Source organism: Enterobacter sp. SM3, from assembly GCF_009811935.2.
In the GTDB taxonomy this organism is placed as follows: Bacteria; Pseudomonadota; Gammaproteobacteria; order Enterobacterales; family Enterobacteriaceae; genus Enterobacter; species Enterobacter asburiae_D.
In genome coordinates this window covers 1,554,566-1,612,236 of record NZ_CP099971.1, presented here as the reverse complement: position 1 = coordinate 1,612,236, position 57,671 = coordinate 1,554,566, and the positions used below count along the sequence as shown (strand labels likewise).

The window sequence follows — 57,671 nt, the reverse complement described above, 5'->3', positions numbered from 1 at the left end:
CCGGCAGATTCTCTTCATGCTCATCATTGAGCTGCAAATGGTTTTCCACCGGCATCGCTTCACCGTCGCGGATCATCCGAAGCTGCGCTTCACGCGCGTCATCGCCCGCACGCACGTCGGCGCCGAAGCGGAAGACAGATTCCGTGATGCGGAATTTGCTGCTGTCGTGGCCCATAAACCAGACCATGCCCAGACGACGCAGACGGTTCAGGGAAGAGCGAACCTTTTCCTGTAATTTCTGACGGTCAAGATCCGATCCCGTGGAGCGGTTGTTCACCAGCTTGAGCAACTTGCTCTCATCAGCCAGCGTCAACAGCTCGTCGTAAAGTTCCTGCTGGGTGAAGATCCCTTCATTCGCCAGACGTTCCGGGCTGAGGTAGAGGTAGCAAAGAATTTTGCCGACCATCATATCCAGCTCGGAGAGCACGGAACGCGGAATCAGCGTCGTGGAGCGCGGACGCAGGTAGAAAAACCCTTCCGGCGCGCGGATAAGCTCCACGTTGTAGCGTGCGTAAAACTCTTCCAGGTACTCCTGAAAGTCCATCAAAAAGGCGTGATTATCCAGCTCGTCTAAGCCAATATGACGACCGGCACGCAGCTGGCTGTCCAGCGCCGGAAATAACGGATTCGCCAGCGCCTGAGCCAGCTTAACCGGCATCACTTGTTCAATATTTGTCAATGACATGCGCCTGTACCTTGGCTCCGTAATCGTTAATTGGCTGCCACTTCGGCGGCAGTCCGGTGAAATCTGCTTGCGCGACGCCCAGACGCACCGCCTGGTCTACCACAATGCGGGCAATGTCGAAGTGGCGCGCGCGTGGATACTGCGCCAGATAGTCGCGCACCACGAGACCAAGATCCAGCGGCACTTGTCTGGTTTTGTAGACAGCGAGCTGTTCTTCGATCATCGCCGCAAGCTGCTCGCGAATTTCGTTAAATTCTTCATATTCCAGATCCGGCGGCAGTTCACCGGTTACCTCTTCATCGCGCAGCGCCATCTCTTCGTCGCGCATATCCAGCAGACGATCGGCACTGGCGTAGGTCAGCGCCCACGGCGCATCGAAATAGGTCTGCACCGACTGACGCAGACGCTGAGCAAAGACGCGGTTTTTATCCATATCAATCGCGGTACGGATAAATTTATGCACGTGTCGGTCGTAGCCGATCCACAGGTCGATCGACTGCTGGCCCCAGCTGATAATGCGGTCAAGCTTGCTCTGCAGATCGAACACCAGACGGTCGATAAAATGCAGATCGTCGTGCGCCAGCGTCGCGTCCTGGATGCGCAGCAGGTTAGCCTGCAGCTTGTCCCCTGCGGCTTCCAGCGTATCCTGGAGCTCACGCAGCGTGCCGGAGGTTTCTGACAGCAGAAGTTCACAGCTGGAGATGGCCGCTCGCCAGTCTTTATTCAGCAACTGCGCGATATCGTCTTTCACCTGCTGCTGCTGTTCGTCCATCAGGCGCTGGGTGAGATCGATACTGTCGAAAATCTCGGCCACTGAATATTTCAGCGGCGCGTAGACGTTACGGTGCCAGTGGAATTCGTCACCGTTTTCATCCGCCGCGTCGGCGGCGCGCTTAAGCTCACCCGCCACGATCGAGAGCTGCATGGAAAGACGCAGCGTGGAAAATTCACGCTGGCGGATGTAGTAATCGGTGATGCCGATGCCCAGCGGCGTCAGGCGATAGATGGCGTTTCCTTCCGCCTGCTCGCTGGTAAAGCGGTTCAGCAGACGTTGACGCACCATATCGTTGATCGCGTTGTTGGCACGCACGCTAATGGTTTCGCTGGTTTGCTCAAACGCATCACTGACATGGCGGAACGCATCCACCAGTTCACCCTCGCTCATTTCACCGTCCAGCCGTTCGCCGTTCAGCGTGGCAACCGCCAGCAGGAAAGAGAGTCTGTCTACCGGCAGCGAGATGGAGAAATCGTTTTTCCTGGCCCAGGCAACCAGTTCGGGGACTGTCTGGGAAAATTCACTCATAGGTTATCCTTGCATCTGCGGCTTGTGCGCGGTGACGTGAATATAGCGGCCAAGGCTGATAAAAGGCTCCTGACGGCAATACCGCGTTTCTAATTCTGTTAAGGTGTCAAAACAGTCACGCTGTTTGTGTTTTTCACGCAGATAATCATGAAACACCCTGACGCCCGTCTTCCCGACGATCTGCCAGCCAATCGCTTCCAGCCAGCCATAAACCTGCTGTGGATCGCGCGGATAGTCCGGGGAAAGCGTGCGCTTTTTCTTTTTAGGCATCCCGACCTGAACATAGTCGAAGTTTCCTGCAACCATGTTGTGCATCAGGAAGCCGTTAGCATTGTAGAACATCAGCGACAGCGTGCCGCCCGGGCGTAACATCGACCACAGGGTTTGTAACACGCTTTGCGGATCGGCAACCCACTCCAGCACCGCATGAAACAATATCAGATCAACCTGGGTTTCCAAATGCTGCGCGATGTCCTGAGCGGCGCATTGTATAAAATGCATGTTGTCGCTCACACCTTTCTCTTTTGCAGCACGCGTCGCGCGGGCGACCATTTCAGCAGAAAGATCGCAAAGCGTGACGTGATGACCGCGCTCGGCCATTTTTATCGCCGTCTGCCCTTCACCGCCACCGGCGTCCAGCACGCGCAACGTTTGACCACCAAAGGTGGCCAGAATGGTGTCCAGATCCTGCCAGAGGATCGTCTGACGAAGCTGCCCTTTCGTGGTGCCATAAATGTTGCGCGAAAACTTTTCCGCGATGTCATCAAAATTGCGATCCCGCATTGGGAGAGTTCCACTCGCTAACTGCAAAACCGCTATTTTGTCACACCCGCGCGGAGAATGAACCTCTCTGGTGTAATATCACGGGTAATCACCTGCTATATGGTCAAAAAAGGAACCAAAAAGGATGCTTTTTACCCTTAAGAAATACATTGGAGGGATGATGCTTCCCCTTCCGCTGCTGCTCATCATCATCGCGCTGGGGCTGGCGCTGGTGTGGTTCAGTCGCTTTCAGAAGAGTGGCAAAACGCTTATCACGCTCGGCTGGTTTGTCCTGCTGCTATTGAGCCTGCAGCCGGTCGCGGATGGTCTGCTACGACCCATCGAAAACACGTACCCAACGTGGCAGGGAAATCAGAAAGTGGCGTACATCGTGGTGCTGGGCGGCGGATATACCTGGGATCCTGACTGGGCACCCAGTTCAAACCTGATCAACAACAGCCTGCCACGGCTAAACGAAGGCATTCGCCTCTGGCTGGCGAATCCGGGATCAAAAATGATTTTCACCGGCGCAGCGGCCAAAACGAACCCAGTGAGTACGGCTGAGGCGGGCGCCAGAGTCGCGGAATCACTCGGCGTGCCGCGCTCCTCAATTATCACTCTGGACAGCCCAAAAGATACCGAAGAAGAGGCTGCCGCAGTGAAGCAGGCGATTGGCGATGTCCCGTTCTTACTGGTGACCTCCGCCTCACACCTGCCGCGCGCAATGATTTTCTTTGAGAAGCAAGGCCTGCACCCGCTTCCCGCACCGGCAAACCAGATGGCCATCGACGCGCCGCTTAACCCGTGGGAACGGGCGATCCCCTCCCCGGCGTGGCTGATGCATAGCGATCGCGTCGGTTATGAGACGCTCGGACGCCTCTGGCAGTGGCTGAAAGGATCGTCAGGCGAGCCAGGGCAGGAGTGATTTTGTTGCCAGATCGAAGTTTGCGCGATTAAAACGTCCGGTATTCACCAGCTGCGCGACTTCGTCCCAGAGCAGATAAAGCCAGCGCCGCCAGAGAAACGCTTCTGCAACGGGCGCGCGTTGAAGGTAGTGCCACAGCAAACCTTCCGCCGCCCCGCTGTCGCTGAGCCTGAACAGCTCGTATTCGCGCGGAGCCCAGAGCATGATCCCCGGCCCCAACATCGCGAGAAGCTGATCGCTGCGGGAGTCTTTGAGCATGCTGCGCAGGGTGAAATTACCGTGGATCAGCACGCAGTTGTCATTAAAACCGTCGAACAGCGCCGGTAAGCACTCGCGGGTGCGAAACAGAATACGCTTATCCTGCATGGTTAAACCGGTATTGTTGAACTGGTTAAGCGTCCCCCACAGGACCTCAACCCGCTGGCGATACCACAGCGGCCACAGATTTTCCTGAGTGCTGTCGACCGGCCCGACAAGCCCGCGGCTATCCTGACGGTGCCAGGCCAGCAGCGCCTCGACAATCTGGTCTTTTAACTGCTCCCAGCGTTCCGGCGTGCGCGCGGGCGCTTCAACGGGCACGCCGCGCAAGCGCTCAATCAGCAGCACGTCCGGGCCGGGGTGTTCCTCGTGCGTCATTACGCCGTACACCGTCGGCATACGGACGGTTCCCTCCCGCGCCAGCATCGACATTTTCCATGCAAGCTGCCTGGCAACGCCCGGCGAGGTGAAACTTCTGGCCATCAGCGGCATAGGGTTGCCCTGACTGTCATACAACGACCAAAGCGCGGTATCGGCCTTTTCACTCACGCATTCGACCCGGCTTAATTTCTCACCCAGCAGATGGCTAAGTTCGGCACGCAGCTGTTCCATATGAGATTACCCCCATTAAGACTACTGCTTTTATAATGAGCGTCCTGAAGGAAGATGTCACCCGGAAGAGATCAATTAGGGAAAAGAAAGGGGAATTAACGGGGAGAGGACATCCCCCCGTCAGGAGGGATGCAGGCGGTATTAGCGCAGCTCGGCGCGGACGCGCTCAAGATCTTCCGGCGTATCAACGCCCGTTCCAGGCAATTCGCTGGCAACGGCAACGTGAATTTTTTCGCCGTACCAGAGCACGCGAAGCTGCTCCAGCATTTCGATATGCTCCAGCGGACTCGGCGCCCAGGTAACATACCGACGAATAAAACCGGCCCGATAGCCGTAGATCCCAATATGACGCAGGAAGGTATCACCGATGGTCTCTTTAGAGAGCGCAAAGCGATCGCGATCCCAGGGGATCGTGGCGCGCGAGAAATAGAGCGCATAGCCTTCGGCATCCATGACCACCTTCACCGCATTCGGATTGAATGCCTCTTCAGCGTGGTGAATGGGCACCGCGAGCGTCGCCATACCAACCTGACGCTGAGCCAGGTTTTCTGCCACCTGACGGATAATCACCGCCGGGATCATCGGCTCGTCACCCTGCACGTTAACGATGACCGTATCATCACTGAAACCACATTTCTCAACCACTTCCGCCAGACGCTCGGTGCCGGACTGGTGATCGGCGCGGGTCATGCATACCTCACCGCCTGCCGCCTCAACCGCACGGGCGACGTCAGGATGATCGGTAGCAACAATCACGCGATCGGCACCGGATTCACGCGCACGCTCAAGAACATGCACAATCATCGGCTTGCCGTTGATATCCACCAGAGGTTTACCCGGCAGGCGCGTTGAGGCATAGCGCGCAGGAATAATGACAACAAAACTCATGGTTTGCTCTCTTCTGCCACCAGGGAACGAGCTTCATTTTCCAGCAGTACCGGAATGCCATCGCGCAGCGGGAAAGCCAGGCTATCCAGCTTGCAGATCAGCTCCTGTTTGTCCTGGCTGTAGTAGAGTTTGCCGTTGCATACCGGGCAGGCAATAATTTCAAGTAAACGGTGATCCATAGTTCCTCCGTATGGGTAATCGCTAAAGCTTAACACATTCCCTTTTCAGGGAGTGCCTGTTTCCCAGCCACTTCGACAGGTTGTAAACAGTCCGTCGGGTACCCGGCCCAGCGTCACGTCGCGGGCGCCCTGCCAGCGCGCGAATTCGCTAATGGCGAACGTTAACCCTTTTTCCAGGCTCGCCGTCACCCTGACGCCCTCTTCCAGATAAAGCGCAATGATTTCAAGCGTGCCGGTCTTGCGGTGCATTTTGGCGTCCATGCGCCCGACCAGTTGCCCCTTATGCAGCAGCGGGAGAACAAAGTAACCATACTGGCGCTTTGGGGCCGGGGTATAACATTCCAGCCGGTAGCTAAAATCGAACAGCTGCTCGGCGCGTTTTCTGTCCCAGACGACCGGGTCGAAAGGCGACAACACCGCACTGTGGGTTGCCTGAAGTTTCCCCTCCTGGGCCTGAGGCAGTAGCGGGAGGAGATCCGCATGCAGCCACATTTCGCCCAGCGTTTCCACCGTGACGGGGATGACGCGTTGTTCGCGTTGCCAGATATCCAGCAGCGGTTTCAGCGCGGGCTGGCGAAGGCGGTAATAGTCTGCCAGCCATTGCGTGCGGAAAATCCCCAGGCTGCGGGCGCTGTTCTCCAGCATGAGGGCCTCGGCCGCCTCCTGGGTAAGCAGGTCACGCTCGTCGTCCCAGTGCGGCATCACGCGATGCGTCAGGTCGTAGACGCGCTGAAAATTACGCCGCTCAATCACCATGACTTTGCCAGAGGTAAACAGCCCTTCGAGATGACGTTTATGCGGCTTCCACTCCCACCAGCCGCTGGTGCCTTTGCGCGGGTGTTCAAAATCGGCGGAGCGTACGGGCCCGTTATCCTGAATATGCGCGATTAGCTGCTCAATTTCGGCCGCATGTTCCAGCATCCACGCCTGTCGGTATTTCCAGCCCATCTTTTCCGGGGCAAGCATACGGTGGCGAACCAGGGCAAAATCGCTGCGGGGCAGGAAGCAGGCTTCGTGCGCCCAGTACTCCATTAACTCCCCCTTGCTGAGCGCCTCATCCAGCCACTGCGAAGGATAATTTCCCAGGCGGCTAAACAGAACCAGGTAAGGGCTACGGGCCACAATGTTAATGGTGTCGATTTGAAGCAGCGACATGCGCTGGACGGTAGAGAGAATATCGGCAGGCTGCGCGCGGCGGCGGGGCTTTTTGAGCAGCCCCTGCGCGGCAAGATGTAAATGACGTGCGGCTGAAAGCGAGAGTTGCGGTAAAGACATGCGTTTTCCTGTCAGTCAAAGCGCACCAGAACCGCGTAAGCCTTTACTGCACCAACGCAATCAGTTCCTGGAGCAAGAGTTCCGGCTGCTCGCCGCTGAGTTCAGCGTCAACCGGCAGATACCACCAGTTATCTTTCGCAAAGGCACGGCATTTCACCGCATCTTTTTCGGTCATGATCAGCGACTGTCCGGGTACGGTCAAGGCATCAACCTGCCCTTCCACCAGCGCCTGATGGTCGGCCAGCGGAACGCGTTTTTCCAGCCGGGCACCGCACTGTTCCAGCGTCGCGAAGAAGCGCGGCGGATGGCCAATCCCCGCCATCGCCGCCAGTGAAGGTAGCTCAGCAACCGACCGGCGTTCCCCCGTCACCAGGTTGACCGCCAGGCCCGGCTGCAGGTGCATCGGGATTTCACCCGCGCGTGCCTCACCACCGTTCACAATCACCGCATCAACGGACTTAAGACGCGAAGCACGTTCGCGCATGGGGCCAGCCGGCAGCCACCAGCCGTTACCGAAACGGCGAACGCCGTCGATGACCGCAATCTCTTTATCACGCGCCAGGGCGTAATGCTGCAGGCCATCGTCAGTGATAATGATTTGTACCATGTGTTCGGCAAGCAGTGCCTGAACGGCGTCGCTGCGCACCGGGGAGACCGCAACCGGTGCGCCGGTACGCTGGAAAATCAATACCGGTTCATCACCCGCTTCGGCGGTCGTGGTTTCCGCCGTCAGCAGCAGCGGATAACGCGCCGCTTTACCACCATATCCGCGCGATACCACCCCCGGGCGGATACCGCGTTTTTGCAATTGCTCCACCAGCCAGATCACCACCGGCGTTTTACCGTTGCCGCCCGCCGTAAGATTACCGACAACCACAACCGGAACCGGCGCGCGCCAGGCACGCTTCAGCCCCAGACGGTAAAGCAGACGGATAGTGCCGCTCACCAGGCCGTATAGCCAGGAGAGCGGCAGAAGCAGCAGCCACAGCGGAGATTCACCGGACCAGATGCGTGCAATCATTGTTGGCCAAACTGCATCTTATGAAGCTGGGCGTAAACGCCGCGGTGTTCCAGCAAATCGGCATGGCTTCCGCGTTCAACAATGACGCCATCCTCAACCACGACGATTTCATCAGCCTGCTCGATAGTCGACAGTCGGTGCGCAATCACCAGCGAGGTACGGTTCTTTTGCAGCTCATCCAGCGCAGACTGAATAGCGCGTTCAGATTCCGTATCCAGCGCAGAGGTCGCTTCATCCAGGATCAGAATTGGGCTATCGCGCAGCAGCGCGCGCGCAATGGCGATACGCTGACGCTGACCGCCGGAGAGCAGTACCCCGTTCTCACCGATTATCGTATCCAGACCGTTATCCATCTTATTGATAAAGTCCATTGCGTAGGCCATACGCGCGGCGTTCTCAATCTGCTCGCGGCTGTACTCATCAGTGCGTGCGTAAGCGATGTTGTTGGCGACCGTATCGTTAAACAGGTGCACGTTCTGGGAAACCAGCGCCACCTGGTTACGCAGCGACTGCAGGGTATACTCCCGCAGGTCATGACCGTCTAACAGGATTTCACCTTCGTTAATGTCGTAGAAACGGGTCATCAGGCTGGCAATAGTCGATTTACCCGAACCAGAACGGCCCACCAGCGCAACGGTTTTACCCGCCGGAATAGACAGGTTGATATTACGCAGGGCAGGCACTTCGCGGCCTGGATAGGTAAAGGTCACGTTGCGGAATTCGACGTCTCCGTTCGCACGCTCGATCACGCGCTTACCTTCATCTTTTTCCTGTTCGGAATCCAGAATGCTGAACAGCGTCTGACAGGCGGCCATCCCGCGCTGGAACTGGGCGTTGACGTTCGTCAGTGATTTCAGCGGACGCATCAGTGCAATCATAGAGGAGAAGACCACGGTAATGGTACCCGCCGTCAGCGTCTCCATGACGCTCGGGAAGCTTGCCGCATACAGGACGAATGCCAGCGCCAGGGAGGCAATCAGCTGAATAATCGGATCAGAGATGGAAGAGGCCGAGACCATTTTCATCCCCTGAAGGCGCATTTTGTTGCTGACTTTATCAAAGCGTTTGGTTTCGACGTCCTGACCGCCAAAAATCAGAACTTCTTTATGCCCTTTCAGCATCTGTTCCGCGCTGGTCGTCACCTGCCCCATCGTGTTCTGCATATTCTTACTGATATTGCGGAAGCGCTTTGAGACGACGCGGATAGCAATAGAAACTATCGGCGCCAGAACGATAAGGATGATCGACAGCTGCCAGCTGTAATAGAACATCATCGCGAACAGGCCGATGATTGACGCACCCTCACGCACAACGGTGATCAGCGCGCTTGAGGACGAGGAGGCAACCTGCTCTGAGTCGTAGGTAATACGGGACAGCAGCGTCCCGGTAGACTGCTTGTCAAAGAACGAAACCGGCATGCCCATCATGTGGCTGAACAGGCGACGGCGCATGGTCATCACCACTTTCCCTGATACCCAGGAAATACAGTAGCTGGAGATATAGCTGGTGATGCCGCGTAAGATCATCAGTCCGATAACCACCAGAGGCATCCATAGCAACACTGAGCGATCCGTTTTACCAAAACCGTCGTCCAGTAACGGTTTGAGAAGCGATAGCATAAAAGTATCGCTGGCTGCGTTGAGGATTAACGCTACTCCCGCCACGATCAGGCCTGTTTTAAAGGGCGCAATCATCGGCCAGAGTCGGCGGAAGGTTTGCCACGTGGAGAGATCTTTGTCGTTATGCATTCAAAAAACCAGCATTCGTTGAAATAGCCGCATATTCTACCCGTTATCGACGGGCGCGCCAAACCACTGATGATACCAAACGGGTAAAAATTGCTCTCGCAAGCGCCGGATTTGCCAGTGATGTTGCGAGAATGTCACCGATATTTGTCCAGAATGGGGAGTATCGTGCCAGATATACCCCTCTTTTCGATAACGTCGGACAACTTTTGCCGACGGGAATCGCCAGGCGTTATACCGTGCCGCTGAATCCAGGGCAATCTGACCTTCCACCCGCTGTACCAACGGCAATGAAGACGAGGTATTGCTGCCATGATGGGGCGCCTGTATGAGCGTGGACGTCAGATAACGCCAGTAATGGCTAAGCATAGCCTGTTCCGCTTGCGCTTCAATGTCGCCTGTTAGCAGAACACTCTGCTCGCCGTCGTCCACCTTTACCACGCAGGAACGGTTGTTACCCTGAGCCGGGTAATTTTCAGGGGGCCAGTGGACGGTGAAGGTAAGTCCCTGCCATCGCCATCTCTGCCCGCGAAAACAGGGGCGATGTCCCGCCTGGCGCAAGGGGCTTCTGACCCACACATCAGGCCACGCTTTCTGCAACGATACGAGACCTCCCGCATGGTCGAGGTGCTCATGACTGATAATAACGCCTTCAGGCCTCAGGTGATGCCAGCGAAGCCACGGGATAATTAACCGCTGCGCGCTATCCCCGCCCGGCCAGGCGAGACCGGTATCATAGAGAATAGCTTTCCCCTGCCGTTCAATGACCATCGCCAGCCCCTGCCCTACATCCAGCATATGCAGCGTCCAGCTCTCGCTTTTTGCCGTTCGCCAGAGAGGAAATGTCAGTAAGACACTTCCTGCAAGACACACGGCAGGCAGTGTTTTCCAGGCACGAAAGCGCCAGCCCATGATGATAAGCCAGGGCAGCAGCGTCATGTACTGCCAGCGTTGATCGACACTCTGCCAACCGTCAGGCAGGCGCATGAGTAGCCAGAACAACCCCGCAAGTGACCTATCGGCTGCGAACCAGACGACGCTTTCCGGTGCCGCCAGCGGTAGGAGATGAAGCAGCATGCCGAGCAGGATAAGCGGCACGGAGACAAACGTCACCAGGGGAACGGCAAAAAGATTCGCGACCAGGGAGGAGATGCTGAAGCCATGGAAAATCAAGACCTGTAACGGCATGAGCAGCATCAGCATGCCGACCTGCAGATAGAGCAGGTTCAGTAGCGGTCGAATACGTCGTGCCCTGTGCCACTCAGGAAGAGGCAGCCACTGAAACCAGAAAATCAGCGCGGCGACGGCAAATGCGGACAGGGCCAGACTCTGCGAAAGTACGGCTAAAGGATCGCTTATCAGGATCGCCGCGATACAGCACACCCATACCTGCCAGGGAGTCCACTGGCGGGCAGCGATCCGCAACATAGCAAGCACAGCAAGCGCGATGACCGTTCGTAGCGCAGGAGGTTGCAGACCGGTAAGCCAGGCGTAGAAAGCGGCAAAGCATAATCCGGCCAGGAGCGGCATTTGCCAGTGGACCCGGTGGCTGGGTAATAAAAACTGGAGTCCACGCGCGAGTAACCAGACGAGGGATGCCGCCAGCGCGATATGCAGACCCGAAATCGCCATTAAATGCAGCGTCCCGGTTTCACGCATCAGGTCTTTTATTTCCCGGGGCACATCCAGACGTTCCCCCATTCCCAGTCCGAGGATAACCGCCCCCCAGCGGTAAGCCGAAAGTCGGTTTTGCAGTGACATCAGGTATTGCGCTCGCAGGCTGCAGCGCCCATCGACAAGTTCAGCACGGGTGAAGCGCCCGCTCAGCGTTTGGTGTCGGGCAAAAGCGCTGCGCTGAGAATCATATCCGCCCTCGTTCAGTTCGCCGTGAGCAGGCCTGAGCCTGAGCGTCATGCTCCAGCGCTGACCGGCACACGCTTTCTGGGGCAGATAATTTCCATACAGCGTTACGCCGGTGGAGCCCCACCAGCGCTTGCCCTCTACGCTGAGAATGTTTCCCTGATGCAGCGTTGCGCCATCTGTGGCGGTGATCTCCACCTCAGCCTGCACAGCACCCGTGGTTAAATGCTGCATCGGCCAGACGCTCTCCTGCGCGGCAAGCATACCCCATGCACAAAATAATAACGCGATCCCGACATACTTCAGTCGTACATTGCGCGTTGCGGCCAGCGCTATCCCGCCAACAATCATTAGCCACACGGTATGACGTGATGGCAGTTCAGGTAACCAGAGTAACGGGGCTATTGCCAGAATGACGCAGACGCTAAGAGCGGGAATTCCCATTTCTACCTCCCTGTTTCAGGGGGCAGTATGTAAGCAGATAGAGTGAGTTGTCAGGTGAGAAGCATGTGTTTTACGGCACGCGCTGTGCTGTTTTTATCGGTTTGCAGAAAATGAAATGAAAAATGCGGGGCACCTTCAGAATGAAAGCGACAGAGACAAAAAAAGCACCCGCAGGTGCTTTCTTTCGAACCCAGTTTAACCGGCTGGCTAAACTCAGTTGCCGTAAATATTGGCGCGATCGCGCAGTTCTTTACCCGGCTTAAAGTGTGGAACGTACTTACCTTCCAGCTCGACTTTATCGCCAGTTTTCGGGTTACGCCCGGTACGTGGAGCACGATAGTGCAGAGAAAAACTACCGAAACCGCGGATTTCAATGCGCTCGCCCTGGGCAAGAGTGGAGGCCATATGCTCCAGCATCTCTTTTACGGCATCTTCCACTGCCTTGGCAGGGATATGCGGTTGCTGACTGGCAAGTCTTTCAATCAATTCTGACTTGGTCATGATTCCTCCGGTTCCTTTCAAACCAATTAGCTGAACAGCTCATTAAACAAGGGCGGCCGTAGCCGCCCTTTGTTATTGATTACAGGACGAATCCTGCAATCTGTCAAGTTTGCTCCTCATCCTTCGCGCTGTAAATGCGTTACAGCGCAAATGATGCTGAGAACCTGATATTACTCGCCTTTAGCTGCTTTGAAAGCTTCAGCCATTGCGTTGTTAGAGAAGTTTGCATCTTCCTGTTTGTTAACAGTTGCGATTGCATCTTTCTCATCAGCTTCGTCTTTAGCACGAACAGACAGGCTGATTGCACGGTTCTTACGGTCAACACCGGTGAACTTAGCTTCAACGTCGTCGCCTACGTTCAGAACCAGAGTGGCATCTTCAACGCGGTCACGTGAAGCTTCAGAAGCGCGCAGGTAACCTTCAACGCCGTCAGCCAGTTCTACGGTTGCGCCTTTAGCGTCAACTGCAGTCACTTTACCGTTTACGATTGCGCCTTTCTTGTTCAGTGCAACCCAGTTGTTGAACGGATCTTCTGCGAGCTGTTTAACGCCCAGGGAGATACGCTCACGCTCTGCGTCAACCTGCAGAACAACTGCAGCGATTTCGTCGCCTTTTTTGTATTCACGAACTGCTTCTTCGCCTGCAACGTTCCAGGAGATGTCAGACAGGTGAACCAGGCCATCGATGCCGCCGTCCAGGCCGATGAAGATACCGAAGTCAGTGATAGACTTGATTTTACCTTCAACACGGTCGCCCTTGTTGTGGGTTTCCGCGAACTGCTGCCATGGGTTGTTTTTGCACTGTTTCAGGCCCAGGGAGATACGACGACGTTCTTCGTCGATATCCAGAACCATCACTTCCACTACATCACCAACGTTAACAACTTTGGATGGGTGGATGTTTTTGTTGGTCCAGTCCATTTCGGAAACGTGCACCAGGCCTTCAACGCCTTCTTCGATTTCAACGAAGCAGCCGTAGTCAGTCAGGTTGGTAACGCGACCAGTCAGTTTAGTACCTTCTGGGTAACGCTTAGCGATAGCTACCCATGGATCTTCGCCCAGCTGTTTCAGGCCGAGGGATACACGAGTACGCTCGCGGTCGAACTTCAGCACTTTAACAGTGATTTCGTCGCCAACGTTCACGATTTCGCTTGGGTGCTTAACGCGTTTCCACGCCATGTCGGTGATGTGCAGCAGGCCATCAACGCCGCCCAGGTCAACGAATGCGCCGTAGTCAGTGAGGTTCTTAACGATACCTTTGACTTCCATGCCTTCCTGCAGGTTTTCCAGCAGCTGATCGCGTTCTGCGCTGTTTTCGGATTCGATAACGGCACGACGGGATACAACAACGTTGTTACGCTTCTGGTCCAGCTTGATTACTTTGAACTCAAGCTCTTTGCCTTCGAGGTGCAGGGTGTCACGGACTGGACGAACGTCTACCAGTGAACCTGGCAGGAACGCACGAATACCATTCAGCTCAACAGTGAAGCCGCCTTTAACTTTGCCGTTGATAACACCGACCACAGTTTCAGCTTCTTCGTAAGCTTTTTCCAGCGTGATCCAAGCTTCGTGACGCTTAGCTTTCTCACGGGACAGCAGGGTTTCACCGAAGCCGTCTTCCACTGCATCCAGAGCAACGTCAACTTCGTCACCAACCTGGATTTCCAGCTCGCCCTGGGCGTTTTTGAACTGCTCTGCCGGAATGGCGGACTCAGATTTCAGACCGGCGTCAACCAGTACTACGTCTTTGTCGATAGCAACAACAACACCACGAACGATGGAACCCGGACGGGTTTCGATTGTTTTTAAGGATTCTTCAAATAGTTGAGCAAAAGATTCAGTCATGTTTAATCTTCAGGTTAAGATAACGTCCACCTGGCTCCGTGCCGGATGGGGTTGTTTCACATACCCGCCGTCAATCCATTGCAGCGGGGGTACTACTAAATCGGTCGCGATTACGCGAGTGCCAGTTTTTGGCGCGCATATTGTAGCGCTTTTTCAATCACTTGCTCAATAGTTAAACTGGTTGAATCCAGAACTAATGCATCTTCTGCAGGAACAAGTGGGGCGACGGCGCGGTTACGATCGCGGTCATCGCGCTCTTTTATCTCGGATAAAAGGCGATCAAAGTTAACACTAAACCCCTTTTCCTGCAACTGAAGCATGCGGCGTTGAGCACGTTCTTCCGAAGAGGCATCGAGGAAAATTTTCACAGGCGCGTCAGGGAATACCACGGTTCCCATATCGCGTCCGTCAGCGATCAGACCCGGAGCTTCACGGAACGCGCGCTGACGACGCAGCAGCGCCTCACGAACGCGCGGGAAGGCCGCGACCTGGGAGGCTGCATTCGCCACTTCCTGCGTACGGATTTCGCCGCTCACGTCTTCCCCTTCAAGGATGACTTCCAGGTTGCCATCGGTCGACACGAAACGCACATCCAGATGCGCAGCCAGCGGAACCAGCGCCTCTTCAGACGCGACATCCACGTGATGATGCAGCGCGGCCAGCGCCAGCACGCGATAGATTGCTCCCGAATCTAAAAGATGCCATTGCAATGCTTCCGCCATCGCTTTGCACAGAGTACCTTTCCCTGCGCCACTCGGCCCATCAATGGTGATTACCGGGGCAACTGCCGTCATCTTTTTCTCCTTAAATAAGGCATACCGTTTACATGAACGCCGCGCATTATACGCGCCAACGTGCGCAACTGTTACCTTTGCGTGCAAATTACGGAATGATTGAAGCAGAGTGTAGAATAAATGAGCGGAGGTATTCGTAATGAAGCGTAAGCAAATGCCGCATCGGACGATGCGGCAAGGCGTTATCAGGCCAGCGTGCTAATGCGTGCCAGCTGTTCGAAGTAGTCCGGGAAGGTTTTCGCGGTACATTTCGGATCAAGAATGGTGACAGGCGTGTCTGACAGCGCCACCAGCGAGAAGCACATTGCCATACGGTGATCGTTGTAGGTTCCGATTTCCGCAAACTGCAGTTTTGCCGGAGGGGTCACGCGAATGTAGTCTTCGCCCTCTTCCACCTCGGCACCGACTTTCCGCAACTCTGTCGCCATTGCGAACAGGCGGTCCGTCTCTTTTACGCGCCAGTTGTAGATATTACGCAGCGTGGTCGTGCCTTTGGCAAACAGCGCCGCCGTGGCAATGGTCATCGCCGCATCCGGGATATGGTTCATGTCCATGTCGATGGCGTTCAGCTCGCCGTGGGTACAGGAGATGAAGTCATCGCCCCAGGTGACAGTAGCGCCCATTTTTTCCAGCACGTCCGCAAAACGGATGTCGCCCTGCACGCTGTTACGTCCAATACCGGTCACTTTTACCGTGCCGCCTTTAATCGCTCCCGCGGCCAGGAAGTAGGACGCGGATGACGCATCCCCTTCAACCAGGTAATTACCCGGAGACTGGTACTGCTGCGCCCCGCGCACCACGAAGCGCTGATAAGACTGGTTTTCCACCTCAACGCCAAAGGTTTTCATCAGGTGCAGCGTGATATCAATGTAAGGTTTGGAAACCAGCTCACCTTTAATCGTGATAACCGTATCCTGCGGGGCCAGCGGCGCGGTCATCAGCAGTGCCGTCAGGAACTGGCTGGAAACGCTGCCGTCAACCTCGACATGACCGCCGGTAAAACCGCCGCGCAGACGCAGTGGCGGATAGTTTTCCTGCTCCAGATACTCAATCTGCGCGCCGCCCTGACGCAGGGCATCCACCAGGTGACCAATCGGACGCTCTTTCATGCGCGGCTCGCCGGTCAGCACGATGTTGTTGCTCCCCAGGCACAGGGCCGCCGCCAGCGGGCGCATCGCGGTACCCGCGTTGCCCAGAAACAGTTCAAGCTCTTCGCCCGAACGCAGCGCGCCGCCGTTGCCGGTCACTTCGCAGCGGGTACGATCGTCGGAGAGAGTGTAATGAACGCCCAACGCTTTCAGCGCATTGAGCATATGGCGCACGTCATCGCTGTCCAGCAGGTTTGTGAGGACGGTGGTGCCGTTTGCCAGAGCTGCCAGCAGCAGAGCGCGGTTCGAGACACTTTTTGAACCAGGCAGATTAATGGTGCCATCTACCCGCGCGATAGGTTGTAACGTCAGGGATTCCATGAAAACTAAACTCTCAACTCAACATAATAAAAACCCCGCAGGGACGCTGCGGGGGTGAAAAACAGCGAATTAACCGTGACGACGTTCGAAGTCGATCATGAAATCCGTCAGGGCTTTAACGCCTTCCAGCGGCATCGCGTTATAGATGGAGGCACGCATGCCGCCAACGACACGGTGACCTTTGAGCGCATGCAGACCTGCCGCGAAGGACTCTTCCAGGAACACTTTGTCCAAGCTGCTGTCCGCCAGCTGGAACGGCACGTTCATGCGGGAACGGTTAGCGTTCGCCACATCGTTGCGGTAGAAATCGCTCTTGTCGATCACGCCATACAGCAGTTCAGCTTTCTGCTGATTGACCTTGTCCATCTGCGCCACGCCGCCGTTTTGTTTCAGCCATTTGAAGACCAGGCCGGAGAGATACCAGGCAAACGTTGGTGGGGTGTTGAACATAGAGTCGTTATCGTTCAGCACGGTGTAATCGAGAATCGACGGGCAGGATTTATGCGCTTTACCCAGCAGGTCTTCACGCACGACGACGATAGTCAAACCGGCCGGACCGATATTTTTCTGCGCGCCCGCATAAATAACGCCGTAGCGGCTGACATCAATTGGCGCAGACAGAATGGTGGAGGAGAAGTCGGCGGCAACCACGACATCGCTGCCGAAGTTTGGCGTCTCGTCGATGGCAATCCCGTCAATGGTTTCGTTCGGGCAGTAGTGCAGATAGGCTGCGTTATCAGAAAGCTGCCACTCGCTCATTGGCTTCACGGCGCGCAGACCGTCAACGGTCACTTTGGCGTCGATAACATTCGGCGTGCAGTATTTATGCGCTTCTTTAACGGCGCTTGCCGCCCAGTAACCCGCGTCAACGTAGTCAGCCGTCGTTTTGTCACCGAGGATATTCAGCGGAATACCCGCAAACTGGCCGCGCCCACCGCCGTGACAGAACAATACTTTGTAGTTCGAGGGAATATTCAGCAGATCGCGAAAATCCTTTTCTGCCTCTTCCGCCACCTGAATAAACTCTTTACCACGGTGGCTGATTTCCATCACCGACGTACCGAGACCGTTCCAGTCACAAAGTTCCTGTTGAGCCTGTTTAAGCACGTCTGCCGGTAACATTGCCGGACCTGAACTGAAATTAAAGACTTGAGCCATTTCCCCTCACCACGCTAAAAGCCATAAGTTATAACTGTGGATATCGGTTTTATCATTCAGTGACACGCGCCGCAATGTCTAAAACTTATGACCCGTGAAATGTGTCCCGCGTCACACAAAACAATCTGCCGCCTCGCTAAGACAAAACCGACAAAATGGCTGTCAGGTGATGCGTTTGGCCCGGCTAACCTTCGTCCATTCCGGATTTGCACAGCGGGGGCATAATTGGCGATCCCCCGGCTGCATCGCGACAACATGGCTACATCTTACGCAAGCATACTCGCCGGATTCCGGTACCGTTCTGAAACGCTCAATGAGCATATCCGGCAGGATACACAGTCCCGGCTTCACCTCGTCGTCAGAATAGTAATAGACGCTGATCTGCCCGTTGGTTTCCATGATCGCCAGCCTCACCTGCCCGAGCTGTTCAACGCTGTTCAGGCGAAGCTCCATAAAGAATTCAAACTCGGTCATATTGGCGCTTTGTACATTTTCCCAGGCCAGCTGTCCGTCCTCGACGATAACGACCGGCTTGCCTTCAAGCAGATCTTCCAGCTTTTCGCTTTTCGACATCAGCCACATGACAAGACGGTAAAGGAGCGCCAGTGAGACAAACACGATAAACACCGGCACCATCGGCACATCATCATAAAAGGCGACGTCCCCCGCCGCTGACCCCAGCGTCAGGATGATCAACACCTCAAAGAGGGACATCTGCCGCACACCGCGACGGCCGGTGATCTTAAGAAACAGGAAGACAAGTACGAAGGTATAGAGGCTGCGCAGCGCCACTTCGCCCAGAAATTCAGGAGGAACTTTATCAAACGCCATCCGCTGGAGATCAAATGCTTTCATTTTTCTATGCCTTAACAGTCAGTTACTGCCACTAAGCATAGTCCAGCCTTTTATTTTCGCCGAAGATAGCACCCGTCACGCAAAACCCGTATCATTGCGCGCTTTACGTACGATAAAAGTGAACGCCATGACTCAAACGTTTATCCCCGGCAAAGACGCCGCTCTGGAAGATTCCATCGCTCGCTTCCAGCAGAAACTGACCGACCTGGGTTTTAACATCGAAGAAGCCTCCTGGCTCAATCCGGTGCCTCATGTCTGGTCCGTGCATATTCGCGATAAAGACTGTGCCCTGTGCTTTACCAACGGTAAAGGCGCGACAAAAAAAGCGGCACTGGCCTCTGCGCTGGGTGAGTATTTTGAGCGTCTGTCCACCAACTATTTCTTCGCAGACTTCTGGCTGGGCGAGACCATCGCTAACGGCCCGTTCGTTCACTATCCAAATGAAAAATGGTTCCCGCTGACTGAAGATGACGAGCTGCCGGAAGGTATTCTCGACGCGCGCCTGCGTGCCTTCTACGATCCAGACAGCGAACTGACCGCCAGCATGCTGATCGATCTCCAGTCCGGTAACGAGGATCGCGGTATCTGCGCCCTGCCGTTCACCCGTCAGTCTGACGAGCAGACCGTGTATATCCCGATGAACATCGTCGGCAACCTGTACGTGTCTAACGGCATGTCCGCCGGTAACACCCGCAATGAAGCGCGCGTGCAGGGTCTGTCTGAAGTCTTTGAACGCCACATCAAAAACCGCATCATCGCCGAATCCATCAGCCTGCCTGAAATTCCGGCCGACGTGCTGGCGCGCTACCCGGGCGTAGTGGAGTCCATCGCCAAGCTCGAAGCCGAAGGTTTCCCAATCTTTGCCTATGACGGCTCGCTGGGCGGTAAGTACCCGGTTATCTGCGTCGTGCTGTTTAACCCGGCCAACGGCACCTGCTTCGCCTCCTTCGGCGCGCACCCTGACTTCGGCGTGGCGCTGGAGCGTACCGTCACCGAGCTGCTGCAGGGCCGTAGCCTGAAAGATCTCGACGTCTTCACCCCGCCAACGTTTGACGATGAAGAAGTGGCCGAGCATACCAACCTCGAAACCCACTTCATCGACTCCAGCGGCTTAATTTCCTGGGATATGTTCAAGCAGGACGCTGACTATCCGTTCGTGGACTGGAGCTTTGCCGGTACCACGGAAGAAGAGTTCGCCACGCTGATGGCGATCTTCAACGCGGAAGATCAGGAAGTTTATATTGCCGACTACGAACACCTTGGCGTCTACGCGTGCCGCATTATTGTTCCAGGCATGTCCGACATCTACCCGGCTGAAGATCTGTGGCTGGCGAATAACAGCATGGGCGCGCACCTGCGCGAAACGCTGCTGGCTCTGCCGGGCAGCGAGTGGGAGAAAGAAGATTATCTGAACCTGATCGCCCAGCTGGACGAAGAAGGCCACGATGACTTTACCCGCGTACGCGAACTGCTGGGCCTGGCGACCGGTAAAGACAACGGCTGGTATACCCTGCGTATCGGTGAGCTGAAAGCGATGCTGGCCCTGGCGGGAGGCGATTTGGATCAGGCTCTGGCCTGGACCGAGTGGACCATGGAATTCAACCAGTCGGTCTTCTCTGCCGAACGCACCAATTATTACCGCTGCCTGCAAACCCTGTTGCTGCTGGCACAGGAAGACGATCGCGAGCCGCTGCAATATCTGAACGCTTTCGTGCGTATGTACGGTGCTGAGGCCGTAGAAGCAGCCAGCGCGGCCCTGAGCGGCGAAGCGCCGTTCTATGGCCTGCAGGCTGTTGATAGCGATCTGAAAGCCTTCCCGGCGCACCAGTCGCTGCTGAAGGCCTACGAAAAGCTGCAGAAAGCAAAAGCCGCTTACTGGTCAAAATAAGCGCACATAACATTACCAGCAGTAGGCGTATTCAATCGTCTGGGCTATATTACGGGGCAATTTCATTGCCCCGTTTTTTATTTTCTTCGGCAATGACTGTTGATTGTAATAATAAAGTTAAACATGGGTAAATATAATAATATTTACCTGGGCTTTACTGTTACTTTTTATGGTAAATACTCCATACTAATTAACTGTCTCAAAGGTGGCTGAACGAAAAAATTCAACTCTTTTCATAACTTTTAAAATTTATTTTTATACGGATAATCAAATACTTACTCCGCATTTGTCGTAAAACCATACACACTGCGGGCCTATAAGCCAGGCGAGATATGATCTATATCAATTTCTCTTCTATAATGCTTTGTTAGTATCTCGTCGCCGACTTAATAAAGAGAGAGTTAGTGTGAAAGCTGACAACCCTTTTGATCTTTTACTCCCTGCTGCGATGGCCAAAGTTGCCGAAGAAGCAGGTGTCTATAAAGCAACGAAACACCCGATGAAGACGTTCTATCTGGCGATCACGGCAGGTGTGTTCATCTCTATCGCTTTCGTCTTCTACATCACCGCCACCACCGGTACTGCCGGAATGCCTTTCGGCATGGCCAAACTGATTGGCGGCATTTGCTTCTCACTGGGTCTGATTCTCTGCGTCATCTGCGGCGCCGACCTCTTCACCTCAACGGTGCTGATTGTCGTGGCAAAGGCCAGCGGAAGAATTACCTGGGGTCAGCTGGCACGTAACTGGCTTAACGTCTATGTGGGTAACCTGGTTGGCTGTCTGCTCTTTGTTTTGTTGATGTGGCTTTCTGGTGAGTACATGACCGCCAACGGTGGCTGGGGCCTTAACGTCCTGCAAACCGCCGACCACAAAATGCACCACACATTTATCGAAGCCGTTGCTCTCGGCATCCTCGCTAACCTGATGGTCTGCCTGGCTGTATGGATGAGCTACTCGGGTCGTAGCCTGATGGACAAAGCCTTAATTATGGTTCTGCCGGTTGCGATGTTTGTTGCCAGCGGCTTTGAGCACAGTATCGCGAATATGTTCATGATCCCAATGGGCATAGTCATCCGCGACTTTGCGAGCCCGGAGTTCTGGACCGCAGTTGGTTCATCCCCGGAAAGTTTCTCTCACCTGACTATTATGAATTTCATTACTGATAACCTGATCCCTGTCACTATCGGGAACATTATCGGTGGGGGTCTGTTAGTTGGGTTGACATACTGGGTCATTTACCTGCGTGGCGACGATCATCATTGATGGTTTTCTCAGGCAGTAAATAAAAAATCCACTTAAGAAGGTAGGTGTTACATGTCCGAGCTTAATGAAAAGTTAGCCACAGCCTGGGAAGGTTTTGCGAAAGGTGACTGGCAGAATGAAGTAAACGTACGTGACTTCATTCAGAAAAACTATACCCCGTATGAAGGTGACGAATCCTTCCTGGCTGGCGCAACTGACGCGACCACCAAGCTGTGGGACAGCGTAATGGAAGGCGTTAAACTGGAAAACCGCACTCACGCGCCAGTTGATTTTGACACCTCCGTTGCTTCCACCATCACTTCTCACGATGCTGGCTACATCAACAAAGCCCTTGAGAAAATCGTTGGTCTGCAGACTGAAGCACCACTGAAACGCGCAATCATCCCGTTCGGTGGTATCAAAATGGTTGAAGGTTCCTGCAAAGCGTATAACCGCGAGCTGGACCCAATGCTGAAAAAAATCTTCACCGAATACCGTAAAACCCACAACCAGGGCGTATTCGATGTTTACACCAAAGACATTCTGAACTGCCGTAAATCTGGCGTTCTGACCGGTCTGCCAGATGCGTATGGCCGTGGCCGTATCATCGGTGACTACCGTCGCGTTGCGCTGTACGGTATCGACTTCCTGATGAAAGACAAATACGCTCAGTTCGTGTCTCTGCAGTCCGATCTGGAAAACGGCGTAAACCTGGAAGCGACTATCCGTCTGCGTGAAGAAATCGCTGAACAGCACCGCGCGCTGGGTCAGATCAAAGAGATGGCGGCTAAATATGGCTGCGATATCTCTGGTCCTGCGACCAACGCTCAGGAAGCTATCCAGTGGACCTACTTCGGCTACCTGGCCGCGGTTAAGTCTCAGAACGGTGCAGCAATGTCCTTCGGCCGCGTATCCACCTTCCTGGATGCATACATCGAACGCGACATCAAAGCAGGCAAAATCACCGAGCAAGACGCTCAGGAAATGATTGACCACCTGGTCATGAAACTGCGTATGGTTCGCTTCCTGCGTACCCCTGAATACGATGAGCTGTTCTCCGGTGACCCAATCTGGGCAACAGAATCTATCGGCGGTATGGGCGTTGACGGCCGTACTCTGGTAACCAAAAACAGCTTCCGCTTCCTGAACACCCTGTACACCATGGGTCCTTCTCCGGAGCCGAACATCACCGTTCTGTGGTCTGAAAAACTGCCTCTGAACTTCAAGAAATTCGCCGCTAAAGTGTCTATCGATACCTCTTCTCTGCAGTACGAGAACGATGACCTGATGCGTCCGGACTTCAACAACGACGATTACGCTATCGCTTGCTGCGTAAGCCCAATGGTTGTTGGTAAACAAATGCAGTTCTTCGGTGCGCGTGCAAACCTGGCGAAAACCATGCTGTACGCAATCAACGGCGGCGTTGATGAAAAACTGAAAATGCAGGTTGGTCCTAAGTCTGAGCCGATCAAAGGCGACGTTCTGAACTTCGACGAAGTCATGGACCGCATGGATCACTTCATGGACTGGCTGGCTAAACAGTACGTCACTGCGCTGAACGTTATCCACTACATGCACGACAAGTACAGCTACGAAGCCTCTCTGATGGCGCTGCACGACCGTGACGTTATCCGCACCATGGCGTGTGGTATCGCTGGTCTGTCCGTTGCTGCTGACTCCCTGTCTGCAATCAAATATGCGAAAGTTAAACCAATTCGTGACGAAGACGGCCTGGCTGTAGACTTCGAAATCGAAGGTGAATATCCGCAGTTTGGTAACAACGACTCTCGCGTTGATGACATGGCGGTTGACCTGGTAGAACGTTTCATGAAGAAAATTCAGAAACTGACTACTTACCGTAACGCTATCCCGACTCAGTCTGTTCTGACCATCACCTCTAACGTTGTGTATGGTAAGAAAACCGGTAACACCCCAGACGGTCGTCGTGCTGGCGCGCCATTCGGCCCAGGTGCTAACCCAATGCACGGTCGTGACCAGAAAGGTGCGGTTGCCTCTCTGACCTCCGTTGCTAAACTGCCGTTTGCTTACGCGAAAGATGGTATCTCTTATACCTTCTCTATCGTGCCAAACGCGCTGGGTAAAGACGACGAAGTGCGTAAAACTAACCTCGCGGGTCTGATGGATGGTTACTTCCACCACGAAGCGTCCATCGAAGGTGGTCAGCACCTGAACGTGAACGTCATGAACCGTGAAATGCTGCTCGACGCGATGGAACACCCTGAGAAATATCCTCAGCTGACCATCCGCGTATCTGGCTACGCAGTACGTTTTAACTCCCTGACTAAAGAACAGCAGCAGGACGTTATCACCCGTACTTTCACTCAGTCCATGTAAGTGGAATTGACTGAAATCACGCGTTAAAAAGCGTACAATAAAGGCTCCACGTCAGTGGGGCCTTTTTAGCACCCTCTCCATCTCAGTCTCTTTTGTCCGCTATCTATACTTTATGGATATCAGCCAAAACAGACTTCAACACAGCCGGCTTTGAGCTGTGCATACTCAGGCCCCGGACGGGCCGATGCTGGAGATATCACCGCAATGTCAATTATTGGTCGCATTCACTCCTTTGAATCCTGTGGCACCGTCGATGGCCCGGGCATCCGCTTTATCACCTTTTTCCAGGGCTGCCTGATGCGCTGCCTGTACTGCCATAACCGTGACACCTGGGATACCCATGGCGGTAAAGAAGTGACCGTTGAAGACTTGATGAAAGAGGTGGTGACCTACCGCCACTTTATGAACGCGTCCGGCGGCGGCGTCACCGCATCCGGCGGTGAAGCCATTCTGCAGGCGGAGTTTGTGCGCGACTGGTTCCGTGCCTGCCGCAAAGAAGGCATTCATACCTGTCTCGATACCAACGGCTTTGTACGCCGCTACGATCCGGTTATTGACGAACTGCTCGAAGTGACCGATCTGGTGATGCTCGATCTCAAACAGATGAACGATGAGATCCACCAGAACCTCGTTGGCGTCTCAAACCACCGCACGCTGGAATTTGCCAAATACATTGCCGATAAAGGCATTAAAACCTGGATCCGCTACGTGGTTGTGCCTGGCTGGTCAGATGATGACGATTCCGCGCACCGCCTCGGGGAATTTACCCGCGATATGGGCAACGTCGAGAAAATCGAGCTTCTGCCCTATCACGAGCTGGGTAAACATAAATGGGTGGCAATGGGCGAAGAGTACAAACTCGATGGCGTGAAGCCGCCGAAGAAAGAGACGATGGAACGCGTCAAAGGTATTCTTGAACAGTACGGCCACAAGGTGATGTATTAAAGAAAAGCCCGGTGAAAACCGGGCTTTTTTATATTCTATTTAAAGACGCCGTTAATCACGGACGTCACAATGGCTGTACTCAGCGCAATTAAGACCAGGTCGTCACCCACTACCCGCCACTCATAGCCTGGATAGGAAGGAAGCTGACCCAACATAGAGGCCGGCACGGTTTTCTTCGCAATGCCCGGAGGCAACGGCTTGCCGCGCGCCAGGTTTTTAGCGATGCCCGGAGGCAGTGAGTCATAGCCCGTTAAGCCATAATTCAGCGCCAGATGGCGGGCATGATCGAAGCTCACACGAGCGTCGACATCGTTACCGACATCCTTACTGTTTTTAAAGCTCTTATCCGATTTTCCAGGGTTATCCTGACCGTTATTTTGCTTATTGCCATGGTTACCAGAATTCCCGTTACCATGACTGCCGCCATTACCCTGTCCGCCACCGTTTCCGTGGCCACCGCCATTCCCGTTTCCAGGATTAGCCATGACCGGAGCCGTTGCAAACGTTAAAGACAACACTACGGCAAGTGCGGTAGTGGAAAAACGACGAATAGACATGATTACTGCCTTATAGTGGTAGGACTCACATGAATTATCGCCTGGCGCAATAAACAAACAATAAGTAAAACTCTTAGTTGTGACAGGGACAAAAAAGCCTGTCGTCGACAGGCTTTTAATTAATCAGGCATGAGCCACAGGCGTTGGGTGTTCGCCCACTTTGCGCAGCAGCATTAAGAGATAAATAAACGATACGCTGGCGATCATGATAAACAGTAAATTATCGGAATAATTCTGCATCAGCATCGCGGTAAACGTCGGCCCTAATAAGCTGCCGATAGTATAGCTCAGTAACAGCGCCTGGTTCATTGCCACCAGCTGATGATGTTCAACTTTCTCACAGGCCCAGGCCATCGCGACCGGATAGAGCGTAAAGCCGGCGGCCCCGAGAATAAACAGCGCTGGCGCCATCGCGGCGTTGCTGAGCATGGCAAGACATCCCATGATGACCACGAAGACCTGAACGCGCAGCACCAGCAGACGACCGAAACGGTCCGCCAGGCGGCCAATCGGCCACTGCCCGACGATGCCCGCACTCACCATGACCGCCATCCAGAAGCCAATTCCGGAATCGCTGACGCCCTGATGATTCAGATAGAGCGGCATCAGGCCGTAGAGCGAGCCCAGTACAATCCCCGAGATAATGCAGCCGTTAACCCCCAGACGCGCCTGGCGGAGTCTGAGCATTGGCCAGACGTGGGTCGCTTCCTGATGCTCGCTGTTCTGGTTCACAATGCGCGTGAAGAGCAGCGGCAGGATTGCGGCCAGCACCATGCCCGTAACCCACGGCAGAACGCTCATCAGGTCGGTTGGCAGCTTGCTGACCATCAGTTGACCCAGCACGGTACCGACGTAGTAAACCATCATATAGGCCGCCAGCAGGCGTCCACGGTTGCGGGAGGTGCCGCTGCACATCAGCGCACTTTCAACCACGACCCAAATCATCGCGCAGCCTACGCCAGCGATAAAGCGCCACGCCATCCAGCTCCAGAAGCCGACCATCAGGCCCAGCCCGGCACACCCGGCGGCGAAAATCAGCGAAGCCAGATAATAGCTGCGATTAAAGCCAAAACGCTTGATCAGGCTACCGGTTAATAATGTGCCCAGCAGGTTCCCGGTAAAAAAGGACGAGCTGACCATACCCACCTGCCAGGTCGGTAAGTTTTCATGGGCAAGCCACAGCGGGACGAGCGTATTTAACACTGCGATCGCCAGGGTCAGCAGAAGCAGGCCACAGAGCAACAGAAGCACTGGGCGGGTATAGGTGGTCATGGATTAAAAACCGTGAGGAAGTTCAGATTTCGTGCGCATCATGCCACTGGCAAAAACAAAGTCAATCCACTGACTTAGCCGCCTCGCACAATATGTTCCCTGTCGATTTAAAAAACTTATCCTGCTAATGCCACGCCTGCTATAGATATTAATTATGTATCTGTTTTTATTTATTAATGGGCGAAATTAAAACAAAACGACAGTCGAAAAATTTCATGATCGAAAAAAGAAAAAGCCGGGCACTCGGGCCCGGCTTGATATAACGAAATACAACGCTAGCTGGCGATAGCCATACCAACGGTCATATGCAACCCGTAGAATACGCCGCGGCCAATCAGTTCACCTGCCAGTACCAGCACAAAGGCCAGTGACAGCAGCGGCAGCGCGGGCTGATAACCTTTAAGCTGGGGAGCTATCCAGAATACCAACGCCGCGACCAGCAGAACGATGCGCCAGGCCATCAGAGAACCGTAGTCCGGCACCAGGGCAGAAGCCTGCTGGATAGAACTGTGAATGGTTGCCAGTTCGGCACCCTGCATCAGGGCGACTATCGCACTCACCACCAGCGCCAGCAGCGAAACAGCGGGCAGCAAGCGCATTGCCCACCCGTCTACGCCCGCCACGCGCAGCAGCAGGTAGCCCAGCAGCGGCCCGCCGATAAACATCGTCAGGAAGAAGCTCATCGGCGTCCAGACGCTGTACCAGGTTGGAACGGTATCGATAGTGTTATAGACGCGCACCATCATCCACACGAACACCACGCCCAGCACCATGGTCACGATCAGCCACAGGCTGCGCAGACCCGCAGGCAATTTCTTCATCGCGGCCAGCAGCCAACCCAGCCCACCGAAGGCAAAGAAAATTGCCCCGCTGGCAATCTCGTTACTGAGGGATGAGGCCCCCACGCGGTTCAGAGAGTTAAACGCGCGCATCGGTGAACCCAGGTGCAGCGTAGAGGCGATAAAGCCAATTCCCATCAACACCCACAGGCCAAACATGCTCAACACCAGACGCTGCTGCTGTTCGGCATTGAGGTTCCCTTTTAACAGCGCCAGCGCGAGCACAATGAAACCGCCCGCCACGCACTGACCAAAGACCGTGAAGATCATCAGCGGCCATTCATGCCATCCACTTCCCATCTCACACCTCCTTCGGATTTGCCAGGTAGCCGGTGGTGTCACCTGTAGGACGGCTGTTGGCGTTAGGTTTAATCACAATGCTCGGCTTCGTGAAGTGCGCGGAAGGCAGCGGCGCAACGGCAGCAAGCTGGCCGTGTTTTTTACGCAGCTCTTCAATCGGGCCGAAGTCCAGCGCGCGCAGCGGACAGGACTCGACGCAAATCGGCTTTTTGCCATCCGCCACGCGGGTGTGGCAACCGTCGCATTTGGTCATATGACCTTTGGCGGCGTTGTACTGCGGCGCGCCGTACGGGCACGCCATATGGCAGTACCGACAGCCGATGCACACATCTTCGTCCACCACCACAAAACCGTCTTCACGCTTGTGCATCGCCCCGCTCGGGCAGACCTTGGTACAGGCCGGATCTTCACAGTGGTTACAGGCAATCGACAGGTAATACGCAAAGACGTTCTGATGCCAGACGCCGTTATCTTCCTGCCAGTCGCCACCGGCGTATTCGTAGATGCGGCGGAAGCTGACGTCAGGAGTCAGGTCTTTGTAATCTTTACAGGCCAGCTCGCAGGTTTTGCACCCGGTGCAACGGCTGGAATCAATAAAAAATCCATACTGGGTTGTCATCGGCTACTCCTTAAACCTTTTCAACCTGGACAAGGTTTGTGTGGGATGGGTTGCCCTTCGCCAGCGGCGACGGACGCTGCGTGGTCAGCACGTTAATACTGCCCGCCTGGTCGATGCGGTTGGCATCGGGGCTGTACCAGGCCCCTTCCCCCAGCGCCACCACGCCTGGCATCATGCGCGGCGTCACTTTGGCTTCAATGTGCACCTCGCCGCGACCGTTGAAGATGCGTACGCGATCGCCATTGCTGATGCCGCGCGCTTTGGCATCCATCGGGTTGATCCACATCTCCTGACGGCAGGCGGCTTTCAGTACGTCGACGTTGCCGTAGGTAGAGTGCACGCGCGCTTTGTAGTGGAAACCGGTCAGCTGCAGAGGGAATTTCGCCGTCAGCGGATCGTTGTAGTTTTCGAAACCAGGCGTGTAGATCGGCAGCGGATCGATAACGTCCCCTTCCGGCAGCTCCCAGGTCGACGCGATTTTTGCCAGCTCTTCGGAGTAGATTTCGATTTTGCCCGACGGCGTGGTCAGCGGGTTCGCCTGCGGATCTTCACGGAACGCTTTGTACGCCACGTGGTGCCCTTCCGGATCGCGCTGTTTGTACATACCCTGCTTGCGGAAGGTATCGAAATCCGGCAGGTCAGGGATCGCCTTACGGGAAAGTTCATGCAGATGGCGCATCCACCCTTCCTGAGTACGTCCCTCGGTAAACTGCTGCTCAACGCCAAGACGTTTCGCCAGCTCAGAGGTCATCTCATAGATGGTTTTGCACTCGAAGCGCGGTTTGATGGCCTGGTCGGTGAAGATCACGTAGGACATGTTGCCGCAGGAGGCGTCCAGCGCGAAATCCATCTGCTCTGACGCGGTACAGTCCGGCAGCAGGATATCGGCATATTTCGCCGAGGAGGTCATGTGACAGTCAATCACCACAATCATCTCGCACTTCTTGTCATCCTGCAGGATTTCATGGGTGCGGTTGATTTCAGAGTGCTGGTTGATGAGACAGTTACCGGCATAGTTCCAGATCATCTTGATCGGCACGTCCAGCTTGTCCTTGCCGCGCACGCCGTCGCGCAGGGCGGTCATTTCCGGGCCGCGTTCGATCGCATCGGTCCACATAAACATGGAGATGCTGGTCTGAACAGGGTTATCCAGCGTCGGCATACGTTCAAACGGCACTTCATAAGAGCCTTCACGCGCGCCGGTGTTTCCGCCGTGAATGCCCACGTTGCCCGTCAGAATAGAAAGCATTGAGATCGCGCGGGTCGCGATTTCGCCGTTTGCATGACGCTGCGGTCCCCAGCCCTGGCTGATATAGGCCGGTTTGGCTGAGCCAATCTCACGCGCCAGCTGAACGATACGCTCCACCGGAATACCGGTGATGGTGGAGGCCCACTCGGGCGTTTTCGCTACGCCATCGCTGCCCTGACCGAGAATATACGCCTTGTAGTGACCGTTAGCCGGCGCGCTGGCTGGCAGGGTTTTCTCGTCATAGCCGACGCAGTATTTATCCAGGAAAGGCTGATCGACGAGGTTTTCGGTGATCATCACCCACGCCAGCGCTGAGACCAGCGCCGCATCGGTACCCGGACGGATTGGGATCCACTCGTCTTCACGTCCGGCACCAGTGTCGGTATAGCGCGGATCGATGATGATCATGCGAGCATTGGATTTTGCGCGGGCCTGTTCCAGGTAGTAGGTTACCCCGCCGCCGCTCATGCGGGTTTCGCCCGGGTTGTTACCAAACAGCACGACCAGCTTACTGTTTTCGATATCAGACGGGCTATTGCCGTCCGCCCAGCCGCCGTAGGTGTAGTTCAGGCCAGCAGCGATCTGCGCCGAGGAGTAGTCGCCGTAGTGGTTGAGATAACCGCCGCAGCAGTTCATCAGGCGCGCCACCAGCGTTTTACCCGGCGGCCAGGAGCGGGTCAGCGTGCCGCCGAGCGTCCCGGTGCCGTAGTTCAGGTAGATGGATTCGTTGCCATACTCTTTGATAAGACGCTGCATATTTGTGGCGATAATGTCGTAGGCTTCATCCCAGCTAATACGCTCGAACTTCCCTTCCCCACGCTTACCGACGCGCTTCATCGGGTATTTCAGGCGGTCCGGGTTGTACACGCGGCGACGCATGGAGCGGCCGCGCAGACAAGCGCGAACCTGATGTAACCCTTCGTAGTTATCGTCCCCGGTATTGTCGGTTTCGACATATTTAATTTCACCATCCACTACATGCATACGCAGCGGACAACGGCTACCGCAGTTTACGGTACAGGCACTCCACACCACTTTTTCCGGAGCTGAGGCTGGGGACAATGCATCCGCCGCCGACGCCAGTCGGGTGAAAGGGAGCGTGAAGGCGCTGCTGGCTACAGCCAGGCCGCCAATTGCCGTGGTTTTCATCAACCCACGGCGAGTGACCTCGGCAGCCATTAACGCTTCAGGCGCGTTGATTTTCATAAAGACTCACTTTGGTTGCTCACAAAGAAATGAGAGGCGGCATAGACCGCTATATAGTTTTATTTAGAACGAATTTCTTCGTTATCAGCTTTTTATGCTGACTTTCATTCGGAGGAGTATTACTACTTTAGAGGGAGAGATTATTGAGTCGTATCAATTAGCAGGCATAAAAAAAGCGCCCTGAGGCGCTTTTTTGTTTTAAGACAAATTATCAGCCGATGTACTGCTGGCCTTTCATGTATGGACGCAGCACTTCAGGGATCTCAATACGACCGTCTGCCTGCTGGTAGTTTTCCAGCACGGCAACCAGCGTACGGCCCACGGCCAGACCAGAACCGTTCAGGGTATGCACCAGACGGGTTTTCTTGTCAGATTTGCTGCGGCAGCGAGCCTGCATGCGGCGCGCCTGGAAATCCCAGACGTTAGAGCAGGAGGAGATCTCACGGTAGGTGTTCTGCGCAGGCACCCACACTTCCAGATCGAAGGTTTTGCAGGCACCAAAGCCCATATCACCGGTACACAGGGCCATACGACGGTACGGCAGACCCAGCAGCTCCAGCACTTTCTCAGCGTGGCCGGTCATCTCTTCCAGCGCGTCCATGGACTCTTCAGGACGGACGATCTGCACCATCTCAACTTTGTCGAACTGGTGCATACGGATCAGACCGCGCGTGTCGCGACCATAAGATCCAGCTTCAGAACGGAAGCACGGAGAGTGTGCTGTCAGCTTAATTGGCAGGTCGTCTTCATCGATGATCTCATCACGCACGAGGTTAGTCAGCGGCACTTCAGCGGTTGGGATCAGCGCGTAGTTGCTGCTGTCGGCTTCCTCGTCCAGCGGACGGGTATGAAACAGATCGCCGGCAAATTTCGGCAGCTGACCCGTACCGTACAGCGTATCGTGGTTAACCAGATACGGTACGTAGGTTTCGCTGTAGCCATGTTGCTCGGTGTGCAGATCCAGCATGAACTGCGCCAGCGCGCGGTGCAGATGGGCAATCTGGCCTTTCATCACCACGAAGCGAGAACCGGTCAGCTTAACCGCTGCCGCAAAGTCCAGGCCCGCGTGCATTTCGCCCAGCGTCACGTGATCGCGCACTTCGAAGTCAAACTCACGAGGCGTACCCCAGCGTTTCACTTCAACGTTGTCGTTTTCATCTTTGCCGACAGGCACGCTGTCGTCAGGAATATTCGGGATAGCCAGGGCAATATCACGAATCTCGGCCTGAAGAACGTCCAGCTCAGCTTTCGCCTGATCCAGTTCTTCACCCAGTTTGTTCACTTCCAGGCGTAATGGCTCAATATCTTCCCCGCGCGCTTTCGCCTGGCCGATGGATTTCGATCGAGAGTTACGCTCTGCCTGCAGATTTTCAGTTTGTACCTGCAGTACTTTACGACGCTCTTCAAGAGCGCGCAGCTTATCTACATCCAGCTTAAAGCCCCGGCGTGCCAGTTTTTCAGCGACTGCGTCTGGCTCATTACGCAGCAGATTGGGATCGAGCATGCTTATCCTGTGCTTATCGAATTAAAATAGGAAAATGTGACCACAGCCTGCGGCCACAAGGATACTATGCCAACATTACCGCAACGATTGAACTAACGGTAGCGTTTTATAGGGCTATTTTGATCCTGTCCGGCGAGCCAGGTGAGCTTTTCACCAATCTTGCCTTCAAGACCTCTGTTTGTGGGGTGATAATAGCGCGTTTGTGCCATCTCCTGCGGGAAATATTCCTCCCCGGCAGCGTAGGCATTGGGTTCGTCGTGAGCGTAGCGATACTCCTGCCCGTAACCCATCTCTTTCATCAGCCTGGTCGGCGCGTTACGCAGATGAACCGGCACATCGTAGTCCGGGCGTTCGCGCGCGTCGGACATCGCCGCTTTGAAGGCGGTATAAACCGCATTGCTTTTCGGCGCGCAGGCCAGATAGACAATCGCCTGCGCTATGGCACGTTCGCCTTCCGCGGGTCCAACGCGGGTGAAGCAGTCCCAGGCCGAAAGCGCGACCTGCATGGCGCGAGGATCGGCATTGCCGACATCTTCTGACGCAATCGCCAGGCAGCGACGCGCGACATATAACGGATCGCCGCCTGCAGTGATAATGCGCGCGTACCAGTACAGCGCCGCATCCGGCGCGCTGCCGCGCACGGACTTATGCAGTGCCGAGATCAGGTCGTAAAAACGGTCGCCTTTATTATCGAAACGCGCGCTGCGTTCACCGGCAATTTCGGTGAGCAACTCCTGCTTCAGCACCCGCTTCCCCGCATCGTCGACTTCGGCCATATCGGCCATCATTTCCAGCGTATTCAGGGCCCGACGCGCATCGCCGTTGACCAGCTCGGCAATCGCACGACGCGTGTCGTCAGGCAGAACGATATCCTGCCCGCCGTAGCCGCGCGCTTTATCGTCCATCGCCTGGGTGAGAACCTTTTCGATATCCTCGGTGGTCAGCGATTTGAGCAGGTAAACGCGTGCGCGGGACAGCAGCGCCGAGTTCAGTTCAAACGACGGGTTTTCGGTGGTCGCGCCAATGAAGAAGATCGTGCCGTCTTCAATATACGGCAGGAAGGCATCCTGCTGGCTCTTGTTGAAGCGGTGGACTTCGTCCACGAAGAGGATGGTGCGCCGCCCGGCATTGCGGTTCTGCCGCGCACGCTCGATCGCCTCACGGATCTCCTTCACGCCGGAGGTGACCGCCGAGATACGTTCGACGTCCGCGTTGGCATAGCGGGCGATCACTTCTGCAAGCGTAGTCTTGCCGGTGCCAGGTGGGCCCCAGAGGATCATGGAGTGAAGATGCCCGGCCTCAATGGCGCGCGGCAATGGCTTACCGGCAGCCAGCAGATGCTGCTGGCCGATGTACTGCGCTAAATTTTCTGGCCGCATACGGGCGGCCAGAGGTTGAAACGCGTTATCTGAAAAATCGAGCGACAGATTGCCCACTCACGCCTCTTACTTATTGCGTTGATCGTCCACCGTTACGCCCTGCGGCGGGGTAAAGGTGAATTTCGATGCATCAACGGCGCCGTTCTGCTGAGACTTGAGCTGGTAGCTGCTGCGCTGATCGTCCTGCTCAACCGCGCCGAACTGATTAATGGTACCGTTGGTGCTTACGTTAATGGTGAACTGCTTCAGGTTGCCGTTGCTGCCTTTCGGCGTCAGGACAAACTCGTCACCCGTCTGTTTAATATTGTACTGCTGCCAGTCGCTGGACTGGTTACGAGCAATCAGCATAAACGGCGTATTGCTGGTGGCATCTTTCAGCCAGGTCGCCGTTGCCTGCTCAACGAACGGGTTGAAGAACCATAAGGTTTTGCCGTCAGACACCAGGATGCTCTCATCCGGCTGGGTCATGTGCCAGTTGAACAGATTGGGACGTTTTACCCACAAATCTCCCTGGCCTTCCTGCACCGCGTTACCGCTGCCGTCAGTCACTTTTTGCGTGAAGCTGGCGTGGAAGCTGCTTACTTTATCCAGTCGGCTTTTAAGGTCGCTGGCTGCATCAGCCCAGACGCTGCTGGCGACAAAACTGGTGAGTAATGCACAGGCGATGGCGATTTTTTTCATTGTTATTCCTTAAAATACGTCTTCCCGATATGGGGTTTCCGTCTTCTATTCTGGACCTGCCCGAAGGCAGGCGACAGAAGAAAATGCTTAATTTTGGCTGATTTACCCTTCTTTGCAATCGCTGAAGGTTAATCAAACGGCGGCGGCGCCAGCACCTCGCGGTTACCGTTATGCCCCTGCTCGCTCACAATGCCCTGCGCTTCCATCTGCTCGATGATACGCGCTGCGCGGTTATAGCCAATGCGGAACTGGCGCTGCACGCCAGAGATTGACGCTTTGCGTTTTTCGGTAACGAAGTTAACCGCCTGATCGAATAACGGATCCAGCTCTTCGCCGCCGTCAAAGCCACCGCCGCCGCCTTCGCTTTCCGTATCGCTGGTGATGCCGTCAACATATTGTGGACGACCGCGCGCCTTCCAGTCCTGCACGACGGCGTGTACTTCCTCATCGCGAACGAACGCGCCGTGGACACGCACCGGAGAGGTGGAGTTCGGGCCGGAATAGAGCATGTCACCCATACCCAGCAGCGACTCTGCGCCGCCCTGGTCAAGAATGGTACGGGAGTCAATTTTACTGGATACGGTAAAGGCGATACGCGTCGGAATGTTCGCTTTGATAAGACCAGTGATAACGTCCACGGAAGGACGCTGGGTCGCCAGCACAAGGTGAATACCGGCCGCACGCGCTTTCTGCGCCAGACGGGCAATCAGCTCTTCCACTTTCTTACCGACGGTCATCATCAGGTCAGCAAATTCATCGACCAGCACGACGATATAAGGCAGTTTTTCCAGCACCGGATGCTGGGCATCCATGCTGTCACCCGGCTTCCAGTAAGGATCCGGGATCGGACGTCCCATGCGCACCGCCTGGGCAATTTTCTCGTTATAACCGGCCAGGTTACGCACGCCCAGCGCAGACATCAGCTTGTAGCGACGTTCCATCTCATTGACGCTCCAGCGCAGGGCGTTGGCGGCGTCCTTCATGTCGGTCACAACTTCGGTCAGCAGATGCGGGATGCCTTCGTAGACCGACAGTTCGAGCATTTTCGGGTCGATCATGATGAAACGCACATCTTCCGGCTGCGCTTTATAAAGCATGCTGAGGATCATGGCGTTCACGCCGACAGACTTACCGGAACCGGTAGTACCCGCGACCAGCAGGTGAGGCATTTTCGCGAGATCGGCCACCACCGGATCGCCCGCGATATCTTTACCCAGCACCACGGTCAGCGGGGACGGGTTATCGCGGAATTTGGTGTTATCCAGCACTTCACGCAGGTAGACGGTCTGACGTTTCTTGTTCGGCAGCTCAAGCCCAACGTACGGCTTGCCTGGGATCACTTCCACCACACGTACCGCCACGGTCGACAGAGAACGCGCCAGGTCGCGGGACAGATTGGAAATACGCGCGGCTTTAACGCCTGGCGCCAGGTTCAGTTCAAAACGGGTGATAACAGGACCCGGTGAGTAGTTCACCACGTCCGCCTTGATGCGGAAGTCAGCCAGACGGGCTTCCACCAGACGCGCCATTTGTTCGAGCGCGAAGGTATCGACCGGCTCCACTTCTGACGGCGGTGGCGTTAACAGATCCAGAGACGGCAGCGGCGTGCTTGGACGCTGCAGCGGACGGCTGTCACCGTTACGCATCAGCAGCGGGTGAATCAGGCTCTCCTGAGGCTGAGGCGCAGGCTGCTGGAACTGCGGCGACTGTGGTGCCTGCTGCGGTTGCTGAACAGGTTGATGCGGCTGCGCATACGGCTGTTGCGGCTGCGCGTAGGCCTGCGGCGCTGGCTGCTGGCGCACGGGCTCTGCTTCCGGCATCACGCTCGGGGTAAATAACGGCTCGCTCGGGCCATCGTCCACCAGATCCTTCATCGGCGAGAATTCAAAATCCGACAGCGAGAACGGATTTGCGCCAGCAGGTTGTTCACCGGAATAGCGCTGCTGCTGGGTAGCGGCAAACTGGCGCGCTAATTCGGCTTCTGCCGCGTCATCCTCGTCTTCAAGCACAGGCTCATCGTGCTGGTATTCCTCACCGTAGCGTTGATTCTGCTGCGCAGCGAACTGGCGGGCCAGCTCGTCCTGCTGCATTTCATCGGCGTCATCTTCGTACTCAGGCTCGCGCGCTTTCTCTTCGGCCATACGCTGGGAAGGCAGCTTGATACCATAAGAGGCAAGCTCACGGCGGGTTGGAACGCGAACGCGGTTAGGGCGAGGCAGTTGCGGACCAATCCCCTCCTTCACCTGAGGACGTGGCGCGCCCCCTGTTGCCAGGCTAAAGACAGGTGCAGCCACGGCAGCGGCCGCGGTAGCCTGCTTCACGCTTTCCGCTACGGGTGCGACTGCAGGCGTCGGGTCGATCGGTGGAACGGAAACAGCAGGCGCTTTCGTCACCGGCTCCTGCACCGGTTCAGGCACAGGCTGGTACCAGGCCGCGAGCTGCTCGCGTTCACGCGCGCGACGCTCTTCAACCTCTTCAAAATAGTACATAGGTGGACGAGAGGGTTTTACCTCTTCCACGATTTCAGGTTCAGGCTGCGGCTCTACATAAGGCTGCACAGGTTCAACCGGCTCAGGCACATACTCCTGATAAGGTTGGGCCACAGGCTGTTCATAGTGCGGGTAATCTTGCGGTTCATACGCAGGCTGTGGCGGCTGATACGGCTGCTGCCACTGCTCCTGCTGCACAGGGATGTAGCTCTCTGGTTCAGGCGCGATAACGGGCTCCGGCGTGTGAACGCCTGGCGCAGTCTGCCAGTCAACCTGCGGCTGCTGAATAACGGACTCCGGCGGCGATACCGGCGCGGATGGCATCACGGCATCGACAGGCGCGGCATACGCCTGCGCAGCGGTCGTCGCGGCGGCGGCGGCCGCAACCGGCTCGGTAACCGAGTGGCCATTTAACAGCGGATCGTATTCGTCGAAGCCACCCGGCGTGGCCCGGCTGCCGGAGAAGAGCACATCGTCAGGATCGACGGCAACACCCGCCGCGCGATACGCCACCTGCTCGTCTTCATCCATCCGTTTACCGGAGAAGAGCGCCGCATCGGTTTTACGACCCAGCGGGTTGGCAAATTTCTCAGCAACACGCTGACGACGCGCCAGCGCGCCGCGCAGAATACGCGCACGACGAGACTCGCGACGCTGCACAGGCGCGTCATCTTCCTCTTCATCTTCGTACTCGTCTTCATCAACCCACGTATCGTCGCGGCGGGTACGGTTGCTGGCGAAGGTCAGAATGGTGAGGATAAAACTGCCAATTTTCTCGGCAATGCTCACCCAGGACCAGCCGGTGAACAACGTCAGCCCGGCAGCCCAGATGCACAGCAGCGCCAACGTGCCGCCACTGCTGTGCAGCATCGGCTGTAGCGCAGAACTGAGTAAGCTGCCGATCACCCCGCCCGAGGCGAAGTACCAGATATCATCCGCATTTATCGCTGCCAGCCCGCATGAGGTGAGGATCAGCGCCAGCGCGCCAATCAGGCGCAGCGACACGGCGAAATAGTCGATGTAATCATCGTTCTGACGATGACGCCACGCAAACCAGCATCCGCCAATGATAATGACGGGAAGGGTGTAGGCCATCACACCGAAAATGAAAAACAGCGTGTCCGCAAGCCAGGCACCGGGAACACCGCCTAAATTATGGATAGGCTCATGCCATGCAGTTTGTGACCAGCTGGGATCTGAGGGATTGAAACTGAGTAAGGCTGCCATCAGCCAGACGGCAAAAAGGGCAATAACAATCAGCAAAGCCTCGAGGAGACGACGTCCGCTGCTTAGCTTCGATAGTGTGACTTCTTTGTCTTCAGTGTATTCCTGGCTCAAGAAAGGCTCTCCAGGTATCAGGCATATCCTGCCTGTTTGCTAAAACGGACAACAGCGCCGGGACTCCCCGGCACTGTTGCTGTATGGATTAACAGGAGTGTAATCAAACTACGCTGATTTTGCACCTGTTCCGTGTTAGCGCGTCTTAATAACCAGACGATTGCTCTGTTTGACCTCTTCCATCACCACATATGTACGGGTGTCGTTCACGCCCGGCAGACGCAGCAGGGTTTCCCCCAGCAGCTTACGGTAGGCGGACATATCAGGCACACGGGTTTTCAACAGGTAGTCGAAATCACCGGACACCAGGTGACACTCTTGAATTTCTTCAAGTTTTTGTACAGCGGAGTTAAATTGCTCAAACACATCCGGCGCACCACGATTCAGAGTAATCTCAACAAATACCAGAAGTGAGGCATCCAGATAATGCGGGTTCAGCAGAGCCGTATAGCCCTGAATAAAACCCTGTCTTTCCAGTCGGCGCACACGCTCAAGGCACGGCGTCGGGGAAAGTCCCACACGTTTTGAAAGCTCGACGTTGGAAATACGCCCATCCTTTTGCAATTCATTAAGAATGTTACGATCGATACGGTCGAGATCTTTGCCAGGGCGCTTCTTGCTATCTACCATTATTATTGTCTCTCTGTATTCCTTCCCTACTCCTGCCTGGACCCTGTGCACATCACTGTTCAGAGCCTGTACCCGTTAGTCATCACATCGCCTGATTATGTATTAGACGCGATGCGGATTCGGGTTCTGTTGGTAAGAAGACCGTTGCCCGAAGGCAGTCACCGACATCACGTATGGCGTCTGTCCACGCCATGCGTAGATTTCACTGACCCGGTAAAAATGGCATTTACGTGCATGCCTATGCGGCATACGGTTAACGCGGTTTTTTTTCTTCCTTGAATGTTTTCGCAAAAGCGCAGGGGATTGTCAAAGCAAAACATCGTTTTTTAGTACAACATGCCGGATATTCATTACGGCAGGGTATTAATCCTCATTTTATTGCCTTACAAACGAGCGATTTTCAGGAGAAAGCGTGATGTTATAGCGCCTCATTCATCGTCCGTGGCTATTACACAGATTGATATCAAAATTGCTGCGCTCTTTTTTTACGACAACAAATTCCCTACAATCCAGCCAAATGTCTGCCAACAACAATGGGGATCTCATGGGCACGGCCAAACACAGTAAGCTGCTAATCCTTGGTTCTGGACCTGCGGGATATACCGCAGCGGTCTATGCTGCACGCGCTAACCTGCACCCGGTACTCATCACCGGTATGGAAAAAGGCGGTCAGCTGACCACCACCACCGAAGTGGAAAACTGGCCAGGGGACCCGAACGACCTGACCGGGCCGCTGCTGATGGAACGTATGCACGAGCATGCCGCCAAATTCGAAACCGAAATTCTGTTCGACCACATCAATAAGGTCGATCTGCAGAACCGTCCATTCCGCCTGACGGGCGACAGCGGCGAATACACCTGTGACGCGCTGATCATCGCCACCGGCGCCTCTGCCCGTTACCTCGGTCTGCCATCCGAAGAAGCGTTCAAAGGCCGCGGCGTCTCTGCCTGCGCAACCTGCGACGGTTTCTTCTACCGCAACCAGAAAGTCGCGGTCATCGGCGGCGGCAACACCGCAGTGGAAGAAGCGCTCTACCTGGCGAACATTGCCTCTGAGGTGCACCTGATCCACCGTCGCGAAACCTTCCGAGCGGAGAAGATCCTGATCAAACGTCTGATGGATAAAGTGGCAAGCGGCAACATCGTGCTGCACACCAACCGTACCCTCGAAGAGGTGACGGGCGACCAGATGGGCGTTGCCGGTCTGCGTATCCGCGATACCCAGAACACCGATAACGTCGAAACGCTTGAAGTGGCGGGCCTGTTTGTGGCGATCGGTCACAGCCCGAACACCGCGATCTTCGACGGTCAGCTGGAGCTGGAAAACGGCTACATCAAAGTGCAGTCAGGCATTCACGGTAACGCGACCCAGACCAGCATCCCGGGCGTGTTCGCGGCTGGCGACGTGATGGACCACATCTATCGTCAGGCGATTACCTCTGCGGGCACCGGCTGTATGGCCGCGCTGGACGCTGAACGCTACCTCGATGGACTGGCTGAACAAGGTAAATAATCTTTACAAGTCAGTAACAAACGTAAATAAAGGCGGCGATAAGTCGCCTTTATTGTCTCCCCGTTGTAACATTGCGCTGCCCAATTTCTAATAACGTCACCTGCAAAGTACGCAATGGAAAAAACCCGTCAACAAGAGTTAACACGCTGGCTGAAACAGCAAAGCGTTATTTCCCGCCGCTGGCTTACGATTTCCCGTCTCCTGGGGTTCGTTAGCGGTCTGTTGATTGTTGCCCAGGCATGGCTGCTGGCCCGCATTCTTAATCACATGATCATGGAGAACATCCCGCGCGAGGCACTCCTGCTGCCCTTTATTGTCCTGATCCTGATTTTTATCCTGCGCGCCTGGGTGGTGTGGCTGCGTGAGCGCGTCGGTTTTCACGCCGGACAGCACATCCGCTACGAAATCCGCCGTCAGGTGCTGGATCGCCTTCAGGAAGCCGGGCCCGCGTGGATCCAGGGTAAACCGGCCGGTAGCTGGGCGACGCTGATCCTTGAGCAGATTGACGATATGCACGACTACTATGCGCGCTATCTGCCGCAGATGGCACTTGCCGTCTTCGTTCCGCTGCTGATCGTGATCGCCATCTTCCCGGTGAACTGGATGGCTGCGCTGATTCTGATGGGCACCGCCCCGCTGATCCCGCTGTTTATGGCGCTGGTCGGCATGGGGGCAGCGGATGCCAACCGCCGTAACTTCCTGGCACTGGGTCGCCTGAGCGGCCATTTCCTCGATCGTCTGCGCGGCATGGAGACGTTACGCATTTTTGGCCGCGGTGAAGCGGAAACCGAAAACATTCGCCAGGCATCGCAGGACTTCCGTCAGCGCACCATGGAAGTGTTACGCCTCGCCTTCTTGTCTTCCGGCGTACTGGAATTCTTTACCTCACTGTCGATTGCTCTCGTGGCGGTCTACTTTGGCTTCTCCTACCTCGGCGCGCTGGATTTCGGCCATTACGGCACGGCGGTGACCCTTTCTGCCGGGTTCCTGGCGCTGATCCTGGCCCCGGAGTTTTTCCAGCCGCTTCGCGATCTGGGGACCTTCTATCACGCCAAAGCGCAGGCGGTTGGCGCAGCCGATAGCCTGAAAACGTTCCTGGAAACGCCGCTGGCACACCCGGAGCGCGGTGACGTTACGCTGAATGCTAAAGACCCCGTGACCATTGAAGCGCAGGACTTTTCCATTCTGTCACCGGAAGGCAAAGTGCTCGCGGGTCCGCTGAACTTTACCTTACCTGCCGGACAACGCGTGGTGCTCGTCGGCACCAGCGGCTCCGGGAAAAGTTCTCTGCTGAATGCGCTATCCGGTTTTATGGCCTACACGGGTTCACTGCGGATCAACAAAACCGAACTGCGCAACCTCGATCCTGACGCCTGGCGTAAACAGCTCAGTTGGGTGGGCCAAAACCCGCAGCTTCCAGCCTCAACGCTGCGTGAAAACGTCCTGCTGGCGCGCCCGGATGCGCGTGAAGATGAACTGCAATCGGTTCTCGACCGCGCCTGGGTCAGCGAGTTTCTGCCCCTGCTCCCGCAAGGTGTAGATACCGTGGTCGGCGACCAGTCCGCCGGGCTGTCGGTCGGACAGGCACAGCGTGTGGCGGTTGCCCGTGCGTTGTTGAATCCTTGTCAGCTGATGCTGCTGGATGAGCCTGCCGCCAGCCTGGATGCCCACAGCGAACAGCGCGTAATGGAGGCCCTGAACGCCGCCTCCCGGCAGCAAACCACCCTGATGGTCACCCATCAGCTGGAAGGCATTGCCGACTGGGATCAGATCTGGGTCATGGAGAACGGCCGTCTTGTTGAGCAAGGCGATTACGCCTCTCTCGTTGCCGCGCAGGGGCCGTTTGCCGCCCTGCTGGCGAACCGTCAGGAGGACATCTGATGCGTGCTCTGCTGCCTTATCTTGCGCTCTATAAACGCCACAAATGGATGCTGACGCTGGGGATTGTGCTGGCGATTGTCACGCTGCTCGCCAGCATCGGCCTGCTCACGCTTTCCGGCTGGTTCCTGTCGGCCTCGGCCGTCGCGGGCGTTGCCGGGTTGTACAGCTTCAACTATATGCTCCCGGCTGCCGGCGTTCGCGGTACTGCCATCACCCGTACTGCCGGACGCTATTTCGAACGGCTGGTCAGCCACGATGCCACTTTCCGCGTGCTGCAGCACCTGCGCATCTACACCTTCAGCAAGCTGCTGCCCCTCTCCCCTGCCGGGCTGGCGCGTTTTCGTCAGGGTGAGCTACTCAACCGTGTCGTTGCGGATGTCGACACGCTGGATCACCTGTACCTGCGCGTGATCTCCCCGATCGTGGGCGCGTTTGTGGTGATTGTGGTGGTCACGCTGGGGCTGTCTGTTCTGGATGTTCCCGTTGCGCTGACGCTGGGCGGGATCATGCTGCTGACGCTGATCATTCTGCCGCCGCTGTTTTACCGTGCCGGAAAATCCACCGGGGAAAACCTGACGCGTCTGCGCGGAGATTACCGCCAGCAGCTAACCTCCTGGCTTCAGGGGCAGGCAGAGCTGACCATTTTTGGTGCCAGCAAGCGCTACCGTGCCCGGATGGAAAGTACGGAGCTGAACTGGCATGAGGCCCAGCGCCGCCAGTCGGAGCTGACGGCCTTCTCTCAGGCGCTGATGATGTTAATCGGCGGCGTGGCGGTGATTGCCATGCTGTGGCTGGCCTCCGGCGATGTCGGGGGAAATTCACAGCCGGGTCCTCTTATTGCCCTTTTCGTCTTCTGCGCGCTGGCGGCGTTTGAAGCGCTGGCCCCGGTGACGGGCGCCTTCCAGCATCTGGGTCAGGTCATCGCCTCTGCCCTGCGCATCACCCAGATTGCGGAGCAGGAGCCTGAAGTCACGTTCAGTGCCGGGCAAACCGCTGTACCTGAGCAGGTTGCGCTAACGCTTGATGATGTCACCTTCGCCTACGACAAACAGGCGCAGAACGCGCTGGACGGTATCAACCTTTCTGTTGAGGCAGGTCAGCGGATTGCTATCCTCGGCCGTACCGGCTGCGGTAAATCGACCCTGCTGCAGTTGCTGACCCGCGCCTGGGATCCGCAGCGCGGTCAGATTCGTTTTAACAACACCTTGCTGACCGATTTCAGCGAGCAGGCCCTGCGCAAAACCGTGAGCGTCGTTCCACAGCGGGTGCATCTGTTTAGCGCCACGCTGCGCGATAACCTGCTGCTGGCCGCGCCAGAGGCCTCTGATGATGCGCTTCGCGCCGTGCTGGAGCAGGTAGGTCTGCAAAAGCTGCTTGAGGACGAGGGATTGAACAGTTGGCTTGGCGAAGGTGGTCGTCAGCTCTCCGGCGGCGAGCTGCGCCGTCTGGCCATTGCGCGCGCGCTGCTGCACGATGCGCCGCTGATGCTGCTCGACGAGCCCACCGAAGGGCTGGACGCCACGACCGAGAGCCAAATCCTTGATTTACTGGCGAATGTCATGACCGGCAAAACCGTGCTAATGGTCACACACCGCCTGCGCGGACTGGCGAGTTTTGATCGGATAATTGTGATGGACAACGGGCACATTATTGAGCAAGGTAATCACGCAGAGCTGTTGGCGAAACAGGGTCGCTACTACCAGTTTAAACAGCGTCTGTAGACTATATTTGTAGCGTCCTCACTCGCGTACTGGAGTTTTGCTGTCATGCGCCTGGTCCAGCTTTCTCGTCATAACATCGCGTTCCCTTCTCCGGAAGGGGCGCTGCGTGAGCCCAACGGGCTGCTGGCCCTTGGCGGTGACCTCAGTCCCGCTCGACTGTTAATGGCATACCAGCGCGGTATCTTCCCCTGGTTTTCCCCCGGCGATCCGATTTTATGGTGGTCCCCCGATCCGCGTGCCGTGCTGTGGCCAGCGCAGTTTCACGTGAGCCGCAGCATGAAGCGTTTCCATGCGAAATCACCGTACCGCGTCACCTTCAACCACGCCTTTGGTCAGGTCATTGAAGGCTGTGCCGAAGACCGCTATGAAGGGACATGGATAACCCGCGATATCATTACCGCCTACCACCAGCTCCATGAGCTTGGCTACGCCCACTCCATCGAGGTGTGGGAAGGCGGAGCGCTCGTCGGCGGCATGTACGGCGTGGCGCAGGGGACGCTGTTTTGCGGCGAGTCGATGTTCTCCCGCGCGGTGAATGCCTCGAAAACGGCGCTGCTGGTCTTCAGCCAGGCGTTTGCCCAGCGCGGTGGACGCCTGATCGATTGTCAGGTGCTCAATGAGCACACGGCTTCTCTCGGCGCCGTTGAGATCCCGAGACGCCAGTACATCGAACAGCTGGACGCCAGCCGTCAGGAGAAGCTCCCGCGCGACTTCTGGATACCGAGAACGCTCTTTATGCCCAATGCCTAAATGTTTTCCGCATATTTTTTGTGAGGGTGTTATAATTATGCCGCAGAGTAGCTTCTGCCTGTTGCCCCGCCGCCGTTTGGGACCCTCGCTTCAGATAACGTCCTGACGTTTATCCTGTCGTCTCCCCTTTACGAATGCGCTTCCTGTTCGGTTGTACCGTGACGCTTGGGCAATGCGCCGAAACTGTTTTGCTGCGTTTTAATCGCGCAATTCTTTACTTAATTGATGAATTTCGGCATTATCTTGCCGGTTCAAAACTTGGTAGTGATACCCCAGAGGATTAGATGGCCAAAGAAGACAATATTGAAATGCAGGGTACCGTACTTGATACGTTGCCTAATACCATGTTTCGCGTAGAGCTGGAAAACGGTCACGTGGTAACTGCGCACATCTCCGGTAAAATGCGCAAAAACTACATCCGCATTTTGACGGGCGACAAAGTGACTGTTGAACTGACCCCGTACGACCTGAGCAAAGGCCGCATTGTCTTCCGTAGTCGCTAATTGTTTTCGCCTGTAATGGCAGATGAATATTTAAAAGGTCGGGATAATCCCGGCCTTTTTTATTTATGGCTTTAGTGTTGCTGCGTCGGAAGATGTATTGTCATCCATGGCTGGACAGGAGCGATTAAATCCCCCGCCATAGAATGAGCCATGTCATGGAGTAATCCCGTCAGGTGCGGCAACATATCGCGGTCAAAATGCGACACCAGCAGCACATGGTTTAACGCACGGCAGTAGTCGCATTTCGTTTCTGTATCTTCCAGCAGCCACTCCTTTTGTCGCGGTTGTTCCGCTTCTTCCTCAAATTCCACTATCTGAAAATCACGCATGGATTCCGTGAGGCCAGTTTTCACCTCTTCAAGATAAGCCCCGAGGCAACGGCATACGGGCTGCGTTTGCGGGAGTGATTTGCAGTCGAGGAGGATTTCGGTGAGCAGTTTGCAGCGCTCGGCCAGGGTTGGGAGATCGGGGTTGAGGGAGAGTTCGCTATAAAGCAGAGAAAGATTGTTATGTTCCATTTGATTATGACTCCGTGTGAAATGATGAGATCTCCACCCGAACGCCAACTCAGGTGGCAGACTGAACCGGTTTGGCGTACCGACCCACACGGGAAAATCGGCGCTTCAAAAGAAGCCCCGGTTCAGCCCACCATAATTGAGTCTGCGGATTATATCGCTAGCTTTCAAAAGTGTGAACGAACCTGATGATAGTTGACGTATCAACATCATTTCTCGTGTGTAATCAGGACGCCAATCCCGGCACCTGATTTTGCAGGTGCGCCGCCATTTTATTACTGTGGATTTATCCAGCAACTGACTTAGAAAGAAACTGGAAAGCGCCTCGCAAAATTCCTCTGCGGTCTGTTGCCCTCACCCCAGCCCTCTCCCACAGGGAGAGGGAGAAAACACTAAAAACGACAACACTGTTGTCGTTTTGCTTTTACCTCGGCAGGCATAAAAAAACCGGGCATTCGCCCGGTTTTTAACATTAACGTTCAACTCACTCAGTGAGCCGCTTCCGGCTTGTGCTTCGCCGCACTCTGGAAATCGTACGTCAGTTCGTTCTTCGCCTGGTCCAGCGCCACGGTCACCTGGCCGCCGTCCACCAGCGAGCCAAACAGCAGCTCGTTCGCCAGCGGTTTCTTCAGGTTGTCCTGAATCACGCGCGCCATCGGACGGGCACCCATCGCACGGTCGTAGCCTTTCTCGGCCAGCCAGTTGCGGGCCTCCTGGCTCACTTCCAGCGACACGCCTTTCTGATCCAGCTGAACCTGCAGCTCGACGATGAACTTGTCCACTACCTGATGGATCACGTCGGTAGACAGGTGATCGAACCAGATAATGTTGTCCAGACGGTTACGGAACTCCGGCGTGAAGATCTTCTTGATCTCCTCCATCGCATCGGTGCTGTTATCCTGGTGGATCAGGCCGATGGATTTACGCTCGGTTTCACGCACACCGGCGTTGGTGGTCATCACCAGCACCACGTTGCGGAAGTCCGCCTTGCGCCCGTTGTTGTCGGTCAGCGTCCCGTTGTCCATCACCTGCAGCAGGATATTGAACACGTCCGGGTGCGCTTTCTCGATTTCATCGAGCAGCAGGACCGCATGCGGATGCTTGATCACCGCGTCGGTGAGCAGGCCGCCCTGGTCAAAGCCCACGTAGCCCGGAGGCGCACCAATCAAACGGCTGACGGTGTGACGCTCCATATACTCGGACATATCAAAGCGCAGCAGCTCAATGCCCAGCGCTTTGGAGAGCTGAACCGTCACCTCGGTTTTCCCCACGCCGGTCGGGCCAGCGAACAGGAAGGAACCGACAGGCTTGTGGTCATGCCCCAGCCCGGCACGGGCCATCTTGATCGCTTCGGTTAAGGCCTCAATGGCTTTATCCTGACCAAAGACCAGCATTTTCAGGCGATTGCCGAGGGTGCGCAGCGTGTCGCGGTCGCTCTGAGAAACGCTCTTCTCAGGGATACGCGCGATGCGGGCCACCACGGACTCAATATCCGCCACGTTAACGGTTTTCTTACGCTTGCTGGCCGGCATCAGACGCGCACGCGCCCCTGCCTCATCAATCACGTCAATCGCCTTATCCGGCAGATGACGGTCATTGATGTATTTCACCGCCAGCTCCACCGCCGCACGGACCGCTTTCGCGGTGTAACGCACGTCGTGGTGCGCCTCGTACTTCGGCTTCAGGCCGTTGATGATCTGCACCGTTTCCTCGACGGACGGTTCGGTCACGTCGATTTTCTGGAAGCGGCGCGCCAGCGCACGGTCTTTCTCAAAGATGTTGCTGAACTCCTGGTAGGTCGTGGAGCCAATCACGCGGATCTTGCCGCTGGAGAGCAGCGGTTTAATCAGGTTCGCGGCATCCACCTGGCCACCGGAGGCCGCACCTGCGCCGATGATGGTGTGGATCTCATCGATAAACAGGATGCTGTTGGTGTCCTGCTCCAGCTGCTTTAACAGCGCCTTGAAGCGTTTTTCAAAATCACCGCGGTATTTGGTGCCCGCCAGCAGCGAGCCGATATCCAGCGAGTAGATGGTGCAGTCGGCAATCACTTCCGGCACGTCGCCCTGCACAATGCGCCAGGCAAGACCTTCGGCAATCGCGGTTTTACCCACGCCTGACTCACCCACCAGCAGCGGGTTGTTCTTGCGGCGACGGCACAGCACCTGGATCGCGCGCTCCAGCTCTTTATCGCGACCAATCAGCGGGTCGATACCGCCAACGCGAGCAAGCTGGTTAAGGTTGGTGGTGAAGTTTTCCATACGATCCTCCCCGCCTGCTTGCTCTTCATTGTTATTGACCTGATTGCTGGAATCCGATGCCTGGTTAGGCTCGTCTTTGCGCGTTCCGTGAGAAATAAAGTTAACCACGTCGAGGCGGCTGACTTCGTGTTTGCGCAGCAGGTAGGCAGCCTGTGACTCCTGCTCGCTGAAGATGGCGACTAAGACGTTTGCGCCAGTCACTTCGCTACGTCCGGAAGACTGGACGTGGAATACCGCGCGCTGCAGCACGCGCTGGAAGCTGAGCGTCGGCTGCGTGTCGCGCTCTTCTTCACTGGCTGGCAGCACCGGTGTGGTTTGTTCGATGAAGGCTTCGAGTTCCTGACGTAGCGCCACCAGATCCACGGAGCAGGCTTCCAGCGCTTCGCGGGCAGATGGGTTGCTAAGCAGTGCGAGCAGTAAATGCTCGACGGTCATAAACTCATGTCGGTGCTCACGCGCTCTGGCGAAAGCCATGTTTAAACTGAGTTCCAGTTCTTGATTGAGCATAGGCACCTCCCCCAATTTTATGCCTTATCAGGCCTTTTCCAGCGTACACAGCAACGGATGCTCGTTCTCCCTCGCATAGTCGTTCACCATCGCCACTTTGGTTTCCGCCACTTCGGCTGTGAAGATGCCGCAGATAGCTTTGCCTCGATAATGAACGGTAAGCATCAGTTGCGTTGCACGTTCTACATCATAAGAAAAGAACTTTTGTAGCACGTCAATAACAAATTCCATCGGCGTGTAATCATCGTTCATTAACATAACTTTATACATAGATGGCGGTTTTAGCGCGTCGCGCACTTTATCTTCCGCCAGCTGGTCAAAATCCAGCCAATCGTTGGTCTTACCCATTATGCATAACCACTTTGAATCTACCTCAGATGTTAGATAACAATCATCTATTACTGTCATCCGCGATGTCTGTCACAAACTGTTGCAATAGCGTTAACTGCTTCAAACTTTGGTTGATTATTGTCCCATCTCCAGCGCCAAACGCTTGACGACTTCTTTCGTTTCTCTAAATTGTACAAGCGTGAGATGGCGAGGTTTTGAACAGCCCCCACTCCACCACCGGTTCATTCCATCTTAACTTATAAGATTTACGAAGGATGTCGAAGCATGGAAATGGGTACTGTTAAGTGGTTCAACAACGCCAAAGGGTTTGGCTTCATCTGCCCCGAAGGCGGCGGCGAGGATATCTTCGCTCACTATTCCACCATTCAGATGGATGGTTACAGAACGCTCAAAGCCGGGCAGCCCGTCCGGTTCGATGTACATCAGGGTCCAAAAGGCAATCATGCAAGCCTAATCGTACCCCTTGAAGCAGAGACGGTTGCATAGCTCTCTGTTTTATTGTGTACATCCCGCAGTCAAAATGCCAGCCCGATCGGCTGGCATTTTTATTTTCGGGTTATTCCCGAGCCAGCGCGTCCACCGGATCCAGCCGCGCCGCGTTGCGGGCGGGCAACCAGCCAAACAAAATGCCGGTAAAGGTCGAACACAAAAATGCGGTAATAATGGCAACCGGCGAGAAGCCAATCTCCCAGCCGGGTAAAAAGAGCTGGAGCGCAAACGCGATCATCATCGAGAGCGCAATGCCCATCGCCCCGCCGACCAGACACACCAGTACCGCTTCAATCAAAAACTGCTGCAGCACGTCGCTGGCCCTGGCTCCGACCGCCATGCGGATGCCGATCTCCCGGGTGCGCTCGGTGACCGACACCAGCATGATATTCATCACCCCGATGCCGCCGACGACCAGCGAGATCACCGCCACCAGCGTGAGGAACAGCTGAAGAGTACGTGTGGTCTTTTCCGCCGTTTTCAAGAGGCCGTCCATATTCCAGGTGAAGAAATCTTTCTTCCCGTGGCGCAGGGTTAACAGCCGCTCAAGCTGCTGTTCGGCAAGCGCGCTGTCGTAGCCCTCCTTCACGCGCACGGTGATGGAGTTGAGCCAGGACTGCCCCATAATCCGCCCTGAGATGGTGGTATAGGGCAGCCAGACGCGCAGGATCTTGCTGCTGCCGAACATCGACTGCTTCTCTTCCGCCACGCCGATGACCGTGGCAGGCATGTTGCCCACCAGGATCACTTCGCCTACCACGCTGGCTTTATTGGGGAAGAGCTGCCTGCGCGAGTTCGCATCCAGCACCACCACCTGCGCCCTGCCCGCCAGTTGCTCGGCGTTGAAGGTGGCGCCTTCGCTGAAGGTCATGCCGTAGACGTTGAAATAGTCTCCGCTCACCCCGTTAGCGCTGGCGGCCACGTCAACGTTGCCCACGCGCAGACGCAGGTTCTGCGAAACCGCAGGCGTGGCGGAGTTCACCCACGGCTGCTTCTGAATCGCCGCCAGATCGTCGTATTTCAGCGCCTGCTGATACTGCGGCTCGTCGTCGCCAAAGTCTTTTCCGGGATAAACGTCAATGGTGTTGGTGCCAATGGCGCGGATATCCGCCAGCACCAGCTGCTTGGCCGCATCACCCACGACCACGATCGACACCACCGAGGCAATACCGATAATGATGCCGAGCATCGTCAACAGGGTACGCATTTTGTTGGCCGCCATCGCCAGCCAGGCCATGGTCAGCGCTTCGCGAAAGCCGCTGGAGAACTGTCCCCAGCCGGTTGATGCCGGCAGCACTTCTTTCGGCGCCGCGGCCCTGGACTCGCGCGGCGGCGGATTGCTGACCAGCTCGCCGTCGTGGATCTCAATAATGCGTTCCGCCTGCGCCGCCACCTGCGGATCGTGGGTAACGATAATCACCGTGTGCCCCTGATCGCGAAGCTGATGGAGGATCGCCATCACCTCTTCGCCGGAATGGCTGTCGAGCGCGCCGGTCGGTTCATCCGCGAGGATCACCTGCCCCCCATTCATCAGGGCGCGGGCAATACTCACGCGCTGCTGCTGGCCGCCGGACAGCTGCGAGGGCTGGTACTCCACCCGCTCCGCCAGCCCCAGACGCGTCAGCAGCATCTGCGCGCGCTCAAGGCGCTTTTTACGCTCGACGCCCGCATACACCGCAGGCACTTCCACGTTCTGGGCCGCATTCAGGTGAGAAAGCAGATGGTAACGCTGGAAGATAAAGCCGAAATGTTCCCGACGCAGCCTCGCCAGCGCGTCGCCGTCCAGCGTGGAGACATCCGTCCCGGCCACGCGATAGGTCCCGCTGGTCGGTTTATCCAGGCAGCCGAGAATGTTCATCAGCGTCGATTTACCGGAACCCGATGCGCCGACGATGGCCACCATCTCGCCCGCCTCCACGCGCTGGGAGATGCCCTTCAGCACCTCCACCGGACCGTCGCCGGACGGATAGCTGCGGCGAATGTTATTCAGCTCAAGCAGCGCCGTCATTTGGCGGCTCCGGGCAGGCTTTCACTGACAACAACCTCCTCGCCCTCTTCCAGCCCTTTCACCACCACCACGTCGGTGTCGTTGCGCGCGCCGATCACGACCTCGCGCTCGCGCGTTTCGCCGTTGCGCAGCACCTTCACCTTGTAGCGGCTATCCCCGGCGGATTCACCGAGCGCAGAGAGCGGAATGGTCAGCACGTTCTTCACGCCGGTCAGCTGGATATGCACCTGCGCGGTCATATCCAGACGCAGCACGCCCTGCGGGTTTGGCACCTCAAAGCGGGCATAGTAGAAGATAGCGTCGTTCACTTTTTCCGGCGTCGGCAGAATGTCTTTCAGCACGCCTTCGTAGCGGGTCTGCGGGTCGCCAAGCACCGTAAACCAGGCGTTCTGCCCCGGCTTAAGATGGATAACATCCGCCTCTGAGACCTGTGCTTTAACCAGCATGGTGCTCATGTCCGCCAGCGTCAGAATATTTGGCGCCTGCTGCGCGGCAATCACCGTCTGGCCCTGCAGCGTGGTGATCTGGGTCACTTCGCCCGCCATCGGCGCGACGATTTTGGTGTAGTCGAGGTTGGTTTTCGCCGTATCCAGCGAGGCCTGATTGCGTTTGATTTGCGCGTCAATCGTGCCAATCTGCGCCTGTTTCACCGCCAGTTCAGTGGTGGCAGTATCGAGATCCTGTTTCGAAATAGCCTGGGTTTTGGCCAGCGCCTGCTGACGGGTCAGCGTTACCTGGGCCAGGTTACGTTCTGCCAGCGCCTGCGCACGCTGCGCGCGCAGCTCCATCAGCGTGGCTTCCACCTCGCGGATCTGGTTCTCAGCCTGCTCAGGATCGATAACGCCGAGCAGCTGGCCTTTTTTCACCTTGTCGCCAATCTCAACCGACAGCGTTTTCAGCTGGCCGCTGACCTGAGCGCCGACGTCAACCTTGCGCAACGCGTCAAGCTTGCCCGTCGCGAGGACGTTTTGCTGCAGTTCGCCAGGGCGAACAATCAGCGTCTGATACTGTGGCACCGGCGCATTCAGCACCTGCCATAGCCAGTATCCACCGGCTAAAACCACGACCGCCAGCAGCAGAAACAGCGTTCTGCGTTTTCCCTTGAGGTTCATAAATATTCCAAATAAATGTTCTGGCAATGATAAGTGTTGATTCTAACTAAACGACTCTTCAACGAAAGCCCTGTTCTCCGAAATCGTCCTAATTTGTTTACGAGATGTTGACATTTCTCCTGTTGAAATAGCGATATTCCACAAGGATCAGGATCTACCATGTCTTCTATCGTCGATACATCACTTTCAAACCTGCCGCAGCCAAAATCCGGCTGGCAGCTTTTCAAAAACCTGGCTTTCGGTGAGATTACGCCCGGGCTGGCATGGGAAAAAACCGGCTACCGACGTAAGTTCATGCTGCGCTCACTGGCGACACCGCTCAGCACCGCGCGTCTGCTGTCTGAGCTGGCAAAACATCCGCACCTGATGCAAATGCTCCAGGTTCAGCCGGGGCTGCCCTGCCGCCTTCATCGTCCGTGGTTGACGGTCCATATGGATCGACAGCGTGCGCTGGAATCGCTCTCCTGGCACTATCAGATGATGTGTCGTCAGCTGTCGGCGACGCTGGCTCATGGTTACCTTTCAAAGCAGGGCGTGACTCTGCTGACCTTAACCGGAAAAGATGAACAGCAATTTACCGTCCGTCTGTGTGCCGACGCGTTTATGGATAAAGAGGGAGAAGCTACCCTCGTTTTCTGTGACAGTCAAAATACGGCGCTGGCGGAGATGACCTTTACGCTATGCCAGTTTGAGGGAAAATCGACGCTGTTCATTGGCGGTTTGCAGGGCGCAAAAGCGCATGTTCCCCATGAGCTGATCCAGGGTGCGACGAAAGCCTGCCACGGTCTGTTCCCGAAACGTCTGCTGGTCGAGGCCGCAATGACGCTCGGCGCCGCGTTCCCGGTAGAGCAAATTGTCGCCGTCAGTAACGATACCCATATTTATCGCAGCTGGCGCTACCGCAAGAAAAAAGAGGGCAAACTGTTGGCCGATTACGACAGTTTCTGGCTCTCCATCGGCGGTGAAAAGCAGGATAACGGTAACTTTATGCTGCCGCTCGTCATGCCGCGTAAACCGATGGAAGAGATTGCCAGCAAAAAACGCGCCGAATATCGCCGCCGCTACGCGCTGCTGGATAGCCTGATCCAGCAGGTGAAACAGGCGACCCAGCGCTAATCCGCTTTCCCGCGTGCCAGCCACAGCACACGGGAGAACATCTTCCGCAGCAGGGTCGGTACCGCCTCCACGCCCCGCCTCCCCGCTTCCGTCGCCACTTCAATGGCTAAATCCGGTTTTGACGAACGATGAATGGCTTTGGCGATCACGCGCCGCATGTTCATTGGGACATCGACCGGCACCATGGCAATGCGGTGGAAGACGTCGTCGAACCCCTGACGATACATAAAGTGTTCCATGTCCATCGCAGGGAGCATGGTTAAATGATCGCGCTCTTCCTCTCGCTCGTTATTCAGCAGGCTCCGCACGGTCGAGGCATATTTTTTACCCGCCTCATCACCGTCTACCAGCACGTGCCACTCGATCCCCATCCGGCGGGCAAATTTTATCAGCGGTTTTAATCCCGACTGGGCAAATTCAATCACCTTAATGCCTTCCGCATCAAAATGGTGGCCGCACTGGCGCGCCAGTTCGTTGATGACCCAGGTTTCCGTTTCCCCCTCCACCAGCAGCCAGCAGCGGGCAAAGAGCGACGACGCCCGGTTAAAGCGAATATGAAACGCGATGCGCCGCCCGTCTTCCGCGTTCAAACCGCCCGGCCCAAGGCGGAAAGCGGAGACGCGGGAGGATTCACGCACCAGGCGACAGACGTGTTCTACCGGCGTCAGCGATAATAGCTCCCCGGAATTGGTGGTCGTAATGCGCTGGAGCGGCAGCAGATTCAGCAGATGCCATGCCACGGAGAGCATGATGGGATGCAGGCGCGTTTCCGGGTCTTCCACCAGCAGCAGCGGCCGGGCGTCCCGGTCAAGACGAACGGTGCCTTTGGCCTGCAGAAGCGTTGAAAACAAACCCAGCAAAATCACCCGATGGGTACGGCCGCCGGGCCGGTCGATCATCCGGTTAATGATGTCGAGATAGCGCCAGCTTCGCTGCTCATCATGAGAGCGGCGGCGCATCAGACGATGGCGGGACGCCGAGGTGCCCTGCTCGGAAAAATAGTGCTCCAGGAGTTGCACCATTGCGGACAACCCCTGACGGATTTGACCATCGGTCAGATTCTGCGGACGCGACACCAACTCTCTTGCCAGAAAATCCAGCTCGCGGGCGGTGACTTCCACGTCCGGCATATTCGGTACGGTTCCGTTACGAATACGCCGCATAAAGCGCGCATCGCGCAGGCGCAACACCGGCGTCAGGCGGATCAGGTGGCGGGCAAGTTCGTCGATATTGTCCAGCGGGATCGGGTTGGCTTTCTCATCGAGAAAATCACGCAGGGTGAGTACCCCTTCGTTCTCCGCCATCTCCCCTTCCAGCCGATAGAAAATCCGGTGGAAACCGTCATCGCACGGCACCCAGCAGGGTGACAGCGGGCGGAAGCGACGCACGCGATGCCGTCCGGGCTCGGATTCGCGGAACGTCAGGATGATATGCAGGTGCTTCTCGCGCCCCGTCACATCGCCGGGCGGGAACCAGAAATCGTCGCGGACGAAGTGATACAGATCGTCTTCGGGCGAAAGCAGTAGCGTCAACGCATCCAGCAGGCTGGACTTCCCCCACGCGTTCTCGCCGATCAGGACGTTGTTCTGCTCCAGCTGCAGCGACAGACGGTTAATACCGCGAAACCCGACAATTTCCACACGTTCGAGAAGCATAAATCCCCCGACAAATGATCACTTTTTCCTTCAAGTTATCAGCAGTATAGCGGGAGGCGTTCTGTCACGACAGCACAACATTCACCCTTGCGAGAATTGGTCTATGCTCTATTTACCGCTGAATTGAACAAGGATTGACATCACATTGCCCAAAATCAAACCAACAGAATTTATTTAAGTGGCGAAGGGGTGTTGTTATTTTTTAGAATAGAGACTCTTTGAGTCGTCATCCCTTTATGACGATATATCCCGCGCGCGGGAAAGCGTGCGGATAATTATTTGAGGTGGTTATGTTTAGAAAATTAGCGGCAGAATGCTTTGGTACATTCTGGCTGGTATTTGGTGGCTGCGGTAGCGCCATTCTGGCAGCAGCATTCCCGGAATTAGGCATTGGTTTTGTCGGCGTCGCGCTGGCGTTTGGTTTAACCGTATTAACCATGGCGTTTGCCGTGGGACATATTTCCGGCGGTCATTTTAACCCGGCAGTGACATTAGGTTTATGGGCGGGCGGTCGTTTCCCGGCTAAAGACGTGATTGGCTACATTGTGGCGCAGGTAGTTGGCGGTATTATTGCGGCGGGCGTTCTGTACGTCATTGCCAGCGGTAAAGCCGGGTTCGACGCGGCGGCAAGCGGCTTTGCCTCTAACGGCTTCGGCGAGCATTCTCCGGGCGGCTACTCCATGCTGTCTGCCATCGTGATTGAAATCGTGCTGACCGCGGGCTTCCTGCTGGTGATCCACGGCGCAACGGACAAACACGCGCCGGCCGGTTTTGCCCCGATTGCCATTGGTCTGGCACTGACGCTGATCCACCTGATTTCAATTCCGGTCACCAACACCTCGGTTAACCCGGCACGCAGCACCGCCGTCGCCATCTTCCAGGGCGGCTGGGCGCTTGAACAGCTGTGGCTGTTCTGGGTGATGCCAATTATCGGCGGTATCCTGGGCGGCGTGCTGTACCGCACCCTGCTGGAAAAACGCGATTAATTGCGCTCGGTGTCGGATGGCGCTAACGCTTACCCGACCTACGTGAGAGTGCACTTGTAGGCCGGGTAAGGCGTAGCCGCCACCCGGCTTTCTTTTGCCGCTTTACTGAACAGCCTTTATTGGGTAGTGTCTCTGGCGCTCAACAGATACTCAAAAGGACCGGCTGTTCATGTTTTCAGGACTCCTCATTATTCTGCTGCCCCTGATTGCGGGCTACCTTATCCCGCTGCATCAGGAATCCGCATTACGGCTTATCAACCGTTTTCTCAGCTGGATTGTTTACGTCATTCTTTTCTTTATGGGGATTAGCCTCGCCTTTCTGGATAATCTGGCCACCAATCTGCTTTCCATCCTCCATTATTCTGTCGTCACCGTGGTGGTTATTTTGCTGTGCAATATTGCCGCACTGCTGTGGCTGGAACGCGCTATTCCATGGAAAAATCACCACCATCAGGAAAAACTCCCTTCACGAATTGCAATGGCGCTTGAATCATTAAAATTATGCGGCGTCGTGGTGCTCGGTTTTCTTCTTGGGCTGACCGGTTGGGCATTTTTACAGCATGCGACAGAGGCCAGTGAATATACGCTGATCTTCCTGCTGTTCCTGATTGGTATTCAGCTGCGAAATAATGGCATGACGCTGAAACAAATTGTCCTCAACCGTCGGGGAATGATGGTTGCGGTGATTGTTGTCGCCAGTTCAATGGTGGCAGGCGTCATTAATGCCTTTATTCTCGATCTTCCGCTAAAAACCGGCCTGGCGATGGCGTCAGGTTTTGGCTGGTACTCCCTCTCCGGTATTCTGCTAACCGAATCTTTCGGTCCGGTGATCGGCAGCGCCGCCTTCTTTAACGATCTGGCGCGCGAGCTGATTGCCATCATGCTGATCCCAGGTCTGGTTCGCCGCAGTCGTTCTACCGCGCTGGGCCTGTGTGGCGCGACGTCGATGGACTTTACCCTGCCGGTACTCCAGCGCTCCGGGGGGCTGGAGATGGTGCCCGCAGCTATCGTGCACGGCTTTATTTTAAGTCTGCTGGTTCCGATCATGATGGCCTTCTTCTCTGCCTGATACTTCTTTGGCGGTAGGTTTCCTGCCGCCAAAATTGCGCTAAATCAATCTCCCTCTATTTTGTAGCAGAAAGCCCTTTTCTCCGTTCTGGCACAGGCATAACCTTAAACATGTATATCAAATATAACTTTAACAGGTGTGATTATGTTTTGTGTGCAATGT

General features: G+C 55.8%; 47 protein-coding genes (2 of these 47 running past the window's edge). 15 read left to right on the top strand and 32 right to left on the bottom strand.

Annotated features, from left to right (window positions below):
* The 3 genes in view from mukE to cmoM are tightly spaced (at most 3 nt apart) and all read right to left on the bottom strand, a layout consistent with a single transcriptional unit that may run on beyond the window.
* A protein-coding gene (gene mukE / locus GVO84_RS07455; RefSeq protein ID WP_008499954.1) for a chromosome partition protein MukE crosses the window boundary here: on the bottom strand, window positions 1–685 show its 5' portion. It extends 20 nt beyond the left edge of the window; 685 of the gene's 705 nt are visible here — the first part of the coding sequence; its start codon is at window positions 683–685; its stop codon lies beyond the left edge, outside the window.
* Window positions 666–1,988: a chromosome partition protein MukF gene (mukF, locus tag GVO84_RS07450; RefSeq protein WP_023335133.1), complete on the bottom strand. Its 1,323-nt coding sequence runs from the start codon at window positions 1,986–1,988 to the stop codon at window positions 666–668. Before mukF ends, mukE begins: the two co-directional genes overlap by 20 nt.
* 3 nt (window positions 1,989–1,991) lie before the next feature.
* Complete coding sequence (cmoM, locus tag GVO84_RS07445; RefSeq protein WP_159513779.1) at window positions 1,992–2,771, bottom strand: tRNA uridine 5-oxyacetic acid(34) methyltransferase CmoM; 780 nt, start codon at window positions 2,769–2,771, stop codon at window positions 1,992–1,994.
* A gap of 124 nt (window positions 2,772–2,895) precedes the next feature.
* Between cmoM and elyC the strand changes: the two genes are divergently transcribed.
* Window positions 2,896–3,675 carry an envelope biogenesis factor ElyC gene (elyC, locus tag GVO84_RS07440; protein ID WP_159513778.1) on the top strand — a complete coding sequence of 260 codons (780 nt, stop codon included), beginning with the start codon at window positions 2,896–2,898 and terminating at the stop codon, window positions 3,673–3,675.
* On the opposite strand, the gene GVO84_RS07435 is transcribed toward elyC, so the two are convergent.
* The 13 genes from GVO84_RS07435 to GVO84_RS07375 all read right to left on the bottom strand — a co-directional run bounded on the left by GVO84_RS07435 (window position 3,652) and on the right by GVO84_RS07375 (window position 18,578).
* Window positions 3,652–4,545 (bottom strand): YcbJ family phosphotransferase, encoded by an 894-nt coding sequence (locus GVO84_RS07435; RefSeq protein ID WP_023311002.1) that lies wholly within the window; start codon window positions 4,543–4,545, stop codon window positions 3,652–3,654. The two genes, elyC and GVO84_RS07435, sit on opposite strands and share 24 nt — an antisense overlap.
* A gap of 141 nt (window positions 4,546–4,686) precedes the next feature.
* Window positions 4,687–5,433 carry a 3-deoxy-manno-octulosonate cytidylyltransferase gene (kdsB, locus tag GVO84_RS07430; protein ID WP_159513777.1) on the bottom strand — a complete coding sequence of 249 codons (747 nt, stop codon included), beginning with the start codon at window positions 5,431–5,433 and terminating at the stop codon, window positions 4,687–4,689.
* Complete coding sequence (gene ycaR / locus GVO84_RS07425) at window positions 5,430–5,612, bottom strand: protein YcaR (protein WP_006174474.1); 183 nt, start codon at window positions 5,610–5,612, stop codon at window positions 5,430–5,432. The genes kdsB and ycaR overlap by 4 nt, the downstream gene beginning before the upstream one ends.
* Window positions 5,613–5,657: 45 nt before the next feature.
* Window positions 5,658–6,887 carry a winged helix-turn-helix domain-containing protein gene (locus GVO84_RS07420; protein WP_159513776.1) on the bottom strand — a complete coding sequence of 410 codons (1,230 nt, stop codon included), beginning with the start codon at window positions 6,885–6,887 and terminating at the stop codon, window positions 5,658–5,660.
* Window positions 6,888–6,930: 43 nt separating this feature from the next.
* Window positions 6,931–7,908, bottom strand: a complete 978-nt coding sequence (lpxK, locus tag GVO84_RS07415; protein ID WP_159513775.1) for a tetraacyldisaccharide 4'-kinase — start codon at window positions 7,906–7,908, stop codon at window positions 6,931–6,933.
* Window positions 7,905–9,656 (bottom strand): lipid A ABC transporter ATP-binding protein/permease MsbA, encoded by a 1,752-nt coding sequence (gene msbA, locus GVO84_RS07410; protein ID WP_023335128.1) that lies wholly within the window; start codon window positions 9,654–9,656, stop codon window positions 7,905–7,907. The genes lpxK and msbA overlap by 4 nt, the downstream gene beginning before the upstream one ends.
* Before the next feature lie 36 nt (window positions 9,657–9,692).
* Window positions 9,693–11,957, bottom strand: a complete 2,265-nt coding sequence (locus GVO84_RS07405; RefSeq protein WP_159513774.1) for a ComEC family protein — start codon at window positions 11,955–11,957, stop codon at window positions 9,693–9,695.
* A gap of 213 nt (window positions 11,958–12,170) precedes the next feature.
* Window positions 12,171–12,458, bottom strand: a complete 288-nt coding sequence (gene ihfB, locus GVO84_RS07400) for an integration host factor subunit beta (RefSeq protein WP_008499965.1) — start codon at window positions 12,456–12,458, stop codon at window positions 12,171–12,173.
* A gap of 170 nt (window positions 12,459–12,628) precedes the next feature.
* Window positions 12,629–14,302 carry a 30S ribosomal protein S1 gene (gene rpsA / locus GVO84_RS07395; RefSeq protein WP_014169387.1) on the bottom strand — a complete coding sequence of 558 codons (1,674 nt, stop codon included), beginning with the start codon at window positions 14,300–14,302 and terminating at the stop codon, window positions 12,629–12,631.
* A gap of 110 nt (window positions 14,303–14,412) precedes the next feature.
* Entirely contained in the window at window positions 14,413–15,096 is a 684-nt protein-coding gene (gene cmk, locus GVO84_RS07390) for a (d)CMP kinase (RefSeq protein ID WP_013097305.1), read from the bottom strand.
* A 185-nt stretch (window positions 15,097–15,281) separates the two neighbouring features.
* Complete coding sequence (gene aroA, locus GVO84_RS07385; RefSeq protein WP_159513773.1) at window positions 15,282–16,565, bottom strand: 3-phosphoshikimate 1-carboxyvinyltransferase; 1,284 nt, start codon at window positions 16,563–16,565, stop codon at window positions 15,282–15,284.
* A 69-nt stretch (window positions 16,566–16,634) separates the two neighbouring features.
* Window positions 16,635–17,723 carry a 3-phosphoserine/phosphohydroxythreonine transaminase gene (gene serC, locus GVO84_RS07380; RefSeq protein ID WP_121425741.1) on the bottom strand — a complete coding sequence of 363 codons (1,089 nt, stop codon included), beginning with the start codon at window positions 17,721–17,723 and terminating at the stop codon, window positions 16,635–16,637.
* A 162-nt stretch (window positions 17,724–17,885) separates the two neighbouring features.
* Window positions 17,886–18,578 (bottom strand): DUF421 domain-containing protein, encoded by a 693-nt coding sequence (locus tag GVO84_RS07375; RefSeq protein ID WP_023310994.1) that lies wholly within the window; start codon window positions 18,576–18,578, stop codon window positions 17,886–17,888.
* 127 nt (window positions 18,579–18,705) lie between these two features.
* On the opposite strand from GVO84_RS07375, the gene ycaO reads away from it, so the two are divergent.
* From ycaO to pflA, 4 genes are all read left to right on the top strand, one after another.
* Window positions 18,706–20,466 (top strand): 30S ribosomal protein S12 methylthiotransferase accessory factor YcaO, encoded by a 1,761-nt coding sequence (gene ycaO, locus GVO84_RS07370; RefSeq protein ID WP_032658203.1) that lies wholly within the window; start codon window positions 18,706–18,708, stop codon window positions 20,464–20,466.
* 406 nt (window positions 20,467–20,872) lie between these two features.
* Window positions 20,873–21,730 (top strand): formate transporter FocA, encoded by an 858-nt coding sequence (gene focA / locus GVO84_RS07365; RefSeq protein WP_008499974.1) that lies wholly within the window; start codon window positions 20,873–20,875, stop codon window positions 21,728–21,730.
* Window positions 21,731–21,781: 51 nt separating this feature from the next.
* Window positions 21,782–24,064 carry a formate C-acetyltransferase gene (pflB, locus tag GVO84_RS07360; RefSeq protein ID WP_024907798.1) on the top strand — a complete coding sequence of 761 codons (2,283 nt, stop codon included), beginning with the start codon at window positions 21,782–21,784 and terminating at the stop codon, window positions 24,062–24,064.
* Between the two features lie 204 nt (window positions 24,065–24,268).
* Entirely contained in the window at window positions 24,269–25,009 is a 741-nt protein-coding gene (gene pflA / locus GVO84_RS07355) for a pyruvate formate lyase 1-activating protein (RefSeq protein WP_010429226.1), read from the top strand.
* Window positions 25,010–25,044: 35 nt separating this feature from the next.
* Here the strand turns inward: pflA and GVO84_RS07350 are convergent, their stop codons facing one another.
* The 10 genes from GVO84_RS07350 to lrp form a co-directional block, all read right to left on the bottom strand.
* Window positions 25,045–25,566 (bottom strand): anti-virulence regulator CigR family protein, encoded by a 522-nt coding sequence (locus GVO84_RS07350; RefSeq protein WP_029739494.1) that lies wholly within the window; start codon window positions 25,564–25,566, stop codon window positions 25,045–25,047.
* A gap of 123 nt (window positions 25,567–25,689) precedes the next feature.
* Window positions 25,690–26,838 carry an MFS transporter gene (locus tag GVO84_RS07345; RefSeq protein WP_047346918.1) on the bottom strand — a complete coding sequence of 383 codons (1,149 nt, stop codon included), beginning with the start codon at window positions 26,836–26,838 and terminating at the stop codon, window positions 25,690–25,692.
* A gap of 275 nt (window positions 26,839–27,113) precedes the next feature.
* On the bottom strand, window positions 27,114–27,977 hold the full coding sequence (locus tag GVO84_RS07340; protein WP_159513772.1) for a dimethyl sulfoxide reductase anchor subunit family protein: 864 nt from the start codon (window positions 27,975–27,977) through the stop codon (window positions 27,114–27,116).
* A 1-nt stretch (window position 27,978) separates the two neighbouring features.
* Window positions 27,979–28,596, bottom strand: a complete 618-nt coding sequence (locus tag GVO84_RS07335) for a DMSO/selenate family reductase complex B subunit (RefSeq protein WP_032658209.1) — start codon at window positions 28,594–28,596, stop codon at window positions 27,979–27,981.
* Between the two features lie 10 nt (window positions 28,597–28,606).
* Complete coding sequence (gene dmsA / locus GVO84_RS07330; RefSeq protein ID WP_159513771.1) at window positions 28,607–31,051, bottom strand: dimethylsulfoxide reductase subunit A; 2,445 nt, start codon at window positions 31,049–31,051, stop codon at window positions 28,607–28,609.
* A gap of 211 nt (window positions 31,052–31,262) precedes the next feature.
* Window positions 31,263–32,555: a serine--tRNA ligase gene (serS, locus tag GVO84_RS07325; protein ID WP_008499983.1), complete on the bottom strand. Its 1,293-nt coding sequence runs from the start codon at window positions 32,553–32,555 to the stop codon at window positions 31,263–31,265.
* 92 nt (window positions 32,556–32,647) lie between these two features.
* Window positions 32,648–33,991 carry a replication-associated recombination protein RarA gene (rarA, locus tag GVO84_RS07320; RefSeq protein ID WP_159513770.1) on the bottom strand — a complete coding sequence of 448 codons (1,344 nt, stop codon included), beginning with the start codon at window positions 33,989–33,991 and terminating at the stop codon, window positions 32,648–32,650.
* Between the two features lie 9 nt (window positions 33,992–34,000).
* Complete coding sequence (gene lolA / locus GVO84_RS07315) at window positions 34,001–34,615, bottom strand: outer membrane lipoprotein chaperone LolA (protein WP_023310983.1); 615 nt, start codon at window positions 34,613–34,615, stop codon at window positions 34,001–34,003.
* A gap of 128 nt (window positions 34,616–34,743) precedes the next feature.
* The gene (locus tag GVO84_RS07310; RefSeq protein ID WP_159513769.1) at window positions 34,744–38,442 is read right to left on the bottom strand and encodes a DNA translocase FtsK 4TM domain-containing protein; all 3,699 of its coding nucleotides are present in this window, start codon (window positions 38,440–38,442) and stop codon (window positions 34,744–34,746) included.
* Between the two features lie 135 nt (window positions 38,443–38,577).
* On the bottom strand, window positions 38,578–39,072 hold the full coding sequence (gene lrp, locus GVO84_RS07305; RefSeq protein ID WP_002439523.1) for a leucine-responsive transcriptional regulator Lrp: 495 nt from the start codon (window positions 39,070–39,072) through the stop codon (window positions 38,578–38,580).
* Between the two features lie 544 nt (window positions 39,073–39,616).
* On the opposite strand from lrp, the gene trxB reads away from it, so the two are divergent.
* From trxB to infA, 5 genes are all read left to right on the top strand, one after another.
* A complete protein-coding gene (gene trxB / locus GVO84_RS07300) occupies window positions 39,617–40,585 on the top strand; it encodes a thioredoxin-disulfide reductase (protein WP_032638969.1) in 969 nt (322 codons plus the stop codon).
* 114 nt (window positions 40,586–40,699) lie between these two features.
* A complete protein-coding gene (gene cydD, locus GVO84_RS07295; RefSeq protein WP_159513768.1) occupies window positions 40,700–42,466 on the top strand; it encodes a heme ABC transporter permease/ATP-binding protein CydD in 1,767 nt (588 codons plus the stop codon).
* Complete coding sequence (gene cydC, locus GVO84_RS07290) at window positions 42,466–44,187, top strand: heme ABC transporter ATP-binding protein/permease CydC (protein WP_159513767.1); 1,722 nt, start codon at window positions 42,466–42,468, stop codon at window positions 44,185–44,187. The genes cydD and cydC overlap by 1 nt, the downstream gene beginning before the upstream one ends.
* A gap of 45 nt (window positions 44,188–44,232) precedes the next feature.
* On the top strand, window positions 44,233–44,937 hold the full coding sequence (aat, locus tag GVO84_RS07285; protein ID WP_159513766.1) for a leucyl/phenylalanyl-tRNA--protein transferase: 705 nt from the start codon (window positions 44,233–44,235) through the stop codon (window positions 44,935–44,937).
* 284 nt (window positions 44,938–45,221) lie between these two features.
* Complete coding sequence (gene infA, locus GVO84_RS07280) at window positions 45,222–45,440, top strand: translation initiation factor IF-1 (protein ID WP_002211347.1); 219 nt, start codon at window positions 45,222–45,224, stop codon at window positions 45,438–45,440.
* Window positions 45,441–45,511: 71 nt separating this feature from the next.
* Here the strand turns inward: infA and GVO84_RS07275 are convergent, their stop codons facing one another.
* The 3 genes from GVO84_RS07275 to clpS form a co-directional block, all read right to left on the bottom strand.
* Window positions 45,512–45,958 carry a hypothetical protein gene (locus GVO84_RS07275; protein WP_159513765.1) on the bottom strand — a complete coding sequence of 149 codons (447 nt, stop codon included), beginning with the start codon at window positions 45,956–45,958 and terminating at the stop codon, window positions 45,512–45,514.
* 485 nt (window positions 45,959–46,443) lie between these two features.
* Window positions 46,444–48,723: an ATP-dependent Clp protease ATP-binding subunit ClpA gene (gene clpA, locus GVO84_RS07270; RefSeq protein ID WP_023335109.1), complete on the bottom strand. Its 2,280-nt coding sequence runs from the start codon at window positions 48,721–48,723 to the stop codon at window positions 46,444–46,446.
* A gap of 27 nt (window positions 48,724–48,750) precedes the next feature.
* On the bottom strand, window positions 48,751–49,071 hold the full coding sequence (gene clpS / locus GVO84_RS07265) for an ATP-dependent Clp protease adapter ClpS (RefSeq protein ID WP_006174393.1): 321 nt from the start codon (window positions 49,069–49,071) through the stop codon (window positions 48,751–48,753).
* 267 nt (window positions 49,072–49,338) lie between these two features.
* On the opposite strand from clpS, the gene cspD reads away from it, so the two are divergent.
* Window positions 49,339–49,560: a cold shock-like protein CspD gene (cspD, locus tag GVO84_RS07260; protein WP_159513764.1), complete on the top strand. Its 222-nt coding sequence runs from the start codon at window positions 49,339–49,341 to the stop codon at window positions 49,558–49,560.
* Between the two features lie 70 nt (window positions 49,561–49,630).
* On the opposite strand, the gene macB is transcribed toward cspD, so the two are convergent.
* Both macB and macA read right to left on the bottom strand, forming a co-directional pair.
* Window positions 49,631–51,571 carry a macrolide ABC transporter ATP-binding protein/permease MacB gene (gene macB, locus GVO84_RS07255; protein WP_159513763.1) on the bottom strand — a complete coding sequence of 647 codons (1,941 nt, stop codon included), beginning with the start codon at window positions 51,569–51,571 and terminating at the stop codon, window positions 49,631–49,633.
* Window positions 51,568–52,683 (bottom strand): macrolide transporter subunit MacA, encoded by a 1,116-nt coding sequence (gene macA / locus GVO84_RS07250; RefSeq protein ID WP_059445587.1) that lies wholly within the window; start codon window positions 52,681–52,683, stop codon window positions 51,568–51,570. The genes macB and macA overlap by 4 nt, the downstream gene beginning before the upstream one ends.
* A gap of 159 nt (window positions 52,684–52,842) precedes the next feature.
* Between macA and GVO84_RS07245 the strand changes: the two genes are divergently transcribed.
* Entirely contained in the window at window positions 52,843–53,799 is a 957-nt protein-coding gene (locus tag GVO84_RS07245) for a VirK/YbjX family protein (RefSeq protein ID WP_159513762.1), read from the top strand.
* Here the strand turns inward: GVO84_RS07245 and GVO84_RS07240 are convergent.
* On the bottom strand, window positions 53,796–55,454 hold the full coding sequence (locus GVO84_RS07240; RefSeq protein ID WP_159513761.1) for an ATP-dependent endonuclease: 1,659 nt from the start codon (window positions 55,452–55,454) through the stop codon (window positions 53,796–53,798). The two genes, GVO84_RS07245 and GVO84_RS07240, sit on opposite strands and share 4 nt — an antisense overlap.
* A gap of 290 nt (window positions 55,455–55,744) precedes the next feature.
* Here GVO84_RS07240 and aqpZ point away from each other — a divergent pair, with 290 nt between their 5' ends.
* From aqpZ to hcp, 3 genes are all read left to right on the top strand, one after another.
* Window positions 55,745–56,440 (top strand): aquaporin Z, encoded by a 696-nt coding sequence (aqpZ, locus tag GVO84_RS07235; protein ID WP_121425729.1) that lies wholly within the window; start codon window positions 55,745–55,747, stop codon window positions 56,438–56,440.
* Between the two features lie 169 nt (window positions 56,441–56,609).
* Window positions 56,610–57,509: a lysine exporter LysO family protein gene (locus GVO84_RS07230; protein WP_121425728.1), complete on the top strand. Its 900-nt coding sequence runs from the start codon at window positions 56,610–56,612 to the stop codon at window positions 57,507–57,509.
* 144 nt (window positions 57,510–57,653) lie between these two features.
* Window positions 57,654–57,671 carry the beginning of a hydroxylamine reductase gene (hcp, locus tag GVO84_RS07225; RefSeq protein WP_159513760.1) on the top strand. It continues 1,635 nt past the right edge of the window, so only the first 18 of its 1,653 coding nucleotides appear in the window; its start codon is at window positions 57,654–57,656; its stop codon lies beyond the right edge, outside the window.

Bases quoted from the DNA above. Each gene is read 5' to 3' on its own strand.
- lolA (WP_023310983.1), bottom strand. From the start codon at position 34,615: ATGAAAAAAATCGCCATCGCCTGTGCATTACTCACCAGTTTTGTCGCC.
- GVO84_RS07350 (WP_029739494.1), bottom strand. From the start codon at position 25,566: ATGTCTATTCGTCGTTTTTCCACTACCGCACTTGCCGTAGTGTTGTCT.
- macB (WP_159513763.1), bottom strand. From the start codon at position 51,571: ATGACGGCGCTGCTTGAGCTGAATAACATTCGCCGCAGCTATCCGTCC.
- cydC (WP_159513767.1), top strand. From the start codon at position 42,466: ATGCGTGCTCTGCTGCCTTATCTTGCGCTCTATAAACGCCACAAATGG.
- lpxK (WP_159513775.1), bottom strand. From the start codon at position 7,908: ATGATTGCACGCATCTGGTCCGGTGAATCTCCGCTGTGGCTGCTGCTT.
- serC (WP_121425741.1), bottom strand. From the start codon at position 17,723: ATGGCTCAAGTCTTTAATTTCAGTTCAGGTCCGGCAATGTTACCGGCA.
- rpsA (WP_014169387.1), bottom strand. From the start codon at position 14,302: ATGACTGAATCTTTTGCTCAACTATTTGAAGAATCCTTAAAAACAATC.
- trxB (WP_032638969.1), top strand. From the start codon at position 39,617: ATGGGCACGGCCAAACACAGTAAGCTGCTAATCCTTGGTTCTGGACCT.
- aroA (WP_159513773.1), bottom strand. From the start codon at position 16,565: ATGGAATCCCTGACGTTACAACCTATCGCGCGGGTAGATGGCACCATT.
- clpA (WP_023335109.1), bottom strand. From the start codon at position 48,723: ATGCTCAATCAAGAACTGGAACTCAGTTTAAACATGGCTTTCGCCAGA.
- cydD (WP_159513768.1), top strand. From the start codon at position 40,700: ATGGAAAAAACCCGTCAACAAGAGTTAACACGCTGGCTGAAACAGCAA.
- lrp (WP_002439523.1), bottom strand. From the start codon at position 39,072: ATGGTAGATAGCAAGAAGCGCCCTGGCAAAGATCTCGACCGTATCGAT.
- pflB (WP_024907798.1), top strand. From the start codon at position 21,782: ATGTCCGAGCTTAATGAAAAGTTAGCCACAGCCTGGGAAGGTTTTGCG.
- GVO84_RS07335 (WP_032658209.1), bottom strand. From the start codon at position 28,596: ATGACAACCCAGTATGGATTTTTTATTGATTCCAGCCGTTGCACCGGG.
- GVO84_RS07240 (WP_159513761.1), bottom strand. From the start codon at position 55,454: ATGCTTCTCGAACGTGTGGAAATTGTCGGGTTTCGCGGTATTAACCGT.
- pflA (WP_010429226.1), top strand. From the start codon at position 24,269: ATGTCAATTATTGGTCGCATTCACTCCTTTGAATCCTGTGGCACCGTC.
- ihfB (WP_008499965.1), bottom strand. From the start codon at position 12,458: ATGACCAAGTCAGAATTGATTGAAAGACTTGCCAGTCAGCAACCGCAT.
- serS (WP_008499983.1), bottom strand. From the start codon at position 32,555: ATGCTCGATCCCAATCTGCTGCGTAATGAGCCAGACGCAGTCGCTGAA.
- aqpZ (WP_121425729.1), top strand. From the start codon at position 55,745: ATGTTTAGAAAATTAGCGGCAGAATGCTTTGGTACATTCTGGCTGGTA.
- GVO84_RS07345 (WP_047346918.1), bottom strand. From the start codon at position 26,838: ATGACCACCTATACCCGCCCAGTGCTTCTGTTGCTCTGTGGCCTGCTT.
- cmk (WP_013097305.1), bottom strand. From the start codon at position 15,096: ATGACGGCAGTTGCCCCGGTAATCACCATTGATGGGCCGAGTGGCGCA.
- dmsA (WP_159513771.1), bottom strand. From the start codon at position 31,051: ATGAAAATCAACGCGCCTGAAGCGTTAATGGCTGCCGAGGTCACTCGC.
- cspD (WP_159513764.1), top strand. From the start codon at position 49,339: ATGGAAATGGGTACTGTTAAGTGGTTCAACAACGCCAAAGGGTTTGGC.
- GVO84_RS07420 (WP_159513776.1), bottom strand. From the start codon at position 6,887: ATGTCTTTACCGCAACTCTCGCTTTCAGCCGCACGTCATTTACATCTT.
- cmoM (WP_159513779.1), bottom strand. From the start codon at position 2,771: ATGCGGGATCGCAATTTTGATGACATCGCGGAAAAGTTTTCGCGCAAC.
- GVO84_RS07275 (WP_159513765.1), bottom strand. From the start codon at position 45,958: ATGGAACATAACAATCTTTCTCTGCTTTATAGCGAACTCTCCCTCAAC.
- ycaR (WP_006174474.1), bottom strand. From the start codon at position 5,612: ATGGATCACCGTTTACTTGAAATTATTGCCTGCCCGGTATGCAACGGC.
- mukF (WP_023335133.1), bottom strand. From the start codon at position 1,988: ATGAGTGAATTTTCCCAGACAGTCCCCGAACTGGTTGCCTGGGCCAGG.
- infA (WP_002211347.1), top strand. From the start codon at position 45,222: ATGGCCAAAGAAGACAATATTGAAATGCAGGGTACCGTACTTGATACG.
- aat (WP_159513766.1), top strand. From the start codon at position 44,233: ATGCGCCTGGTCCAGCTTTCTCGTCATAACATCGCGTTCCCTTCTCCG.
- GVO84_RS07245 (WP_159513762.1), top strand. From the start codon at position 52,843: ATGTCTTCTATCGTCGATACATCACTTTCAAACCTGCCGCAGCCAAAA.
- GVO84_RS07340 (WP_159513772.1), bottom strand. From the start codon at position 27,977: ATGGGAAGTGGATGGCATGAATGGCCGCTGATGATCTTCACGGTCTTT.
- macA (WP_059445587.1), bottom strand. From the start codon at position 52,683: ATGAACCTCAAGGGAAAACGCAGAACGCTGTTTCTGCTGCTGGCGGTC.
- kdsB (WP_159513777.1), bottom strand. From the start codon at position 5,433: ATGAGTTTTGTTGTCATTATTCCTGCGCGCTATGCCTCAACGCGCCTG.
- GVO84_RS07405 (WP_159513774.1), bottom strand. From the start codon at position 11,957: ATGGGAATTCCCGCTCTTAGCGTCTGCGTCATTCTGGCAATAGCCCCG.
- ycaO (WP_032658203.1), top strand. From the start codon at position 18,706: ATGACTCAAACGTTTATCCCCGGCAAAGACGCCGCTCTGGAAGATTCC.
- GVO84_RS07230 (WP_121425728.1), top strand. From the start codon at position 56,610: ATGTTTTCAGGACTCCTCATTATTCTGCTGCCCCTGATTGCGGGCTAC.
- GVO84_RS07375 (WP_023310994.1), bottom strand. From the start codon at position 18,578: ATGAAAGCATTTGATCTCCAGCGGATGGCGTTTGATAAAGTTCCTCCT.
- msbA (WP_023335128.1), bottom strand. From the start codon at position 9,656: ATGCATAACGACAAAGATCTCTCCACGTGGCAAACCTTCCGCCGACTC.
- GVO84_RS07435 (WP_023311002.1), bottom strand. From the start codon at position 4,545: ATGGAACAGCTGCGTGCCGAACTTAGCCATCTGCTGGGTGAGAAATTA.
- clpS (WP_006174393.1), bottom strand. From the start codon at position 49,071: ATGGGTAAGACCAACGATTGGCTGGATTTTGACCAGCTGGCGGAAGAT.
- elyC (WP_159513778.1), top strand. From the start codon at position 2,896: ATGCTTTTTACCCTTAAGAAATACATTGGAGGGATGATGCTTCCCCTT.